The sequence below is a fragment of the Nonomuraea montanisoli genome, assembly GCF_013363975.1.
Taxonomy (GTDB): Bacteria; Actinomycetota; Actinomycetes; order Streptosporangiales; family Streptosporangiaceae; genus Nonomuraea; species Nonomuraea montanisoli.
On the sequence record NZ_JABWGN010000002.1, the window covers coordinates 573995 to 629215 of the forward strand.

General features: G+C 73.9%; 54 protein-coding genes and 1 riboswitch (2 of these 55 only partly in view). Of the genes, 25 read left to right on the forward strand and 29 right to left on the reverse strand.

What is annotated here, in order from left to right:
- On the reverse strand, positions 1-155 hold the 5' portion of the coding sequence (locus HTZ77_RS06070) for an MFS transporter (protein ID WP_175588408.1). Its footprint begins 1318 nt before the window's first position; only the first 155 of its 1473 coding nucleotides appear in the window; its start codon is at positions 153-155; its stop codon lies beyond the left edge, outside the window.
- Positions 152-646: a cupin domain-containing protein gene (locus HTZ77_RS06075; protein ID WP_175588409.1), complete on the reverse strand. Its 495-nt coding sequence runs from the start codon at positions 644-646 to the stop codon at positions 152-154. Before HTZ77_RS06075 ends, HTZ77_RS06070 begins: the two co-directional genes overlap by 4 nt.
- Positions 647-754: 108 nt before the next feature.
- Here HTZ77_RS06075 and HTZ77_RS06080 point away from each other — a divergent pair, with 108 nt between their 5' ends.
- Positions 755-1627, forward strand: a complete 873-nt coding sequence (locus tag HTZ77_RS06080) for a LysR family transcriptional regulator (RefSeq protein ID WP_175588410.1) — start codon at positions 755-757, stop codon at positions 1625-1627.
- A 120-nt stretch (positions 1628-1747) separates the two neighbouring features.
- Positions 1748-2455, forward strand: coding sequence for a peptidoglycan editing factor PgeF (gene pgeF / locus HTZ77_RS06085; RefSeq protein WP_175588411.1), 708 nt, complete (start codon positions 1748-1750; stop codon positions 2453-2455).
- 46 nt (positions 2456-2501) lie between these two features.
- Here pgeF and HTZ77_RS06090 read toward each other — a convergent pair whose 3' ends face one another.
- From HTZ77_RS06090 to HTZ77_RS06100, 3 genes are all read right to left on the reverse strand, one after another.
- On the reverse strand, positions 2502-3953 hold the full coding sequence (locus tag HTZ77_RS06090) for an amidase (protein ID WP_175588412.1): 1452 nt from the start codon (positions 3951-3953) through the stop codon (positions 2502-2504).
- Positions 3954-4193: 240 nt separating this feature from the next.
- A complete protein-coding gene (locus tag HTZ77_RS06095) occupies positions 4194-5084 on the reverse strand; it encodes a maleylpyruvate isomerase family mycothiol-dependent enzyme (protein WP_175588413.1) in 891 nt (296 codons plus the stop codon).
- Positions 5084-5644 carry a sigma-70 family RNA polymerase sigma factor gene (locus HTZ77_RS06100; RefSeq protein WP_205302106.1) on the reverse strand — a complete coding sequence of 187 codons (561 nt, stop codon included), beginning with the start codon at positions 5642-5644 and terminating at the stop codon, positions 5084-5086. The genes HTZ77_RS06095 and HTZ77_RS06100 overlap by 1 nt, the downstream gene beginning before the upstream one ends.
- A gap of 183 nt (positions 5645-5827) precedes the next feature.
- Between HTZ77_RS06100 and HTZ77_RS06105 the strand changes: the two genes are divergently transcribed.
- Together HTZ77_RS06105 and glgX are read left to right on the forward strand one after the other, a co-directional pair.
- Positions 5828-6253 (forward strand): OsmC family protein, encoded by a 426-nt coding sequence (locus HTZ77_RS06105; protein ID WP_175588415.1) that lies wholly within the window; start codon positions 5828-5830, stop codon positions 6251-6253.
- A 59-nt stretch (positions 6254-6312) separates the two neighbouring features.
- Positions 6313-8436: a glycogen debranching protein GlgX gene (glgX, locus tag HTZ77_RS06110; RefSeq protein WP_175588416.1), complete on the forward strand. Its 2124-nt coding sequence runs from the start codon at positions 6313-6315 to the stop codon at positions 8434-8436.
- A gap of 83 nt (positions 8437-8519) precedes the next feature.
- On the opposite strand, the gene HTZ77_RS06115 is transcribed toward glgX, so the two are convergent.
- Positions 8520-8921 (reverse strand): hypothetical protein, encoded by a 402-nt coding sequence (locus HTZ77_RS06115; protein WP_175588417.1) that lies wholly within the window; start codon positions 8919-8921, stop codon positions 8520-8522.
- Between the two features lie 141 nt (positions 8922-9062).
- Here HTZ77_RS06115 and HTZ77_RS06120 point away from each other — a divergent pair, with 141 nt between their 5' ends.
- The 3 genes from HTZ77_RS06120 to HTZ77_RS06130 all read left to right on the forward strand — a co-directional run bounded on the left by HTZ77_RS06120 (position 9063) and on the right by HTZ77_RS06130 (position 11383).
- Entirely contained in the window at positions 9063-9788 is a 726-nt protein-coding gene (locus tag HTZ77_RS06120) for a pyrimidine reductase family protein (RefSeq protein WP_175588418.1), read from the forward strand.
- A gap of 133 nt (positions 9789-9921) precedes the next feature.
- Complete coding sequence (locus HTZ77_RS06125) at positions 9922-10989, forward strand: ATP-dependent DNA ligase (protein ID WP_407940480.1); 1068 nt, start codon at positions 9922-9924, stop codon at positions 10987-10989.
- Positions 10990-11041: 52 nt separating this feature from the next.
- Positions 11042-11383 (forward strand): hypothetical protein, encoded by a 342-nt coding sequence (locus HTZ77_RS06130; protein WP_175588420.1) that lies wholly within the window; start codon positions 11042-11044, stop codon positions 11381-11383.
- A 116-nt stretch (positions 11384-11499) separates the two neighbouring features.
- On the opposite strand, the gene HTZ77_RS06135 is transcribed toward HTZ77_RS06130, so the two are convergent.
- The gene (locus HTZ77_RS06135; protein ID WP_235994334.1) at positions 11500-12864 is read right to left on the reverse strand and encodes an ankyrin repeat domain-containing protein; all 1365 of its coding nucleotides are present in this window, start codon (positions 12862-12864) and stop codon (positions 11500-11502) included.
- 254 nt (positions 12865-13118) lie between these two features.
- On the opposite strand from HTZ77_RS06135, the gene HTZ77_RS06140 reads away from it, so the two are divergent.
- The gene (locus tag HTZ77_RS06140; RefSeq protein ID WP_175588421.1) at positions 13119-13841 is read left to right on the forward strand and encodes a DUF1707 SHOCT-like domain-containing protein; all 723 of its coding nucleotides are present in this window, start codon (positions 13119-13121) and stop codon (positions 13839-13841) included.
- A 62-nt stretch (positions 13842-13903) separates the two neighbouring features.
- Here the strand turns inward: HTZ77_RS06140 and HTZ77_RS06145 are convergent, their stop codons facing one another.
- The 5 genes from HTZ77_RS06145 to HTZ77_RS48670 form a co-directional block, all read right to left on the reverse strand.
- A complete protein-coding gene (locus HTZ77_RS06145) occupies positions 13904-14623 on the reverse strand; it encodes a sirohydrochlorin chelatase (RefSeq protein ID WP_328808440.1) in 720 nt (239 codons plus the stop codon).
- Between the two features lie 56 nt (positions 14624-14679).
- The gene (locus tag HTZ77_RS06150; RefSeq protein WP_175588423.1) at positions 14680-15408 is read right to left on the reverse strand and encodes a phosphoadenylyl-sulfate reductase; all 729 of its coding nucleotides are present in this window, start codon (positions 15406-15408) and stop codon (positions 14680-14682) included.
- The gene (locus HTZ77_RS06155; RefSeq protein ID WP_175588424.1) at positions 15405-15548 is read right to left on the reverse strand and encodes an Insertion element protein; all 144 of its coding nucleotides are present in this window, start codon (positions 15546-15548) and stop codon (positions 15405-15407) included. Before HTZ77_RS06155 ends, HTZ77_RS06150 begins: the two co-directional genes overlap by 4 nt.
- Positions 15545-17218, reverse strand: a complete 1674-nt coding sequence (locus tag HTZ77_RS06160; protein WP_175588425.1) for a nitrite/sulfite reductase — start codon at positions 17216-17218, stop codon at positions 15545-15547. The genes HTZ77_RS06155 and HTZ77_RS06160 overlap by 4 nt, the downstream gene beginning before the upstream one ends.
- A 111-nt stretch (positions 17219-17329) precedes the next feature.
- Entirely contained in the window at positions 17330-17413 is an 84-nt protein-coding gene (locus tag HTZ77_RS48670; protein ID WP_350809452.1) for a putative leader peptide, read from the reverse strand.
- A gap of 233 nt (positions 17414-17646) precedes the next feature.
- Here HTZ77_RS48670 and HTZ77_RS06165 point away from each other — a divergent pair, with 233 nt between their 5' ends.
- The 4 genes from HTZ77_RS06165 (at position 17647) to HTZ77_RS06180 (ending at position 21295) form a co-directional block, all read left to right on the forward strand.
- Positions 17647-18435, forward strand: a complete 789-nt coding sequence (locus HTZ77_RS06165; protein ID WP_175588426.1) for a TIGR03084 family metal-binding protein — start codon at positions 17647-17649, stop codon at positions 18433-18435.
- Positions 18436-18489: 54 nt separating this feature from the next.
- A complete protein-coding gene (locus HTZ77_RS06170; protein WP_175588427.1) occupies positions 18490-18885 on the forward strand; it encodes a YccF domain-containing protein in 396 nt (131 codons plus the stop codon).
- Positions 18886-18926: 41 nt separating this feature from the next.
- Entirely contained in the window at positions 18927-19907 is a 981-nt protein-coding gene (locus HTZ77_RS06175) for a YihY/virulence factor BrkB family protein (protein WP_175588428.1), read from the forward strand.
- Between the two features lie 26 nt (positions 19908-19933).
- Positions 19934-20016, forward strand: a riboswitch (ZMP/ZTP riboswitch).
- A gap of 25 nt (positions 20017-20041) precedes the next feature.
- Entirely contained in the window at positions 20042-21295 is a 1254-nt protein-coding gene (locus tag HTZ77_RS06180; protein WP_175588429.1) for a serine hydroxymethyltransferase, read from the forward strand.
- A gap of 242 nt (positions 21296-21537) precedes the next feature.
- On the opposite strand, the gene HTZ77_RS06185 is transcribed toward HTZ77_RS06180, so the two are convergent.
- From HTZ77_RS06185 to HTZ77_RS06195, 3 genes are all read right to left on the reverse strand, one after another.
- Entirely contained in the window at positions 21538-22968 is a 1431-nt protein-coding gene (locus HTZ77_RS06185) for a CHRD domain-containing protein (protein ID WP_175588430.1), read from the reverse strand.
- A gap of 394 nt (positions 22969-23362) precedes the next feature.
- Complete coding sequence (locus HTZ77_RS06190) at positions 23363-24085, reverse strand: anti-sigma factor family protein (protein ID WP_175588431.1); 723 nt, start codon at positions 24083-24085, stop codon at positions 23363-23365.
- Positions 24082-24630, reverse strand: a complete 549-nt coding sequence (locus HTZ77_RS06195) for a sigma-70 family RNA polymerase sigma factor (RefSeq protein WP_235994335.1) — start codon at positions 24628-24630, stop codon at positions 24082-24084. The genes HTZ77_RS06190 and HTZ77_RS06195 overlap by 4 nt, the downstream gene beginning before the upstream one ends.
- A gap of 380 nt (positions 24631-25010) precedes the next feature.
- Between HTZ77_RS06195 and rsgA the strand changes: the two genes are divergently transcribed.
- The gene (gene rsgA, locus HTZ77_RS06200; RefSeq protein WP_175588433.1) at positions 25011-26108 is read left to right on the forward strand and encodes a ribosome small subunit-dependent GTPase A; all 1098 of its coding nucleotides are present in this window, start codon (positions 25011-25013) and stop codon (positions 26106-26108) included.
- Between the two features lie 97 nt (positions 26109-26205).
- A complete protein-coding gene (locus HTZ77_RS06205) occupies positions 26206-26850 on the forward strand; it encodes a phosphoribosyltransferase (RefSeq protein WP_175588434.1) in 645 nt (214 codons plus the stop codon).
- Between the two features lie 34 nt (positions 26851-26884).
- Here the strand turns inward: HTZ77_RS06205 and HTZ77_RS06210 are convergent, their stop codons facing one another.
- The 3 genes from HTZ77_RS06210 to HTZ77_RS06220 form a co-directional block, all read right to left on the reverse strand.
- Entirely contained in the window at positions 26885-27550 is a 666-nt protein-coding gene (locus HTZ77_RS06210) for a TMEM175 family protein (RefSeq protein ID WP_175588435.1), read from the reverse strand.
- Positions 27550-28215 carry an SDR family oxidoreductase gene (locus tag HTZ77_RS06215; RefSeq protein ID WP_328808441.1) on the reverse strand — a complete coding sequence of 222 codons (666 nt, stop codon included), beginning with the start codon at positions 28213-28215 and terminating at the stop codon, positions 27550-27552. The genes HTZ77_RS06210 and HTZ77_RS06215 overlap by 1 nt, the downstream gene beginning before the upstream one ends.
- 75 nt (positions 28216-28290) lie before the next feature.
- Positions 28291-28761, reverse strand: coding sequence for an ATP-binding protein (locus tag HTZ77_RS06220; RefSeq protein WP_175588437.1), 471 nt, complete (start codon positions 28759-28761; stop codon positions 28291-28293).
- 199 nt (positions 28762-28960) lie between these two features.
- Between HTZ77_RS06220 and HTZ77_RS06225 the strand changes: the two genes are divergently transcribed.
- Both HTZ77_RS06225 and HTZ77_RS06230 read left to right on the forward strand, forming a co-directional pair.
- A complete protein-coding gene (locus tag HTZ77_RS06225; RefSeq protein ID WP_235994416.1) occupies positions 28961-29785 on the forward strand; it encodes a helix-turn-helix domain-containing protein in 825 nt (274 codons plus the stop codon).
- A 113-nt stretch (positions 29786-29898) separates the two neighbouring features.
- Positions 29899-30132 (forward strand): DUF397 domain-containing protein, encoded by a 234-nt coding sequence (locus HTZ77_RS06230; protein ID WP_175588439.1) that lies wholly within the window; start codon positions 29899-29901, stop codon positions 30130-30132.
- A gap of 212 nt (positions 30133-30344) precedes the next feature.
- Here HTZ77_RS06230 and HTZ77_RS06235 read toward each other — a convergent pair whose 3' ends face one another.
- From HTZ77_RS06235 to HTZ77_RS06250, 4 genes are all read right to left on the reverse strand, one after another.
- Positions 30345-30656, reverse strand: coding sequence for a WhiB family transcriptional regulator (locus tag HTZ77_RS06235; protein ID WP_080036407.1), 312 nt, complete (start codon positions 30654-30656; stop codon positions 30345-30347).
- A gap of 101 nt (positions 30657-30757) precedes the next feature.
- On the reverse strand, positions 30758-31627 hold the full coding sequence (locus HTZ77_RS06240; RefSeq protein WP_328808442.1) for a sucrase ferredoxin: 870 nt from the start codon (positions 31625-31627) through the stop codon (positions 30758-30760).
- Positions 31628-31956: 329 nt separating this feature from the next.
- Positions 31957-33648 carry a glycerol-3-phosphate dehydrogenase/oxidase gene (locus tag HTZ77_RS06245; RefSeq protein WP_175588441.1) on the reverse strand — a complete coding sequence of 564 codons (1692 nt, stop codon included), beginning with the start codon at positions 33646-33648 and terminating at the stop codon, positions 31957-31959.
- Positions 33614-34165 (reverse strand): TetR/AcrR family transcriptional regulator, encoded by a 552-nt coding sequence (locus HTZ77_RS06250; RefSeq protein ID WP_175588442.1) that lies wholly within the window; start codon positions 34163-34165, stop codon positions 33614-33616. Before HTZ77_RS06250 ends, HTZ77_RS06245 begins: the two co-directional genes overlap by 35 nt.
- A 16-nt stretch (positions 34166-34181) precedes the next feature.
- Here HTZ77_RS06250 and HTZ77_RS06255 point away from each other — a divergent pair, with 16 nt between their 5' ends.
- Positions 34182-35765: an FAD-binding oxidoreductase gene (locus HTZ77_RS06255; RefSeq protein ID WP_235994337.1), complete on the forward strand. Its 1584-nt coding sequence runs from the start codon at positions 34182-34184 to the stop codon at positions 35763-35765.
- A 13-nt stretch (positions 35766-35778) separates the two neighbouring features.
- On the opposite strand, the gene HTZ77_RS06260 is transcribed toward HTZ77_RS06255, so the two are convergent.
- Complete coding sequence (locus HTZ77_RS06260; protein WP_175588443.1) at positions 35779-36192, reverse strand: hypothetical protein; 414 nt, start codon at positions 36190-36192, stop codon at positions 35779-35781.
- 123 nt (positions 36193-36315) lie between these two features.
- Here HTZ77_RS06260 and HTZ77_RS06265 point away from each other — a divergent pair, with 123 nt between their 5' ends.
- Positions 36316-37824, forward strand: a complete 1509-nt coding sequence (locus HTZ77_RS06265) for a metallophosphoesterase family protein (protein ID WP_175588444.1) — start codon at positions 36316-36318, stop codon at positions 37822-37824.
- Between the two features lie 27 nt (positions 37825-37851).
- A complete protein-coding gene (locus HTZ77_RS06270) occupies positions 37852-39414 on the forward strand; it encodes a bifunctional 3'-5' exonuclease/DNA polymerase (protein ID WP_328808462.1) in 1563 nt (520 codons plus the stop codon).
- Here HTZ77_RS06270 and HTZ77_RS06275 read toward each other — a convergent pair.
- The 6 genes from HTZ77_RS06275 to HTZ77_RS48040 form a co-directional block, all read right to left on the reverse strand.
- A complete protein-coding gene (locus tag HTZ77_RS06275) occupies positions 39389-40552 on the reverse strand; it encodes an MFS transporter (protein WP_328808443.1) in 1164 nt (387 codons plus the stop codon). The genes HTZ77_RS06270 and HTZ77_RS06275 overlap by 26 nt on opposite strands.
- A 248-nt stretch (positions 40553-40800) precedes the next feature.
- Positions 40801-41649, reverse strand: a complete 849-nt coding sequence (locus HTZ77_RS06280; protein ID WP_175588446.1) for an MOSC domain-containing protein — start codon at positions 41647-41649, stop codon at positions 40801-40803.
- 108 nt (positions 41650-41757) lie between these two features.
- Positions 41758-44271, reverse strand: coding sequence for a serine/threonine-protein kinase (locus HTZ77_RS45850; protein WP_235994339.1), 2514 nt, complete (start codon positions 44269-44271; stop codon positions 41758-41760).
- A 208-nt stretch (positions 44272-44479) separates the two neighbouring features.
- Positions 44480-45877 (reverse strand): YlbE family protein, encoded by a 1398-nt coding sequence (locus HTZ77_RS06290; protein ID WP_175588447.1) that lies wholly within the window; start codon positions 45875-45877, stop codon positions 44480-44482.
- Positions 45874-47337, reverse strand: coding sequence for an FdrA family protein (locus tag HTZ77_RS06295; protein ID WP_328808444.1), 1464 nt, complete (start codon positions 47335-47337; stop codon positions 45874-45876). The genes HTZ77_RS06290 and HTZ77_RS06295 overlap by 4 nt, the downstream gene beginning before the upstream one ends.
- The gene (locus tag HTZ77_RS48040) at positions 47334-48212 is read right to left on the reverse strand and encodes a DUF2877 domain-containing protein (RefSeq protein WP_175588448.1); all 879 of its coding nucleotides are present in this window, start codon (positions 48210-48212) and stop codon (positions 47334-47336) included. The genes HTZ77_RS06295 and HTZ77_RS48040 overlap by 4 nt, the downstream gene beginning before the upstream one ends.
- Positions 48213-48343: 131 nt before the next feature.
- On the opposite strand from HTZ77_RS48040, the gene HTZ77_RS06305 reads away from it, so the two are divergent.
- The 6 genes from HTZ77_RS06305 to cutA form a co-directional block, all read left to right on the forward strand.
- The gene (locus HTZ77_RS06305) at positions 48344-49966 is read left to right on the forward strand and encodes a PucR family transcriptional regulator (protein ID WP_175588449.1); all 1623 of its coding nucleotides are present in this window, start codon (positions 48344-48346) and stop codon (positions 49964-49966) included.
- 11 nt (positions 49967-49977) lie between these two features.
- A complete protein-coding gene (locus HTZ77_RS06310) occupies positions 49978-50181 on the forward strand; it encodes an RNA-binding S4 domain-containing protein (RefSeq protein WP_328808445.1) in 204 nt (67 codons plus the stop codon).
- 154 nt (positions 50182-50335) lie between these two features.
- Positions 50336-51721, forward strand: coding sequence for a uracil-xanthine permease family protein (locus tag HTZ77_RS06315; RefSeq protein WP_175588451.1), 1386 nt, complete (start codon positions 50336-50338; stop codon positions 51719-51721).
- Positions 51718-52653, forward strand: a complete 936-nt coding sequence (locus tag HTZ77_RS48045) for an FAD binding domain-containing protein (protein ID WP_175588452.1) — start codon at positions 51718-51720, stop codon at positions 52651-52653. Before HTZ77_RS06315 ends, HTZ77_RS48045 begins: the two co-directional genes overlap by 4 nt.
- Positions 52654-52732: 79 nt before the next feature.
- Positions 52733-53233: a (2Fe-2S)-binding protein gene (locus HTZ77_RS06325; protein WP_175588453.1), complete on the forward strand. Its 501-nt coding sequence runs from the start codon at positions 52733-52735 to the stop codon at positions 53231-53233.
- Positions 53230-55221, forward strand: the 5' portion of a protein-coding gene (gene cutA, locus HTZ77_RS06330; protein ID WP_175588454.1) for an aerobic carbon-monoxide dehydrogenase large subunit. It continues 372 nt past the right edge of the window; the window shows 1992 of its 2364 coding nt (coding positions 1-1992); its start codon is at positions 53230-53232; its stop codon lies off the right edge, out of view. Before HTZ77_RS06325 ends, cutA begins: the two co-directional genes overlap by 4 nt.

A 55221-nucleotide genomic window follows, 5' to 3' on the forward strand; every position in this document is an offset into this window, starting at 1 on the left:
AGCGCGGCGCCCACCTTGGGCAGCGCCACGGCGGCGGCCGTGACGCCGAAGACCGATGGGCCGAACAGCCCGCCGAGCCGCACCGCCGTCGACAGCGGGCCGATCCGCCCGCCGGAGGCCGCGCTCGCCGCGACGGGGGAGGGGGCGGCGGTCATCGGGTGGTCCCCGTGGACGGCGAGCCGGCGGCCTGCACGAAGTGGACGTCGTAGCGCTCCTGTTCCGTCAGCAGGCCGTCGAAGGGCTCCAGGCCGTGCTGGACGCGCCCGAGCCGCCGGAAGTAGCCGAACCGGTCGACGCCCGGCGTCAGCACGGCCAGCAGGTCCGCCTCGGCGTCCGGCGCCGCCCGGAACGCGTGCGGCATCCGTGGGGGCACGACGACCAGGGCGCCCCGGGTGACGGTCAGTGTCTCCTCGCCGAGGAGGAATTCCATCGCGCCGTCCAGGACGTAGAACAGTTCGGTGGACAACGCGTGGTAGTGCGGCCGGGCGCCGTCGCGGCCCCGCCCCAGGGCGAGCCGGTTGGCGCCCAGCGCGCCGGCGGTGTCGCTCGCGTCGGCCAGCAGGGTGAACGCCCCGCCCTCCGGCAGCTCGACCACCTCCGCGGTCCCCGCGGGCACGACAAGGGCCTGTGACGTGGTGAAAGTCATTCTCAGCTCCTTCCGATATCGGGATCCATTGCAGTCCGGGAAGACGGAGCGAACCAGAAGCGGTTGTCACCTACAGCCATCACCGATCGAGATGAATCGAGGACGTGGGTGGAGCTGAGGCAGCTCGCGTATTTCGTGGCGGTCGCCGAGGAGGGCGGCTTCGGCCGCGCCGCGGAGCGGCTGAGCATCGTGCAGTCGGCCGTGAGCCAGCAGATCCGCCGGCTCGAACGCGAGCTCGGCGTGCCCCTGTTCACCCGGACGACCCGGCGCGTGCACCTGTCCGGCGCGGGCGAACGCCTGCTGCCCGAGGCGCGGGCCGTGCTGGCCGCCGCGCACCACGCGCGGCAGGTCGCCGCCGACGTGCGCGCGGGCAGCGACGGCGTCCTGCGGCTCGGCATCGTGCAGGGGCCGGGCGACCGGATCTACCGCACCCTCGGCGCGCTGGCCGACGTCGCGCCGCGCCTCCAGGTCCGCCCGCGGCGCCTGCCGCTGTCCGACCGGCTGGCCGCCGTACGCTCCGGCGAGCTCGACGCGGCGCTGGTCCGCGCGCTCACCGGCGCCCCCGGCCTGGAACTGCTCCCGGTCTGGACCGACCCGCTGTACGTGGCCCTGCCCGCCGGGCACCCGGCGGCGGGTCGCGCCGAGCTCGGGCTCGACGACCTGGCCGGGCTCCCCCTCCGGCTCTCCCTCCGCGAGGACAACCCGCCCTTCCACGACCTGATCACCGACGCCTGCCGGGCGGCCGGGGTCAGCCCGCCGGCCGGGCCGCCGTTCACGACGCTCCAGGAGACCCTGACCGACATCGGCGTCGCGGCCCCCTCCTGGACGGTCTTCTACGAGGTGGCCGGCCTGCCGGACATCCCCCGCGTGGCCGTCCGGCCGCTCGCCGGTCCCTCGGTGACCACGTCGCTGGCCGTCCTCCCGGGCGTGCCCACCCCCGCCGTCCGCCACCTGCTGCACGCCCTGACCCGGGTCGCCTGACCTCGATGCCCGCTATCCGCCGTACGCCCTGACCCCGACGTCCGCCACCTGCCGCACGTCCTGACCCGGGTCACCCGACCCCGGCGCCCGGCGCGCCGGGACCGCACTAGGATCAAGGGCATGGAGCTGGCGCCGGGGGTCCACGTCGCGTTCACCGACCGCCACGGCGGCGTGAGCGCCTCGCCGTACGGGTCGCGCAACCTGGGCGGCATGGTCGGCGACGACCCCGAGGCCGTCCGCGCCAACCGCGCGGGCGTCGCCGCCGAGCTGGGCGTGCGGGCCGTGGTGTTCATGCGGCAGGTCCACAGCGCCGACGTCGCGTACGTGAGCGAACCCTTCGGGGACGACCCGCCCCCGCTGGACGGCGTCTTCACCACCGAGCCCCGTCTCGCCCTGGCCGCCCTCGGCGCCGACTGCCCGGCCGTGCTGGTCGGCGACCCCGAGGCGCGGATGGTGGGGGCCGCCCACTCCGGCCGCCCCGGCACCGAGGCGGGTGTGGCCACGGCGCTCGTCGACGCCATGACCGCCAAGGGCGCGGCGCCGGAGCGGATGACGGCGATCGTCGGGCCCGGCGCGTGCGGCCGCTGCTACGAGGTGCCGGCCGAGCTGCGCGAGCGCGTCGCCTCCCGGGTGCCCGCGACCTGGTCCACGACCTCCTGGGACACTCCCGCGCTCGACCTGCGCGCCGGCATCGAGGCGCAGCTGCGCGCCGCGGGCGTGACGGACGTGCGCCACGACGCGCGCTGCACGATCGAGTCGCAGGAGCTCTACTCCCACCGCCGCGAGCAGCCCGGCGGCCGCTTCGCCGGCCTCATCTGGCTGGCCTAGCCGTACCGGGCCGCGCGGACCGGATCACCGCGGCGGCCCGATCCCGCTACCTCGGCGCCCGGAAGCCGCCGATCTCCTGTTCGAGCAGCTCGGCCAGCCGCAGCGGGGTGCGGTCCTCGTACATCGGCCCGACGAGCTGCACTCCCACCGGCAGGCCCTCGAGGGACCGGCCCGCCGGCACGGCGGTGGCGGGCAGGCCGGGCATGGTGGCCAGGCCGGCCCAGACGAGCTGGTCGAAGTACGGGTACGCGACGCCGTCGATGTCGATCCGCCGTTCCATCGGATTCGGGTGGTGGTCGTGCGGGAAGGCGGGCGTCGGCGTGATCGGGCACACCACCGCGTCGAACTCGGCGAACAGCCGCCGCCAGCCGTGGCGGTGGACCTCGCGGCGGTTGTTCGCCACTATCCAGTCGCGGTGGCTGAACAAGATGGCGCGCAGCCGCACGGCGTCAAGACTCTGGTCGTCCGCGCTCAGTCCGGCGACGCGGATCCGTAGCTCCTCGTACGATTCGATGGGAAAACGCGCGACGGAGCCCGAGATCAGCAACTGCATGTAGAGCATCCCGGCCTCGGCCAGATCGGGCAGCAGCGGACTGTGCCGTTCGACCCGGGCGCCGCCGTCGGCGAGCGCGTCGGCCACCCGGTTCACGCCCGCCCGCACGGCGGACCCGGTCGCAATGAGCGGATGCTCGTCGAGGACCAGGACCCGGAAGTCGCGGAGCCGCTCGTGGCGGGCGGGCGGCAGTGCCAGGCGGTGCGCCACGCCGTGCGTCAGCGGGTCCGGTCCGGCCATGACGTCGAGCAGGAGCGTGAGGTCGCGGGCGGTGCGCGCCATCGGGCCGACGACGGCGAGGTCGAGGTCGACCGGCAGTGCCGGCTCGGACGGCGGGACCATGCCGCGGTTGGCCGCCAGCCCGAGCGTCGGCTTGTGCGCGTAGACGCCGCAGAAATGCGCGGGCGTGCGCAGCGAGCCGGCGATGTCGGAGCCGATGGACAGCGCGCCGAACCCGGACGCCAGGGCCGCCGCCGACCCGCCGGAGGACCCACCCGACGTGCGCGCGTGATCCCACGGGTTGTTGGTGGTGCCGTAGATCTCGTTGAAGCTCTGGATGTCCTGCAGCCCCAACGGCACGTTGGTCTTGCCGAGCACCACCGCGCCCGCGGCCTTGAGCCGCGACACCTGCACCGCGTCCTCGGCCGGCACATGGTCCCGGTACGGCGGCATGCCCCAGGTCGTGGGCAGCCCGGCCATGTCGTACGACTCCTTGACCGTCACCGGGACGCCGAGCAGCGGCCGGTCCTCGCCGCGGGCGCGCGCCCGGTCGGCATCGCGCGCGGCGGCCCGCGCGCGGTCGAAGTCCGGAACGCAGATCGCGTTGATCACCTTGTCGTCCCGCTCGATGCGGGCGATCGCCTCGTCGGTGAGTTCCACGGAGGTCACGTCACCGGCGCGCAGGGCGGTCATGAGTTCTTCGGCCGAGCAGAAATTCCATTCCATTCATCAGAATGTAGCGGCCCGCCGAGGGCGCCGAAACGGCCGAGTCGCCGGCGAATTCACCCGTTCGTTCTGTGCTCCAAGCGGCTCCGCCCCAGGTCGGCGGCTGTTCTGAGCCAATTGTCGGGGCGTGGGGCATGAAATGCCGATTCGCACAACGAGACAGATGTCTCAATGCTTGTCGCTATTGTTTCTCGGGCCATGTCGTGCGGGAATTGTCAAGTAAATGAATGCGCCGGACGCTCAGGGCCCCGCCAGGGCCGGAGCGGTGCGCAGGACGTCGCGCGCCAGCCCCAGGTCGCCCTCCAGCTCCGCCGCGAACGACTCCGGCTCGCCCCGGCCGCCCAGCAGGAAGCAGAACTCCACCACGTCCGCCGTGATCCGCGCCTCCGGCTCCCGCGCCCCGGTGTCGGCGACCCCGAGGGGAACGTGCCACTCGCCGCCGCCCGGCCCCGTCAGCGTGAGACGGAGCGCCCGGCCGCTGCCGTCGAGGCCCGACAGCAGCATCGTCCACGGCAGCAGCCGCGCGCACAGGTCGGCCGCCGGGTGGATGTGCTCCGGCACCGGGTGCGGCAGCCGCAGCCCGGCCGCCCGGGCGGCGTCGTCGGCGTGGATCCACGTCTCCAGGGTGCGGGCCAGCACGTGGTCGCGCACCGCCGTCTCCATGCCGTCGAGGGTCGCCGGGGCCTCGGGCGCCAGCGGGACGAGATGCCGGCATAGCGCGTCGGCCTGGGCGCGCCAGTCGCGCCGCGTCTGCTCCGGGCTGCGGGCCCGCTCGTGCGCCTGCACGTCGGCCGTACGGCCCAGCGCGTCGGAGGCCGTGATCGGCGGCCCGAGGACCGGGGCGCCCACCGCGGCGGCCAGCAGGCCGTCCTTGGCGGCGAGGTGGGCGACGAGCTCCTGCAGGGTCCAGCCCTCCACCACGACGCGCGACCAGTCGTCGTCGCCGGCCGAGGCGAGCAGGGCGTCCATGGCCGCCACCCGGCCCGCGTACGGCCGGGCCCAGTCGGCGGTGGGGGCGGCCGGGCGGCGCCGGGCGCGGGCGCCGGCGAGCAGTTGCGGCCGGAGGGAGCCGGCCGGCACCTCGGCGTCCTCCATCAGCGCGTCCACATAGAGACGATCGACGGGCTCCATCACACCTCCTCCTCTGCCAGCGCGTCGGCCAGGCGCCGCAGCGCCAGCCGGATCCGCGACTTGGCCGTGCCCTCGGGCACACCCAGCTCCTCGGCCACCTGCCGGTAGGTCCGGCCGCCGTAGTAGGCCAGCTCCACCGCCTGTCTCAGGCCGTCGGGTAACGCCGTGACCGCCCGCCGCACCCGTTCGGCCTCGTCGGCGGCGAGCACCGTCTCCTCCAGCCGCGGGGGCGGCGGCTCGAACAGCCGGGGACCCAGCGTGGAGACCCGGCGGCGCTCCTCGGCCCGCACGTGGTCGACCGCGCGGCGGTGGGCGATCGTGGCCAGCCACGCCCGCAGCGTGCCCCGGTCGGGATCGTAGGCGAGGGGACGCTCCCAGAAGATCAGGAACACCTCCTGCGTGATGTCCTCGGCGATCACCCGGTCCCTGGTGACGCGCAGCGACAGACCGAAGATCAGCGAGGAGAGGTGGTCGTAGACCTCCCCGAGTGCGGCCTCGTCGCCGCCGACCACCCGCTGGTGCAGCAGGCGGTCGTCGTACGGCGCCTCCACTGGCACCACGCTCCCGATGAGCTCCCGATGATCCGGACCAAGGCGGCCGGTGCGCCGCGACCCGAGCATGCCATTATTCGCGGCAAAAGTTGAGCCGGATGAACCCGGCCGGGCCTGTGTCCCGGCTCCGGCCAGGGGAGGGACGGGTTCACGGTAGGGTCGTAAGTCCACCAACGAGAGGGAGGAACCGTCATGGCAACCACCCGCACCGCCACCACGCAGTGGAAGGGCGCCCTGCTCGACGGCTCGGGCACCGTGTCGCTCGACACGTCCGGCGTGGGCACCTTCGAGGTCTCCTGGCCCTCGCGCGCCGAGGCGGCCAACGGCAAGACCTCTCCCGAGGAGCTCATCGCCGCGGCCCACTCCTCCTGCTTCTCGATGGCCCTCTCGCACGGCCTGGCCGGCGCCGGCACGCCGCCCGAGTCGCTGCGCACCAGCGCCGACGTCACCTTCCAGCCGGGCGAGGGCATCACCGGCATCGTCCTCACCGTGCAGGGCCAGGTGCCCGGCATCACCGCCGAGCAGTTCCAGGAGGCCGCCGAGACGGCCAAGGCCAACTGCCCGGTGAGCAAGGCCCTCACCGGCACGATGATCACTCTGAACGCGCAGCTCCTCTAGCGAGATCGTGATCGCGATCGCTCTGGCGTGATCGCGGTCGCGTGGGACAATCGAGTCACATGCGAGATGTCTGGCCGGGCGAGCCGTACCCACTCGGCGCTACCTGGGATGGCGTGGGCACCGGATTCTCGGTGTTCTCCGAGGTGGCCGAGCGGGTAGAGCTGTGCCTCTTCCACGATGACGGGTCCGAGGAACGCGTCGACCTGCCGGAGGTCGACGGGTTCGTCTGGCATGGCCACCTTCCGGGCGTCATGCCGGGACAGCGCTACGGCTACCGCGTCCACGGGCCCTACGAGCCGTCCCGCGGTCACCGGTGCAATCCGGCCAAGCTGCTGCTGGACCCCTACGCCAAGGCCATCGACGGCGAGCTGACCTGGAACGAGGCGCTGTTCTCGTACGAGTTCACCGATCCGGCGCGGCTCAACCTGACCGACAGCGCCCCCTTCATGCCGAAGAACGTGGTGGTCAACCCGTTCTTCGAGTGGGGCAACGACCGGCCGCCGCGCATCCCGTACCACCAGACGGTGATCTACGAGGCGCACGTGCGCGGCCTGACCATGCGGCACCCGGCGGTGCCGGAGGCGCAGCGCGGCACCTACGCGGGCGTCGCGCACCCGGCGATCATCGACCACCTGCTGTCGCTCGGCGTGACGGCGGTCGAACTGATGCCGGTCCACCACTTCATGCCCGAGCACTTCCTCGTGGCCCGCGGGCTGACCAACTACTGGGGCTACAACACGGCGGCCTACCTCGCCCCCCACGGCCGCTACTCCAGCGCCGGCACGCGCGGCGAGCAGGTGCAGGAGTTCAAGGCCATGGTGCGGGCGCTGCACGAGGCCGGCATCGAGGTGATCCTCGACGTGGTCTACAACCACACCGCCGAGGGCGACCACATGGGCCCGACGCTCGGCTTCCGGGGCATCGACAACTCGGCCTACTACCGGCTGCACGACGGCGACCGCCGCTACTACCTCGACTACACCGGCTGCGGCAACTCCCTCAACGTCCGCTCGCCGCACGCGCTGCAGCTCATCATGGACTCCCTGCGCTACTGGGTGCTGGAGATGCACGTCGACGGCTTCCGCTTCGACCTGGCCTCGGCGCTGGCCCGTGAGCTGCACGACGTCGACCGGCTGAGCGCGTTCTTCGACCTCATCCAGCAGGACCCGGTGATCTCGCAGGTCAAGCTCATCGCCGAGCCGTGGGACGTCGGGCCCGGCGGCTACCAGGTGGGCAACTTCCCGCCGCTGTGGACGGAGTGGAACGGCAAGTACCGCGACATCGTGCGCGACTTCTGGCGGGGCACGCACTCGGCGCTGCCCGAGTTCGCCTCGCGCCTGACCGGCTCGGCCGACCTGTACGCCACCTCCGGGCGCCGGCCGGTGGCCTCCATCAACTTCGTCACCTGCCACGACGGGTTCACCCTCACCGACCTGGTCTCCTACGACCGCAAGCACAACGTCGACAACGGCGAGGACAACCGCGACGGCACCGACGACAACCGCTCCTGGAACTGCGGCGCCGAGGGGCCGGTCGAGGACCCCGAGATCGTCCGGCTCCGCCACCGCCAGCGGCGCAACTTCCTGACCACGCTGTTCCTGTCGCAGGGCGTGCCGATGCTGTCGCACGGCGACGAGATCGGCCGCACGCAGCGCGGCAACAACAACGCCTACTGCCAGGACAACGAGATCGCCTGGATCGACTGGTCGCTGGTGCACACCGAGACCGACCTGCTGGAGTTCGTCCGGATGCTGTCGCGGCTGCGGCGCGACCACCCGGTCTTCCAGCGCCGCCGCTTCTTCCACGGCCGCGACTCCGCGGACGGCGGGCGCGACCTGGTGTGGCTCACGCCCGCCGGTCAGGAGATGACGGCCGGCGACTGGCACACCGGCTACGCCAAGTCGCTGATGGTCTACCTCAACGGCGAGGGCATCACCGAGCCGGGCCCGCGCGGCGAGCGGATCATGGACGACTCGTTCCTGCTGCTCGTCAACGCCCACCATGAGGACATGACGTTCACGCTGCCGGGCGACGAGTTCGGCGCGACCTGGCTGCCGGTGCTCGACACCAGCTACGAGTCCCGGCAGGACGAGCCCTTCCCGGACGAGGCCCGGCCGCCGGGCTCGCTGGTGGCTGTGACCTCGCGCTCCATCCAGGTGCTGCGCCAGCCCCAGGGCTCCTGAGCCGGTTCCCGGGCGGCCGGTCAGGTCGGTCAGGTCGGCCCGGCCGGTCAGGTCGGTCAGGTCGGCCCGGCCGGTCAGGTCGGTCAGTCGCGGATCAGGGCGGCGGTGACGAGGGCCAGCGCGAACGTGACGACCCCGCCGAGGCCGTGCAGGGCCACGGCCAGCACGGGGAAGCGGCGCTCGGCGCCCCTGGCGTGCCGCCCGCCGCCGAGCCAGCGGGTGAACATGACGAAGCCCAGGAGCGCGGCCGCCGCCAGCACCCCGAAGGCGGTCCACGCGAGCGTCGCGGACCCGGTCAGCAGGTACCCGAACCAGCACACCAGCGCCCCGGCGGCCAGCGTGGGATGGGAGAAGACCAGCGCGGCCGGGAACCGGGTGACCTTGGTGGCCTGCTGCCGCAGCCCGCCGCCCGACAGCCACAGGTAGAGCAGGTACGCCCCGGCGATCGCGGTGCAGATCCATGTCACGGCAGTGGCGAGCCCCACCCGGCCTCCTTCGGTCATCGACCCCAGACGACACGTTAAGCGCATCACTCCACGTATGCCATTCGTTACGCCAAAGTGCGATGTCTCGGGCAAAGGCCGCCGTCGCGGCTGGTTGTCGGAGGCGTGTGCCAAGGTAGAGGAGTGCGTCGCATCTATCCGGACATACAGGACGATCCACCCATCGAGCAGGCCTACGCCTATCCGCCCGACCGGCCCTGGCTGCGCGTCAACATGGTCGCCAGCGCCGACGGCGCCTCCTGGATGAACGGCCTGTCGGGCGGGCTGTCGAGCAAGGGCGACCGGCGGATCTTCGGCGTGCTGCGGGGGCTCGCCGACGTGGTCGTCGCCGGGGCCGCCACCGTGCGCGCCGAGGGCTACGGCCCCGCCCGGCCGCGCGAGTCGTGGCGGCCGCTGCGCGAGGGGCGGCCCGAGACGCCGCCCGTCGCCGTCGTCAGCCGCAGCCTCGACCTCGACCTCGACGGCCCGCTGTTCAGCGAGGCGATCTCCCGCACGATCGTCGTCACCTGCGCCTCCGCGCCGGCCGACCGCCTCGCCGCGGCCAAGTCCGTCGCCGACGTCGTCGTCGCGGGCGAGGAGGCGGTGGACATGGAGGCGGCCGTGCGCGGGCTGCACGAGCGGGGGCTGACCCGGGTGCTGTGCGAGGGCGGGCCGCGGCTCAACGCCCAGCTCGCCGCGGCCGGGCTGCTCGACGAGCTGTGCCTGTCGATCAGCCCGCTGCTGCTCGGCGGGGGCGCGGCGCGCATCCTGAACGGCGAGGCGGCGCTCGTCGGCCTCGCCCTCAGCCAGGTCCTGGAGGAGGACGGCGTCCTGTTCTGCCGGTACACGAGGGAGCCGAACCATGACTGACCCCACCGACCTCCCGGCCGCCGCCGAAGCCGAGCCCCGGCCGCAGGAGGCCGCGCCCGCCGAGCCGCCCGCCGCCCCCGAGGCCGAGCCGGAGCCGGTGCCCAACCTGCCGGTCCGGCCGCCCGTGGCGCCCATGCTGGCCAAGCCGGTCAAGGCCATGCCCAAGCAGGACGGCACCCTGTTCTACGAGCCCAAGTGGGACGGCTTCCGCTGCATCGTCTTCCGCGACGGCGACGAGGTCTACCTCGGCAGCCGCAACGAGCGGCCGTTCACCCGCTACTTCCCGGAGCTGGTCGAGGCGGTCAAGGCCGAGCTGCCCGAGCGGGTCGTGATCGACGGCGAGATCGTGCTGCCGCGCGGCTCCCAGCTCGACTTCGACGCGCTCCAGCAGCGCATCCACCCGGCCGCCTCGCGGGTCAGGATGCTGGCCGAGCAGACGCCGGCCTCGTTCGTCGCCTTCGACCTGCTGGCGCTCGGCGACGAGTCGTACCTCGACCTGCCCTTCGCCGAGCGCCGCGCCCGCCTGGAGGGCGTCTTCGGGCGGGCCGGCCATTCGGTGCGGCTCACGCCCGTCACGCGCGACGACGGGCAGGCGGGGGAGTGGTTCGAGATGTTCGAGGGGGCGGGGCTCGACGGCATCATCGTCAAGCCCGGCGACCAGCCGTACGTCCCCGACAAGCGCACCATGTTCAAGGTCAAGCACGAGCGCACGGCCGACGTCGTGGTCGCCGGCTACCGCGAGCACAAGACCGGGCCGATCGTCGGCTCGCTGCTGCTCGGCCTGTACGGGCCCGACGGGCGGCTGCACCACGTGGGCGTGGCGGCCTCGTTCCCGATGGCGCGCCGGGCCGAGCTGGTGGAGGAGCTCAAGCCGTACGTCGCCGACCTCGGCGAGCACCCGTGGGGGCACTGGGCCGAGCAGGCGGCGGCCACCGTCGGCCAGCCGGCCGCCGGGCCGGCCACGGGCGGTCAGCGGGTGCCCGGCGCGATCTCGCGGTGGAGCGCGAAGAAGGACCTGTCGTTCATCCCGCTGCGGCCCGAGCTGGTCATCGAGGTGGCCTACGACCAGATGGAGGGCGACCGGTTCCGGCACACCGCCCACTGGCGCCGCGCCCGGCCCGACCGCACGCCCGAGTCGTGCACGTACGAGCAACTGGAGCGGCCGGTCTCCTACAACCTGGACGACATCCTGGCCCGCTGAGTCACGCTCCAGGCCTTGTCTGGGGCTCACAGATCACGCTATATCTCGATGTATGAGCACCGGTGATGAGCTTCGTGCCGCCGTGGCCGCCCGCCGCGACCTCGGCCCCGACTTCGAGGACGCCCTCATCGAGTCGTTCCTCGACAAGATGGGCAAGGAGGTCGACCGGCGGGTGGACGAGCGGCTGGCCGCCGTCCCGAAGGCCAAGGACCTGGCCAGACGGTCCAAGGCCGCCGACGGCCAGCGGCTCGCGCTCGCGATCGTCTCGCTGAGCCTGGGCACCGTCGCGACGATCGCGCTGACCCTCCAGGCCGCCTCCGTGGGAGCCATCCTGGGGATCTGGTTCGCGATCATCGTGGTCAACGGCATCTTCGGCACCGAGCGCCGCCCCTGACCCGAAGCCGGGCGGCGCTCGATGGCGGGCCTCAGACGCGCGGAGCCGTGCGCCCGGCGTCCGGCGTCAGGAGACCGGCGCCCGGCGTCCGGCATCAGACGTCCCGTGTCGGGAGGTCAGGCGTCCGGGGTGAGCTTGGCGCGGGCCTCGGTGACGAGGTCGCGGGCGTAGTCGTCGTCGCTCTCGGCCAGCACGCGCTCGACGCCGCGCGCGGCCCGGGTGTCCCCGCGCTCCGCCAGGCCACGCGTGGCCTCGGCGACCGTCCGCAGGTCCGTGTCGTCCAGGCGGGCCGCCAGCGCCTCGCGGATGTCCGGCGAGTCGGCCTCCAGCGAGGCCAGGCCCGAGGTGGCCCAGTCGCGCACCTCGTCGTCCTCGTCGCGGGTCATCGCGACGAGCAGGGCCAGCCCCTCGGCGTGGTCGGGCGGCAGCACGTCGGCCAGCGCGATCGCGTCGGTCATCGTGCGCCGGTGCCCCGGCCGGTCGATGATGTCGAGCACCTGCGGCAGCGCGCGCGGGTCGCCCTGGTGGCCGAGCGCCGAGAGCACCGACCTGAGCACCTGCGGGTTGCTCTCCGTGGTGGCCATCCGCTGCAGCAGCGGCAGCGTCCGCTCCAGGTACGGCTTGCCGCCGTCCTCGGTCACGCCGTACTGGGCGATCGCGTCCACGCCGAACTCCCGCTCCCGGGCGTCCTCGCTCGCGCACAGCCGGGCCAGCGCCTCGTACGTCTCGTCGTCGCCCCGCCGGCCCAGCGAGTCGGCCACGACCCACCAGGTCTCGGCGTCCTCGTCGGTGTCGCGGTGCGCCACGGCCCGCGCGACCAGCCGGTCCACCGGCGACTGGACGCCGGTGGCGTCCTCCAGCAGCGTGACGATCGCCGCGTGCCCGCGCTGCGCCTGCACCTGCTCGCTCTGCTCGCCGTCGGCCGAGCGGCCCGCCACGGTCACCAGCTCGGTGCCGTCCTTGGCGAACTGCCGGCCCACCACGTACTCCCAGTCGTCCTGCGCGATCTGGTCGAGCAGCGCGCTCTCCAGGTGCACGCCCACCCAGTCGGCCGCCACGTCGAGCGGGGTGTCGCCGTCGCCGTCGTACTTCGCCGCGTCGGCGCCGCCGTTCAGCAGCACCCGCACCACGCCCAGTGCGCCGCGCCGGGCGGCCAGCGTCAGCGGCGTGTCACCGTCGTCGTTGGCGGCGTCCACGTCGGCCCCGGCCTCCAGCAGGAGCCGGGCGGCGTCGGCGTGGCCGTTGGCGGCGGCCCACAGCAGCGCGGTCCAGCCGCCCTCCTCGCGGCCGTCGACGTCGGCCCCGGCGGCCAGCAGCGCCTGGGCGGCCTCGACCCGGTCCCACGCGGCCGCCGCGCACAGCGGCAGCCCCTCGTCCTCTCCCTCGCTCGGCCGGTTGGGGTCGGCGCCCCCGGCGAGCAGCTCGCTCACGGTCTCCGACTCGCCGTTCAACGCGGCCCGGTAGAGCTTCTCCTCATGCATGCAACGGACACTAGTCCAGCTCAACCCCCACCCCGGACCACCGCCGCCGGACGCGTCGTTCGAAAGGGCCACGGCGAACGGCGGTGTTCCTCCTGGGGGAGGAGGAGACGGCCGGCGAAACGGACACCAGCCCAGCTCAACCCCCACCCCGGACCGCCGCCGCCGGACGCGTCGTTCGAAAGGGGCACGGCGAACGGCGGTGTTCCTCCTGGGGGAGGAGGAGACGGCCGGCGAAACGCGATATGTTGCGTCTTATGACTGACCCTGGAGACGTGCGCGCGTCCGACGCCGAGCGCGAGGCCGTCGTGGAGCGACTCCGCGTGGCCTCCGTGGAGGGCCGCCTCTCGCTGGCCGAGCTGACCGACCGCACCGAGGCCGCCTACAGCGCCGCCACCCACGCCGAGCTCGCCCTGCTCACCCAGGATCTGCCGGGCGCCGGGCAGCCCGCGGCGTTCCCCGCCGCCCCGCAGCCGGCCGAGCGCAGGCGGCGGTGGTTCGTGGGCGTGATGGGCGACACCAAGCGGCGCGGCGCCTGGCGGATCGACCGGGAGCTCGGCGCGGTGGCCGTGATGGGCGACGTGCTGCTCGACCTGCGCGAGGCCGAGGCCCGCACCGACGTGGTGGACATCACGGCCGTCTCCGTGATGGGCGACGTCAAGATCATCGTCCCGGACGGCGTCCACGTGGACCTCGACGGCATGGCGGTCATGGGCGACAAGCGGGTGGACGTGCTGCAGGCCGCCCCGGGCATGAACGTGCCGGTGGTGCGGGTCCGCGCGTACGCGGTGATGGGCGATGTGAAGGTGGTCGGCGACTCCCGCGCGGAGCCGGTGCGGCGGGGGCTCGCCGCCTGGCGCGAGCAGTGGAGGCGGCTGCACGGCGACGACTGGCGCGACGGCAACCGCCGCCGCCTCGGCGACGACGGCGACCACCGCCTCCTCGGCGACGACGGCCGCCGGGGCATCCACGGCCACTGAGCCGCGGGGCATCCACGGCCACTGAGCCGCCGGGGTATCCACGGCCCCTGAGCCGCCCGCGCTCAGGAGGCAGCGACCTCGGCGGGCGCGCGCAGGGCGGCGTCGTAGCGTTCCAGCAGCACCCGCGCCACCTCGGGCGCGGGACCGAGCACGTCCGCCACCACGTCGGCGCCCGCGGCGAGCGTCGCCCGGCGCACCTTGTCGGCGAACAGCCCGGGAGCCAGCAGGTACGGCGCGACGGCCACGCGCGGCGCGCCCGCCTCCCGCAGCAGCCGCACCGCCTCCTCCGGCGTCGGCGACGCGGCCGACGCGTACGCCGGGACGGCACCCCACCAGCCGCCGGACAGCGCCCATTCCCCGGCCACGCGCGCCACGACCGCGTTGGCGCGGGCGTCGCTGGAACCGGCCGACACCAGCACCACGGCCGTCCCGGGATCGCGCGGCGACACCCCGGCCTCGGCCAGGCGCCGCTCCAGCGCCGCCACCAGCAGCGGGTGCGGCCCGAGCGTGGCGCCGTAGCGGACGCGCAGCCGCGGCTCGCGCGCCCGCACCTCGTTCAGCGCCGACGGCAGGTCGACGCGCGAGTGGTACGCCTCGGTGAGCAGCAGCGGCAGCACCACGGCCTCGCCCAGACCGGCCAGCGCCTGACCCAGGCTCGGGGCGGCGTGGTCCAGGTAGGCCGAGCGGACCGGCAGGCCCGGGCGGGCCCGCCGTACCTCGTCCAGCAGCGCCTCCACGACGGCCGCGGCGCGCGGGTCACGCGAGCCGTGCGCGACCGCCACCAGAGGCGGGTCCTGGCCCGCCCCGTCTGCCAACGGGGCGGGCCACACGCCGGGGACTACAGGTGAATGCCGCATTCGACCTTCCCCAGCCCCGCCCAGCGGCCGCTGCGCGGGTCCTCGCCCTCCGCGACCTGCCGGGTGCAGGGGGCGCAGCCGATCGAGGGGTAGTTGTCGTAGTGGAGCGGGTTGATGAGCACCCCGTTGTCGGCGATGTAGTTGTCGACCTCCTCCTGGGTCCACCGCGCGATCGGGTTGACCTTGACCATCTGCCGCTTGGCGTCCCACTCGACGACCTTCGTGCCGGTCCGGGTGGGCGACTCGTCGCGGCGGATGCCGGAGATCCAGGCGAGGTACGGCTCCAGCGCGCGGTTGAGCGGCTCGACCTTGCGCAGGTAGCAGCACAGGTCGGGGTTGCGGCCGAACAGGCGCGGACCGAGGTCGCGCTCCTGCTCCTCGACCGTGCGCGACGGCTTGATGTCGATCACGTTGACGTCGTAGACCTGCCGGACGGCGTCCCGGGTGCCGACCGTCTCGGCGAAGTGGTAACCCGTGTCGATGAACAGCACGTCCACGCCCGGCTTGACCCGGCTCACCAGGTCGATGAGCAGCGCGTCGCTCATCGACGAGGTCAGGCACAGCCGGTCGCCGAACGTCGCCGCCGCCCAGCGGATGATCTCGCGGGCGGACGCCTCCTCCAGGAACACGGCGGCCGACTCGACGATGTCCTGCAGGTCGAGGGTGCCGCGCTGACGCCGGAGTCCGACCTCGATGTCCACCAGCGTCATATGTTCACTCCGATCCCCAGGAACTTCAGCTTGAAAGCGCGGGCGCACGAGCGGCAGTACCAGCCGCCGTCACCCTCGTACGGTTCGAGGTCCTCGTCGCCGCAGTACGGGCAGTGGAACGGGACGGCGCGCTCGCTCATCGCAGGTCCGCCTCGTCCGCGCGCTGCACCCAGTCGGCGAAGGACTCGCCCTCCTTCTTCTGGGTGTCGTAGTGGGTGACGACCCGCTCCACGTAGTCGGGCAGAGCCGCCGCCGTGGTCTTCAGGCCGCGCACCTTCCGGCCGAAGCCGGGGTTGACGCCGAGCGAGCCCCCGAGGTGGATCTGGAAGCCCTCGACCTGGTCGCCGTTCTCGTCCACGACGAGCTGCCCCTTGAGGCCGATGTCGGCCACCTGGATGCGGGCGCAGGAGTTGGGGCAGCCGTTGACGTTGATCGTCAGCGGCTCCTCGAAGCCGGGCAGCCGCCGCTCCAGCTCGTCGATGAGGTCGGACGCCGTGGCCTTGGTCTCGACGATGGCGAGCTTGCAGTACTCGATGCCGGTGCAGGCCATGGTCTGGCGCCGGAACGTGGACGGGTTGACCTGGAGGTCGTTGGCCTCCAGCTCGGCCACCAGCGACTCGACCCGCTCGGGCGCGACGTCGAGGATGACCATCTTCTGCTCGACCGTGGTGCGGACGCGGCCGGAGCCGTGCCGCTCGGCGATGTCGGCGACGAGGTGCAGCTTGTCGCCGTCGAGGCGGCCCACCCGGGGGGCGAAGCCGACGTAGAAGGTGCCGTCCTGCTGCGGGTGGACGCCGACGTGGTCGCGGCGCGAGCCGCGCGGCTGGGCCGGCGCGGGCCCGTCGGGCAGGGGCTCCTTGAGGTACTCGGTCTCCAGCACCTCGCGGAACTTCTCGGGCCCCCAGTCGTTGACGAGGAACTTGATCCGCGCGCGGTGGCGCAGCCGCCGGTAGCCGTAGTCGCGGAAGATGCCGGCCACGCCGGCCCAGACCTCGCCGACCTGGTCGGGCCAGACGAACACGCCGATCCGCTTGCCGAACATCGGGTTGGTGGACAGGCCGCCGCCCACCCACAGGTCGTAGCCCTTCTCGCCGCCCGGCAGCTCGACGCCCACGAACGCCACGTCGTTGATCTCGTGGACGGTGCAGTGGGACGGGCAGCCGCTGATCGCGGTCTTGAACTTGCGCGGCAGGTTGGAGAAGGCCGGGTCGCCGACGAAGCGGTCGTACACCTCGCGGATCTGCTCGGTGGCGTCGAGCACCTCGTCGGTGTCGATGCCGGCCAGCGGGCAGCCCAGGATGACGCGCGGGGTGTCGCCGCACGCCTCGGTGGTGGACAGGCCGACGGCCTCCAGGCGCTCCCAGATGTCGGGCACCGACTCGATCTCGATCCAGTGCAGCTGCACGTTCTGCCGGTCGGTCAGGTCGGCGGTGCCGCGGCCGTACAGGTTGGAGATGTCGGCGATCGCGCGGAGCTGGCGCAGGTCGAGCTGGCCGCCGTCGATCCTGACGCGGAGCATGAAGTAGCGGTCGTCCAGCTCCTCCGGCTCCAGGATCGCGGTCTTGCCGCCGTCGATGCCGGGCTTGCGCTGGGTGTACAGGCCGTACCAGCGCATGCGTCCGCGCAGGTCGGCCGGGTCGATCGAGTCGAAGCCGGCCTTGGAGTAGATGTCGATGATCCGCTGGCGGACGTTGAGCCCGTCGTCGTTCTTCTTGTTCTCCTCGTTCTTGTTGAGCGGCTCACGGTAACCGAGAGCCCACTGACCCTCGCCGCGCGGGCGCTTGTGGTGCCGGCTGGCAGGAGTGCTCATGGCGCGTCCTTCGCATCATGGGCGCGCTCGTACTTCCTCCCGCCTCGTCATCGAGTGCGGGGGTAGCGAAGAGGAGTGCGACGCCCTCAGGTGAGAGAAATCAGGGGATGATCAGCGGGCGTCACGACAGATGGCGCTGCGGACACGCTGAAGGTCGACGTGGCGTCGGCCGACGAGCATGGGGTCCGCTGGCATGTATACGAAGATACTCGGGCTGTCCGAGATGTCCAACAACGGTCCAGAGTCTGGACGCGATCATCCTTGGCGGGGCCAGTCCAGCGGGGACTCGTCCTCTCGGGGTTCCGTCTGGTGCTGGCAGTCGCACCACGAGCCTCCGCGACACTCCTCGTGCCGCCGCTCCTTGCAGCTCTCGCAGATCACGCTCCGCATTATTCCCCGTAGAACGTCGTTCGGTTAGGGTGGCGGGCATGGACCTCATGGGCGAGCTGCTCGCCGACCTGCGCGCGGAGACCGACTCGCTGGAGGCCCTGCTCACCCCGCTGAGTCCCGGCCAGTGGGAGCTGCCCACCCCCGCCGAGGGCTGGGCGGTGCGCGACCAGATCGCCCACCTCGCCTGGTTCGACGACGCGGCCCGCACGGCGGCCACCGACCCCGCCGCGTTCCGCGCCTCGCTGGAGGGGTTCACCATCGAGGCGGGCACGGTGGACGAGCTGGCCTTCCGCTCGCGCGGCATGCCCGCCGCCGAGCTGCACGCCTGGTTCCGCCACGCCCGCGCCCGCAGCCTGGAGGCGTTCGCCGCGCTCGGCGCGCGCGACCGGATCCCCTGGTACGGACCCGACATGTCGGCCGCCTCGTTCGTCACCGCCCGCCTCATGGAGACCTGGGCGCACGGCGAGGACGTGGCCGCCGCGCTCGGCGTCACCCGCGAGCCGTCCGCCCGGCTGCGGCACGTGGCCATGCTCGGCGTCAGGGCCCGCCCCTACGGGTTCGCCGTGCGCGGGCTGCCCCTCCCGGCCGAGCCCGTACGGGTGGAGCTGACGCCTCCCGGCGGCGGCGAGCCGTGGACCGCCGGCCCGCAGGACGCCCCCGACGTGGTGCGCGGGCCCATGCTCGACTTCTGCCTGCTCGTCACCCGGCGCGCGCATCTCGCCGACACCGCCCTGGAGATCACCGGTCCGGCCGCCCGCGCCTGGGCGGAGGTGGCCCAGGCGTTCGCCGGTCCTCCTGGCGAGGGGCGCGCGCCCAGGTCGGGGTAGGTTCAGGGGCATACCGGATGCCGCGTGGCGCACGCCCGGTGACAAGCTGTAGCCATGCGCACGGTTCTCAACGTCATCTGGCTGGTCTTCGCCGGCATCTGGCTTGCCCTCGGGTACGCCCTGGCGGGGATCGTCTGCTGCATCCTCATCATCACGATCCCGTTCGGCATCGCCTCGTTCCGGATCGCCGCGTACGCGCTGTGGCCCTTCGGCCGCACGGTCGTGCGCGACCCGCAGGCCGGGGTGTTCTCGTTGATCGGCAACATCATCTGGTGCGTGGTCGCCGGGATCTGGCTGGCCATCGGCCACGTCCTGACCTCGATCCCGCTGTTCCTGTCGGTGATCGGCATCCCGCTGGCCATCGCGAACCTCAAGCTGGTGCCCGTCTCGCTGCTGCCGCTCGGAGCGCGCATCGTCGACAACGACCAGGGCAGGGTCATGGGGACATAAGCTGTCGGGAAGAGTCACTGCGAAAGCTTGGTCCTGGTGTCATGACCTCCACCGACCTGCCCACGCGGGCGAGGAAGCGCATCGCCTCCAACGTCCGCGCCGGGCTGAGCCGGGCACGCGACACGAAGGCATGGGCGATCGTCCGCGACGCCGTCGACGCCGGCGTCACCTATCGGGTCACCGGCCTGGCGGGCGAGGCGGCCTTCTTCGCCCTGCTGTCGCTGCCCCCGTTCGTGCTGGGCGTCATCGGCGTCATCGGCAAGCTCGGCACGTGGCTCGGCCAGGAGACGGTCCAGCAGGTGCGCGCGTGGGTGGTCGAGCAGGCCGGCGTGCTGTTCACCAAGGACGCCATCGACCGGGTGGTCAACCCGCTCATGAACGACGTGCTGCGCGACGACGCCAGCAAGGTCTCCATCATCTCCCTGGGCTTCCTGCTGTCGCTGTGGTCCGGCTCGCGGGCCCTGTACGTGTACGTCGACCTCATCTCCGTCGCGTACGGGCTGGGCGAGGCGCGCGGCATCGTGCGGACCCGCCTGATGTCGTTCGGCCTCTACATCGTCGGCCTGGCCGTCGCCATCGTCGTCATGCCGATCCTGGTCATCGGCCCCACCCTGCTCAAGGACGCCCTGCCGGCCCAGTTCGGCATCCTCATCGACGTCCTCTACTGGCCCGTGGTGATCATCGGGTCGGTGGCGTTCCTCACCGTGCTCTACCACGTGAGCGTGCCGGTGCGCACCAAGGTCTACCGGGAGCTGCCCGGGGCCGTGCTGGCGCTGTTCCTGTGGATCGTGTGCGCCGCCGTGCTGCGCGCCGTGCTCGCCGCGTGGTTCTCGCCCGTCTCCGTGTACGGCTCGCTGGCCGCGCCCATCGCCGTGCTGCTCTGGCTGTACATCACGGCGCTGGCCGTGCTCATCGGCGCCATCCTGAACGCGGAGGTGGACAAGTGGTGGCCGGGCACGGGCCGGGCCGCCCGACCGGGCGACGCAGACGTCACGCGGGACACGGCCGTCACGCGCGAGTGAGCCCCGAGCACCACTTCCGCTATCGTCTGTAGGGTCGCGACTGGCGCATGAGGTGGGCTCACCACCGGGGAGCGGAAGGGAGCGGAGGCCGTGCGCCTGGGTCTTCGCCGGATGTCAATGATGACAGGGGAGTCATGAGTTCTCTCGCTAGCGTCGACCCGCGGATCGCCGAGCTGATCCACGCCGAGGAGCGCCGCCAGGCCGACACCGTCAAGCTGATCGCCTCCGAGAACTACGTCTCCAAGGCCGTCCTGGAGGCGACGGGCACCGTCCTGACCAACAAGTACTCCGAGGGCTACTCCGGCAAGCGCTACTACGAGGGCCAGCAGGTCATCGACCAGATCGAGACCCTGGCGATCGAGCGGGCCAAGGCGGTGTTCGGCGTCAACCACGCCAACGTCCAGCCCTACTCCGGCTCCCCGGCCAACCTCGCCATCTACATGGCGTTCCTGCAGCCGGGCGACACCGTCATGGGCATGGGCCTGCCGTTCGGCGGCCACCTCACCCACGGCTGGTCGGTCTCGGCCACCGGCAAGTGGTTCACCCCGGTCCGCTACGGCGTGCGCAAGGACACCGGCCGCGTCGACCTCGACGAGGTCCGCGAGCTGGCCCTGGAGCACCGGCCGAAGCTCATCTTCTGCGGCGGCACCGCCATCCCGCGCACGATCGACTTCGAGGGCTTCGCCGCGATCGCCCGCGAGGTGGGCGCCGTGCTCGCCGCCGACATCGCGCACATCGCGGGTCTCGTCGCGGGCGGCGCGCACCCGTCGCCGGTCGGCCACGCCGACGTGATCTCCACGACCACCCACAAGACGCTGCGCGGCCCGCGCGGCGCCATGCTCATGGCGACCTCCGACGAGCACGCCGCCGCGCTCAACAAGGCCGTCTTCCCCGGCCTGCAGGGCGGCCCGCACAACCACACGACCGCCGCCATCGCCGTCGCCCTGCACGAGGCGTCCACCGACGCGTTCAAGGCGTACGCCCACCAGGTGGTCGCCAACGCCAAGGCGCTGGCCGACGAGCTGGGCAGCCGCGGCTTCGACCTCGTCTCCGGCGGCACCGACAACCACCTGATCCTGCTCGACCTCACGCCCAAGGGCATCGGCGGCAAGCCCGCCGCCCAGGCGCTCGACCGGGCCGGCCTGGAGACCAACTACAACACGGTGCCGTTCGACACCCGCAAGCCGTTCGACCCGTCCGGCATCCGCATCGGCACCCCGTCGGTCACCTCGCGCGGCATGGGCGAGGCCGAGATGCGGCAGATCGGCGCCTGGATCGACGAGGTCGTCACGGCGCTGGCCAAGGGCGACGCCGAGGATGTCATCACGCGCGTCCACCACGAGGTCAGCGAGCTGACCGCCCAGTTCCCGGCGCCGGGCCTGTCCTAGCGTCCGACGGGCGCCGGGCCTGTCCCGGCGCCTTCCCGGCCGAGCCTGCCCCCGCGGCGGGCTCGGTCTGTTGGTTGTGACGTCCGGCGGTCTGTGGGGACGCCCGGCGGTCTGTTGTGATGCCCGGCCCGGGGATGGCGGTGATGCCCGGGCGGGCATGAGAGGGCCCCGTCGCGGGAGGGGGCTTCCGCGACGGGGCCGTGGGACCGGCGGGGAGAGACGCCGGTCGCTTCGGGAAGTCGTCAGTTCAGGAACAGGTAGTCGGCCCGGTAGGGCACGCTCGCCTTCCGCCCCGGCTCGCACGAGCCGGCCGGGGCGAGCCCTCCCTCGGTGTTGAGCCGCAGCACCTGGGTGACCCTCGACAGCAGGCCGCCCTTCGCGCCCGACCGGGTAGCGGCCAGCACCAGCTCGGGGATGGCCCGCTCGCCGTTGGGCGTCTTGGTGACGACCTTGCCGCGCACCGCGCTGCCGTCCGGGGCGATCCACTGCGGCGGCCCGGCGGCCGGGGTGACGAAGGAGTGCGCGATGCCGCGCCGCAGCGTGGCCCGCACGCCGTCCTGGGTGAAGGCGTAGCCGCCGCCCGGCTGCTTCGTGCAGGCGTAGATCTGGGCGCCGCGCAGCACGTCGGCCGTGACCGCGCGCGGGTGGGCGAACGGCCGGCCGGACAGCTGGCCGCGCACCGCGCCGCCGCCGAACTCGGTGGTGTGCAGGTTGCTGTAGTACCTGCCCGGGTGGGCGGCGATGCGCCGGACCACGGCGGCGGGCACCCGGGCCTCGCCCGCCACGCCGGTGATCCCGGCCGGCAGGCCCTTCGGCGCGGCGAACAGGTCGGCCACCACCGCGCCGTCGCGGCCCCGCGCGCCCTTGTGGATGTGGCCGTTCGTCACGGGCGCCAGCCCCGACCAGAGGGCGGTGTAGCCGACGGTCCCGCCGTGCGGGCGCAGCCACCACACGGCCCGGCCGTCCTTGTCGCCCCGCCTGCCCCCGTCCTTGGCCCGGACCTCCTGCGCCCCGTCGGCACGCGAGCTCAGGGTCGCCCGGTTGCTTCCCTGCAGCACGCCGTCGAGGTCGGCCGGGGCGGCGAGCCGGTGGAACTGGCCGCGCACGGCCCCCTTGGGGTGGCGGGCGTCGTGCACGTTGGCGTAGAAGCCGCCCGGGTCCTCGACCAGCGCCCGGACCAGCTCGGGATCGGCGTCCACGGCGCCGCTCACGCCGAGCACGCCGGCGGGCAGCGGCTTGGTGAGGAACTCCAGCCGCACGTCGCCGTTCGCGCCGCGCGCGCCGAGGTGGATGTGGGCCGCGGTCGGCGAGCCGATCTTGTTCCAGCGGATCGCGAAGGCGACCCGGTCGCCGCTGACGCGGAGCACGACGGTGGCGCGGCCGTCGGCGTCGCCCTTGACGCCCACCTCGTTCGCGCCGCGCAGCCCGGCGGCGAGGTAGACGTCGCCCGCGTCGGCACGGGACACGGCGGCGTCGGCACGGGACACGGCCGCGTCGAGCCCGGCTGTCCGGGCGACGGCCGCCCGGGGCACGGGCAGCGACGCGGCGGCGGAGGCGGGCAGAGCGGTGGGGGCGAGGGCCGCGGCGAGCAGTCCGGCGGCGACGACCGTCCCGGTGCGGGCGAGCCGGAGACCGCGGGCGGGCCGGGAGCTGGGCATGACGGAGCTGGGCATCACAAACCTCTGCATTCGGGCGTTCGGGCGTTCGATTCGGTACGGCAGGCAGTACGAGGCCCGGACGCGCGGAGGTTCAACCCGCGAATGTGTAAAAGTACCGACAGCCGGCGGGGCACGAAAAATGCCCTCCCACCACAGGTGAGAGGGCATCAGACGCGCGACCGCACACGGCCCTCGGCCGGCGCGACCACCCGGCGGCGGCGCGGCCGTCCGGAGGGCGAGGCGACCGTCCGGACGGCGAGGCGGCCGTCCGGCGGCGGCGTGGCCATCCGGAAGCGAGGCGACCACCGGAGGGCGAGGCGACCACCCGCGGCGGCGTGGCCACCGGACTGCGGCGGCGTGGCCACCGGACTGTGGTCACGTCACACGGGGAGGCGCGCGGGCGCGGATGTCACACGTTGACGGTGAGCAGCTTCTTCCCCGTCGTGGTGACCACCTCGAAATGGTCGATCTTCTCCAGCGGATCGGGGCTCCCGCCGTGCGTGTACAGCGGGTCGGGCTGGCCCGGCACCCCGTAGCCGGCCGGCGGCACGGCCCACCCCGTCATGACCCGCCGCTGCCCCGACTTCGACACCGACACCAGCTCGCACTCCAGCGGGCCCTTCACGCCCGACAGCTTGAGCGCGGCATGGGTGCCCCACGCCTTCGACTCGATGACCAGGCCGCCCGTCACGCCGGCGGCCCCGGTTCCGGCCACGGGTGTGCCGTCGGCGTAGAACTGCTCCGCCGGGCCCAGGTGGTTGTGCTGCCCGGACGCCGCGACCGCCGGCGCCCCCGAGTCGCCGAGCTGGGTGCCGATCGTCAGGCCGCCCGCGACCAGCGTCACCGCGGCGGCCATGCCGATCACGATCGTGCCCCGGCGCGCGCGGCGGTCGGCCGCCCGCTTGCGCCGCATCAGGTCGACGACCTCGGCCTCGCCCCGCGACGGCGGCGGGCCGAGATCCTCCAGGGGGCCGATGCCGACGAGCGCGCCCGCCACCCCCGACAGGTCGGCGAGCTCGGCGGCGCACGGCGGGCAGGTGGCCAGGTGCTCCTCGAAGGCGGCCTTGTCGTCGTCGTCCAGCAGGCCGAGGGCGTAGGCGCCCACATCGGTGTGCTCCACTCGCGACGTCACGCCGTCACCCCCCTCTCCTCCAGCGCGACGCGCAGGGCGCGTACCGCGTAGTACACCCGGGACTTCACAGTGCCCACGGGAATCCCGAGGGCCTCGGCGGCGTCGTTCACCGACCGGTCCCGCAGGATCGTCTCGTTGAGGATCTCGCGGTGCGCCGGTGACAGCGCCCTCAGCGCGTCTGACACGAGCACCTGGTGCAGCAGTCCCTCCATCTCGTCGGGCACGGGCACGCTCTCCAGCGGCCCGTCGCCCGACTCCTGAGGGCGGGCGTCCCTGCGCCGCCGGTCATCGATGACGATACGTCGCGCCACGGTCGCGAGCCAGGGCATCAGCGAGACCGACGCCGGGTCCAGCCGCTCCGCGCTGCGCCAGGCCCTGATCATGGTCTCCTGCACGACGTCCTCTGCCCACTGCCTGTCTCCCCCCGTCAGCCGTACCACGAAGGCGAGCAGCGGTCCGTGGTACTCCCGATAGAGAGCCGAGACGACGAGATCGTCGTCGGGCCGCACACGCCTGATCCAGTGGCTCAACCGTGGCTTGCCCATGAGGCCGGCTCCCTCGGCCGAGGGTGGGGGATACGTGCTGATCCGCATCATTCCCCTTTCTCGAGCTGTCGGCAGGAAGTACGGCCGGAGCTCCGGGCGGGGTTCAACGACACGCCGAGAAAAATGCGATTGCGCCCGGACGGCGAGCTGCGTAGAGTCTCCGCGACGCCCCAACAGGGTGCGTCGGCGCGGTCCCCTGCGGTGGCCGCGCGATGTGGAGAGGTCGCGGAGCGCCCCGGGCGCGGCCGCGATGCGAGAAGAGGAGGTGGAGACCATGCGGATTGTTCTGTTCCGCCTGCGTGCCGTCCACTTCCGGGTGTCTGCCTGAGCCACCCGGCCATCCCTTCTCAGCATCTCTTCACAGCAGAGGAATCACTGCGTTGTCTTACGATCTTTCGCTGCTCGGCTGGACCGCGTCCCGCGCCGCCGAGCTCCCCGCCGGCACCGTTCCCGGGCGCGTCGCCCGCGTGGACCGCGGCGCCGCCGAGGTGATCACCGAGGACGGGCAGCACCACGCCCGCCACTCCGCGCGCGTGCGCCGGGCCTCCGCCGAGGACCCGGTCGCGCTGCCGTGCGTGGGCGACTGGGCCGCGCTGCGCCCGCTGCCCGAGGGCCGCTACGAGCTGGAGGCCGTGCTGCCGCGCACCACGGCGTTCGTGCGCGGCGGCGTCAGCCGCGACTCGCGCGGCGGCCTGTCCGGCGACGGCCAGGGCCAGGTGCTCGCCGCCAACGTGGACGTCGTGTTCGTCGCCGAGCCGTCCATGCACTCCACCGACTTCGCCGACCTCGGCCGCATCGAGCGGCTCGTGGCGCTGGCCTGGGAGTCGGGCGGCACGCCGGTCGTGCTCGTCACCAAGGCCGACCTGTTCGAGCAGGGCCTCGACGACCTGCTCGCCGACGTCCACGCCGCCGCGCCGGGCGTGGACGTGCACGCGGTGTCCTCGCTGCGCGGCGAGGGCGTCGAGCTGGTGCGGGAGTACCTGGAGGGCTCGCGCACCGCCGTCGTGCTCGGTCCGTCCGGCGCCGGAAAGTCCACGCTGGTCAACGCGCTCGCCGGCGACGTCGTGATGGAGACCCAGCAGGTGCGCGCCGCCGACGGGCGCGGCCGGCACACGACGGTCCACCGGGAGCTGATCCCGCTGCCCGGCGGCGGGCTGGTCATCGACACGCCCGGCATCCGCCGGATCGGCCTGTACGAGATGCACGAGGGCGTCGACATGGTGTTCTCGGACATCGACGAGCTGTCCGCCCGGTGTCGCTTCCACGACTGCGGCCACGACTCGGAGCCGGGCTGCGCGGTGCTGGCGGCCGTGGAGAGCGGCGACCTGCCGGAGCGGCGGCTGCAGAGCTGGCGCAAGCTCCAGCGGGAGGCCGTCTGGATGGCCGGCCGCACGGACGCCCGCATCCGCAAGGAGCAGCAGAACCGGTGGAAGATCATCCACAAGGAGATGCGCCGCTCCGGCCGCGCCCGCCCCTGACCCGTCCGTCCCGCTCCCCGCGCCCGCGTACGCGGCGGGGCGCGGGCGTCCGGATCCGTGGGCGGGGGAGCGGTGCCGGGCGGGGTAGGACCAGGGCATGGACGTGTTCGCGGACCGGGCCGAGGCCGGTGAGCTGCTGGCCGAGCGGCTGCGCGACCTCCAGGCCCCCGTGGTCCTCGCCCTGCCGCGGGGCGGCGTCGCCGTGGCGCTGCCCGTCGCGCGGCGGCTGGGCGGCGTGCTGGACGTGCTCGTCACCCGCAAGATCGGCTATCCGCCGATGCCCGAGCTGGGCGTCGGCGCGATAGCCGAGGGCGGCGAGCCGGTGCTGGACCTGCCGCTGCTGGCCCGCCTCGGGCTGCAGCCGTCGTCCGTGGCCGGCGTCGTCGAGGCCGAGCGCCGCGAGCTGGCCCGGCGGGTGCGGGTCTACCGGGGGGACCGGCCGCTGCCCGAGCTGAGCGGGCGCGAGGTGGTCGTCGTGGACGACGGGCTCGCGACCGGCGGCACCGCGCGGGCGGCGCTGCGGGCCGTGCGCCGCGCGGAGCCGGCCTGGCTCACCCTGGCGGTGCCCGTCGGGGCCCGCGAGACGGTGTACGCGCTGCGGGAGGAGGCCGACGACGTGGTGGTGCTGGCGATGCCGCCCGACTTCCGCGCGGTCGGCCAGTGGTACGCCCACTTCGACCAGCTCAGCGACGCCGACGTACTCGACCTGCTGGCCCGGGGCAGGGGAGAGGTGAGCCCCTAGACGGCACGGTCGGAGTCCGTCGAGGGTCCGCGCGTCAGAAGCTGCTGAGCCGCCAGACCCTGGGCGCGACCGCGGAGTTGAGCTGGAGCAGGACGATCAGCAGGATGCTGACGTACGTGTTGATCACCGACAGCGCCACGGCCACCGCGTACAGCGCCTGGTAGCCGATGATCCGGCGCCGGTGCGCCAGGCGCGTGTCGTCGTCCACGTCCGCCTTCAGCAGCCCGGCCCGGTGCCCGTACGTGATGCTCGCCAGCAGCATCCCGCCCATCAGCAGCAGGTCCAGCCAGTAGACGGCCAGCGCGAGCCGGTACTCGATGTACTCGCCGAGCAGCGCCGTGGAGAACGGCATGAGCGAGACCGCGGCCAGGAACGCGAGATGGATCCAGGTCAGGTGCCGGTCGGCCCGCTCGAACTGGTTGAGCTGCGTCTGCTGCCCCACCCAGAAGATGCCGAGCGTCAGGAAGCTCATGACGTAGGCGAGCAGCTTCGGGGCGAGCAGCACGAGCGCGTGCCACAGCCCCTGCTCCGCGCCGAGCGTGCCGCCCTCCCAGACGGGTCTCTGGTGGTGCACGGCCTCCATCACCGGCACGTGCAGCTCCAGCACCAGCAGGGTCATGGCGATGGCGAACACGCCGTCGCTCAGCCCGGCCAGCCGGCCGACGCTCCCGCCGGAGAAACGGGTGTAGAGGGCGGGCATCAGGCGGGCTGGCCGGTGGGACGCACGACGACCGTGTTCACGTCCACGCCCTCCGGCTGGGCCATCGCCCAGGCGACGGCGTCGGCGATGTTCTCGGCGGTGAGCAGCGGCCCGTCGGGGCGGCCGTCCGGCCAGAACGCGGTGTCCACGCGGCCGGGCGCGATCAGCGTGACGCCGACGCCGTCGCCGGTCACCAGCAGGCGGGTGTTCTCGGCGAGCGCGGTCACCGCCCACTTCGTCACCGAGTACATGTTGCCCGGAGCGTGGCGGAACCCGGCGACGCTGCCGATCAGCACGATCCGGCCGCGGGTCTCGCGCAGGGCGGGCAGCGCGGCCTTCACCAGCAGAGCCGGGCCGAGGACGTTGGTGAGCACCATGTCGCGCAACCGGTCCGGGTCCGTCTCGGTGAACGGGCCGTGGGTGGAGAAACCGGCGTTGGCGACGACGTGGTCGAGCCTGCCGTACTCCTTGACGGTCGCCTCCACGGCGTCCCGTACGGAGTCGTGGTCGGTGGCGTCGCCGGGCAGCCGCAACACGCCGGGCACCTGGGCGAGCCGGGTCTCGTCGCGGCCGGTGACGGCGACCGCCTGCCCGTCGGCGACCAGCCGCCGGGCGAGTGCGAGCCCGATGCCGCTGGAGCCGCCCGTGATCAATGTCGTCTTCACCGGGCACACAGTAAGGGCACAGCCCACCAGAGGCCAATAAATGCTTTTATGGCAGGTCAGAAGTAATGCGATCGCTTACGCGGCGAGGACGGCCCAGACGAGTTTGCGCCGGGTGCTGGAGACGACCCAGCCCCATGTCGTGCAGATCGCCTCGACCAGCCGTAACCCGCGCCCGAACTCGGCGAACACGTCCGGGCGGACCGCGACCGGCGCGGCCGGGCTGCGGTCGGTGACCACGCAGGCCAGCTCGGCGCCGTAGGCCAGCAGCCGCAGCTCGTCGATGCCGCCGCCGTGCCGCATCGCGTTGGTGACCAGCTCGGAGACCACGAGCTGCGCCTCGAACGCCACGCCGTCCGATCCCCAGCCGGTCAGCGTGTGGTCGACGAAGCGCCGCGCCGAGGAGACGCACGCGGGCTCGACCAGCCCGTGGAACGGGAAGACCGCGTCGCACGGCGTCGGCAGCCCGCCCAGCAGGACGGACGCCAGCCACTCCGGTTGCCTGGCCCCCGCGGCGGCGGCATGTGGCCGGGCGTCGAAAGTCGTCATCGTGGCCCCCGATGCGCGGTCTGTTAAGTGATCCACAGCCATCTTTACGGCATGCGCTTTCCGATGCAAGACTTTTCATCGTTTACAGATGCAAATCGCATCTGCACGTGCAGATGATCTTGGAGCGGTCGGCGTGAGCGCACAGAGTGCGAAGGGAAGGGTCTTCGGTTTCACGCCGGGGAGCCCGACGGTCCTGCGGATGCTGCTGGGCACCCAGCTGCGCAGGCTCCGCACGGAGAAGGGTATCTCGCGCGACGACGCCGGATACGCGATTCGCGCTTCTCATGCCAAGATCAGTCGGCTGGAGCTCGGGCAGGTCGGCTTCAAGGAGCGCGACGTGGCCGACCTGCTCACCCTGTACGGGGTCACCGACGAGGCCGAGCGGGCCCCGCTGCTGGGACTCGCGCGGCAGGCCAACGCCCCCGGCTGGTGGCACAAGTACGGTGACCTGCTGCCGTCCTGGTTCGAGGTGTACATCGGCCTGGAGGGCGCGGCCTCGGTCATCAGGACGTACGAGAACCAGTTCGTCCCCGGCTTGCTCCAGGCGCCCGGCTACGCCCGCGCGGTGATCCGGCTGGCGCACGACGCGGCGCCGGAGCAGGAGATCGAGCGGCGGGTGCGGCTGCGCACCACGCGGCAGCGCCGGCTGGAGGGCGAGGGCGCGCTCACCCTGTGGGCGGTGATCGACGAGGCGGTCGTGCGCCGCGCGCTCGGCGGCCCCGAGGTGATGCGCGAGCAGATCGACCACCTGCTGGAGATGACCGGTCTGCGCAACGTGACCGTGCAGGTGATGCCGTTCGACCGGGGCGGGCACGCGGCGGCCGGCGGGCCGTTCAGCATCCTGCGCTTCCCCGAGCGCGACCTGCCCGACGTCGTCTACATGGAGCAGCTCACCAGCGCCCTGTACCTGGACAAGCCCGCCGAGTCCGAGAACTACATGCGGGTGATGGACCGGCTGAGCATCCAGGCCGAGTCGCCGGCGCGGAGCAGGCGTTTCCTGGAGGAGCTCCGCTCGTCGCTGTGACCCACTCCATACGGGGGAATTTGGCCATCAGGGGAGTGGCCGGCCGCGCGCTGCCGTAATCTCAGCTCGCAAAGCACGGATGCACGTGCATTTGCAAGCGAGGAGCTTCTTCCATGCATGGGTTCCGCAACGGAACGCCCGCCGGCCGCCTTCCCGTCGTGTGGCGGAAGAGCAGGCGGAGCAACCCCAACGGCAACTGCGTCGAGGTGGCCACCCTTCCGACCGGGGAGATCGCGATGCGCAACTCGCGCTTCCCCGACGATCCCGCGCTCGTCTACACGCGCGCCGAGATCACCGCGTTCGTCCTGGGGGCCAAGGACGGGGAGTTCGATGACCTGATCGTCTGATCCGCTCGAAACGGGGGTTTCCGGAAACGACGAGAGCCCGGCGCCGAGGGAAGGCGCCGGGCTCTTTCGCGTGCTCGGGTTGAGAATCTCACCTGATCATGCAGTTGTCCCGACCGGGTTCACCGGGGTCCGGCGGGGGGCCGGGCCCCGGTTCATCGGGACAACTGCGGGATCACGCGGTGCTCGTGGCGCGCTCGCGGCGGCCGGGCGGGTCAGGCGGCGGAGATGCCGGCGCTGGCGGCGCGGCGCATGCGACGGCGACGCTCGGAGGCGCGCTCGTCCTCGTTGAGGCCGCCCCACGTTCCGTACTTCTCGGGGCGGGAGAGCGCGTAGTCCAGGCACTCGTTGCGGACCGGGCACTGGGCGCAGATCGCCTTGGCCTTCCGCTCGCGCACGTCACGCTCGGGCTGGCGCTCCCCGTCGGGGCCGAAGAAGAGTACGAGGTCCTCACCCCGGCACGCGGCATCATCCTGCCAACCCCAGCTGGGGCGCGGGCGGGCGAGCTGCCGACGTACCTGAGACATGAGAAAACCACCTTCGTGAGAGGTATTTCGGTAATTGAGCCGCATTGGACGCTTTCGGCGTCACTGTTCCAACGCAAGGAGGGGCCGTGATGTTCCCACAATCAGGTGAGCGCCGGCGTGGCGTACCGCACAGGCGAGAGCCTGTCCAGCGAAACCAGCCGGTAGGTGGTGATCGTCTCGGCGCAAACCGTGCCGCACGGCGCTCGGAACGCCGAGGGCGTGACCACAACCCGGAGCCGGACGTCGCCGCAACGCACGATGGCGTGGGTGACGTCGCCGTCCAACCTGGAGGATTCCACGGCCACTGCGCCGACAGAGCACTCTCCCGTATGGGCTCGGGCGAAGTGCTCGACGGCTTGCAATGGCTCAGGGATGCCTGCGCGTCCCCGGTAGCGGTCGAGAATGATCTCGCCCGACCGGTACGCGTTCGCCGCTGCGATCGCAGCAGCCTGAGACATGCTGCCGTAGAAAATTCCGTGTGGCAAGCACACAAGGTTGGCGGCGTAGCGATCGCCGCCAACGTGTGACGTTTCCCATACTCTGTCCGGCCAAACCTCGGCCAGGTCACGAGCGAGGGGTAGTCCAATGCGGGCGCAACACGCATTGCGCTTGGCGTGCGTGCAGACCAGAAATACCGGCTCGTCTTCAAGTATGCAGGACTCCGGGACCACTCCGGCCACCAGCGCGTCCAGGTCAAGATCGTCCGGACCTGCGACGACGCCCGAGGCCAGCCACGGTTCCGGGCCCGCGCCGTAGGCGACTAGCACACGCAGGCCCTGCCCCGCCTGGCGGGTCCGGCGACCGGGCCGGCGGATGAGCTGGGGCCGTACGCCGCGTTCCAGGGCCCGCTCGACGAGCCGAGCGACGTCATCCGGGAGCTCCAGGTTTTCCAGGTGGGAGGGCCAGGCGCCGGAGTACTCGACGAGCAGCCACAGCCGGGCTCCCACGGTGGCGCTGGCCAAGGTGGGCACGGTGCCGGTGTGGCATCCGTCCGGATGTTCGCAGCCCCTGGCCAACGCTCCCCCTCCGCGCCTGTACGAGATTAGGTAAGACTAACCTAACGGTAAGGCGCGGCCGATGTGGGGATTCCGCCCACCGTGTCCAGGCCGCGTCGCGTCAGGCGCCCGGCAGGCGGGCGGCGGGGCGGGTGCCCGGCGTGTCGGCGGCGTGTCGGTGGCGGGTGCGGGACGTGAGGCGTTCGCGGCCGGTCAGGCGCCGGGCGCGTTCCCGGCTGGTCGGGTGCCCGGCGGGTTTCCGGCCGGTCAAGTGCCCGGTGGGTTCCCGGGAGGTCTCCGGCTGGTCAGGTGCCCGGGAGGTCTCCGGCGGCGGCGCGGGCCAGCATGGCGCGGGCGGCGGGCAGCGCGGCGGCGCGGTCGGCGGCGACCAGGCCGACGCGGGTGCGCCGGTCCAGCAGGTCGCCCTCGTCCAGGGCGCCCTCGTGCAGCGCCGACCAGAGCAGCTCGCCCGCCGTGACGCCCGCCCCCACCTCCTCCGGGTACGCCCGGACGAGCGGCAGCACGGCGGCCGCCTCGGCGCCGTAGCGCTCCACCAGCCGCGCCGGCAGCCCGCCCCCGGCACCGGACACGCCCCGCGCCCGCGACGCCCCGGCGAGCGGCACCGGCCCCGTGAGCGGCACCGGCCCCGTGAGCGGCACCGCCCCGGCGAGCGGCGGAGCTCCCGCGAGCGGCGGCGCCCCGGCGAGCGGCAGCGCCCCGACGAGCGGCAGGCGGGCCGTGCGGCACGGCCCCGCGTCGAGCCCGGCGGCGGACACGGCGCGGTCCACCGCGTCCTGCGCCATCCGCCGGTAGGTGGTGAGCTTGCCGCCCACGACCGTGACCACCGCGTCGCCACGTTCGCCCCACCGGCCCCTCTGGCCCCCGAGGACCGCATGGCGGCGTGAGAGGTCGGCCGTGCCGCCTTCGCCCGCCAGCAGCGGCCTCAGGCCCGCGTAGGCCCCTGCCACGGCCTCGCGGGGCAGCGGGACGTCCAGCACCGCGTTGAGAACGCCGAGCAGCGCCCTGATGTCCTCCTCGGGCGCCTCCGGGACGTCCGGCACGGGCCCGTCCACGGGCTCGTCCGTCAGCCCCGCGTACGCGCGCCCGTCGGCCTGGGGGAGCAGGAGCGCGAACCGGTTGCCCGCGCCCGGGATCGGCAGGTGCAGCCCCGCCGTGAGCCCCGGCAGCGTCCCCGGCGCGAACACCAGGTGCGTCCCCCGCGACGGCCGCAGCCGCACCCGGGGGTCCAGCCCGCCCGCCCACACGCCGGTCGCGTTGATCACGACCCTGGCGCGGATCTCGAACTCCTCCCCGGTCAGCTCGTCGCGCGCCCGCGCTCCCCACCCGGTCAGCTCCAGGACGCGGCACCGGGTCAGGATCCGCGCGCCGTGCGCGGCGGCCGTGCGCGCGAGGGCCACCACCAGCCGGGCGTCGTCGAGCAGCCGCCCGTCCCACGACAGCAGCCCGCCGCGCAGGCCGCGCGGGTCGAGGAACGGCGCGAGCCGGCGGGTCCGGGAGGCGTCGAGGCGCGACGGGCCGGGCAGCAGGGGCCGCGGCGTGCCCGCGGCGACGCGCAGCGCGTCGCCCAGCCGGTAGCCCGCCATGACCACGGCCTCCCGGGCCCGCGAGACGTCGCCGGTCAGCGGCAGCACGTACGGGTGCGCCCGCACCAGGTGCGGCGCCGTGTGCCGCAGCAGGACGCCGCGCTCCACGGCGCTCTCGTGGGCGATGCCCACCTCGCCCTTGGCCAGGTAGCGCAGGCCGCCGTGGATCAGCTTGGAGCTCCACCGGGACGTGCCGAAGGCGAGGTCGTGCGCGTCGGCCGCGACCACGGACAGGCCGCGCGAGGCGGCGTCCAGAGCGGCGCCCGCGCCCGTCGCGCCGAGGCCCACGACGAGCACGTCGGCCGTCTCCTCGGCGCTCCGCCTCAGCTCAGCGCGCCTCCTGACGGCGTTGAGCGAGCTACGGGCGTGGACGGGGCTGTTCGAGTTGTCCAAGGTATCCCTCCAGCAGGGCCGCGAGCTCGGCGTCGAGGTCGTCCAGGGTGACGCCGCCGTCGCCGCCGGGGCCGGTCATCGCGGGCGCCGAGATCAGGAACGACTGCGCCACCAGCAGGACGGCCCGCGCCGTGCGCGGGTCGCCGGTGACGCGTTCGAGCAGGGTCAGGACGGCGTCGTGGGTGGCGCCCCTGCGGTGCAGCAGGTACGGCAGGAGCAGCTCGGGGTCCGCCTCGACGATCTTGACCCAGAGCGGGTGGGAGCGCAGCCGCCGCACCCCCTCCACCACGGCGGCCACCGGGTCGGACAGGTCCAGGTCCTCCACCGCGCGCAGCCACTCGCGCGTCATCAGGTCGGCGACCAGCGACCGCACGTCCGGCCAGCGCCGGTAGAGCGTCATGCGCGAGACCCCGGCCCGGCGGGCGACGTCGGTGAGCGTGGTCCGCCGCACCCCGAAGGCCAGCACGCAGTCACGCGCCGCGTCCAGAACACCGTCATTGTGACGAATCACCGTCATATGTCACAGTGTAGACATGTCCGCTGAACCCATGCTCTGGTCCGGCTGGGGCGACCCCGCCCTCGCCCGCGAGCTGCCCGAACCGGTCCGCGAGCTGCTGCGCGACCTGCTCGGCGTGCGCGGGCCCGCCGTGCCGGCCGTGCCGCTGGAGTCCGTACGCCTGCCCGAGACCGCGCTCGACGGCCGCGTGCTGGAGTCCCTGGCCGGGATCGCCGGAGCCGGGCACGTGCTCACCTCGCACGAGGCGCGCGTCCGGCACGCGCGCGGCAAGTCGACGCCCGACCTGTTGCGCATGCGCGCCGGCGACGCCCTCGACGCCCCCGACGCGGTCGTGCTGCCCGGCTCCCACGCCGAGGTGGCGGCGCTGCTGGAGCTGTGCTCGCGCGAGCGCGTGGCCGTCGTCCCGTTCGGCGGCGGCACCTCGGTCGTGGGCGGCCTGACGCCCGACCGCTCCGGCGCCGGTGCGGCGTTCGCGGGGGTCGTCGCGCTGGACCTGTCCCGGATGAACCGGCTCGTCGGGTTCGACGCCGAGTCGCGCGTCGCCGAGCTGGAGCCCGGCCTTCGCGCCCCCGAGGCGGAGCGGCTGCTCGCCGCCCACGGGATGACGCTCGGCCACTTCCCCCAGTCGTTCGAGTACGCCACGCTCGGCGGGTTCGCGGCGGCCCGGTCGAGCGGGCAGGCGTCCGCCGGTTACGGCCGCTTCGACGACATGGTGGTCGGCCTCACCGCGGCCACCCCGACCGGCACCCTGGAGCTCGGCCGCGCCCCCCGCTCCGCCGCCGGGCCCGACCTGCGCCACCTCCTGCTCGGCTCCGAGGGCGCCCTCGGCGTCATCACCTCGTTGCGCCTGCGGGTCCGTCCTGTGCCCGCCGAGAAGGTCTACGAGGGCTGGCGCTTCCCGACGTTCCGGGAGGGCGCCGCCGCGCTGCGGGCGCTGGCCCAGGACGGGCCGCTGCCCACGGTGCTGCGGCTGTCGGACGAGACCGAGACCATGGTCGGCCTGGCCCGCCCGGACGCCCTGGGCGGCGGCGGGGCGGGATGCCTGGTGATCGCCGGCTACGAGGGCGCGTCCGTCGCCGCCGCGCGGGCCGGGGCCGGCGAGGTGCTCGCCCGCCACGGCGGCGAACCCCTCGGCGAGGACCCGGGACGGGCCTGGGAGCGGGGCCGCTTCTCCGCGCCGTACCTGCGGGACTCGCTGCTGGCGGCCGGCGCGACCGTGGAGACGCTGGAGACGGCCTGCTTCTGGTCGGGGCTGCCCCGCCTGTACGACGCGGTGCGGCTGGCGCTGCTCGGCGCCCTCGGCTCGCCGCTGGTGATGTGCCACGTCTCCCACGTGTACGAGACGGGCGCGTCGCTGTACTTCACCGTGGTGACGGCCCAGGACGGCGACCCGGTGGAGCAGTGGGCGAAGGCCAAGCGGGCCACCCTGGAGGCGATCGCCGGCGCGGGCGGGACGGTGTCGCACCACCACGGCGTCGGCCGCGACCACCGGGAGGCGTACGCGCAGGAGCTGGGGCCGGTGGGCGTCGAGGCGCTGCGCGCGGTCAAGGCCCGGCTGGACCCGCGGGGCGTGCTCAACCCCGGCGCGCTGATCCCCTGAGGTGCCCGGGCGGTCAGGGGGGCGGGTCGGCGGCGGCCCCGGCCTCACGCGCCGCGGCCGCCGCCTCGCTGTAGCGGTTCAGCGCCTCGTACGCCTCGGTCAGCGTCGCCAGGCACATCACCAGCGCCGGGCCGCCGAGCGGCCGGGCCAGCGCGACGGCCTCCAGCGCGTACGGTAACGCCTCGCCCGGCCGCCCGCACCCGAGCATCACCCGGGCCGCCGAACGCAGCGAGCGGACCAGCAGCGGCGTATGCGTGAGCGGATCCCGGCCGGCCAGCGCGCGGCTGCGCCCGACCGCCTCCCCGACGTCGCGGACCCGCGCCCGGCTCCCGCGCCACCGCGTGTGCGCGTACGCCAGTAACCCCTCGACGGCGGCCACCTCCGAGGTGTCCCGCCGGGTCGTATCGTCCGGACCGTTCCGGGCCATGGCAGCCCCTCCCGTGCGGCCGACAACCGCTTGCTTGGGGCGTGAGGCTACACAGGGGAACCTTCCGTGTCGAGAGCGGCACGGAGCGTTCGGGATGCGCGCCGGAAAGATCACGGTAAAGATATGGTCATGGTGGAAGCGGCGGCCGAACGCGGAAAGCAGCTCTCGTCCCGGGTGTCCGAAGAAGGGGCAGGCTGGACGTGTGCCCGGATCGGCACGTTCGACGCGCTGCGCCCGAGGACCAAGGGTTTCACCTGGCTCGATCCGCGCACCCTGTGGCGTTCGCGCAACGAGATCCTGGCCGGGCTGTTCGGCGACCCGTCGCCCGAGGTCCGCGAGCGCTGGGTGAGCGAGCAGGTCGCGGGCGGCGCCGACCCCGGCTTCCGGATCCGGCCCGGCCTCGGCGGCACCTTCGACTTCCTGCTCCTCGGCGACACCGGCGAGGGCGACGCCTCCCAGTACGCGGTCGTGCCCGGCCTGCTGCGCGTCGGTCAGGGGACGGCGTTCGCGGTGGTGGCCAGCGACGTCATCTACCCGGCCGGATCGGGCAACGAGTACGGGGACAAGTTCTTCCGCCCGTACCAGGACTACGACGCCCCCATCTACGCGATCCCCGGCAACCACGACTGGTACGACGGGCTCGGCGGCTTCATGCGGGTCTTCTGCGACGCGCCCCCGCTCAAGCCCCGCCCGGTCACCGGATGGCTGCGCGGGCGGCTGTGGCGCCGGCCCGAGACCATCGACGAGCCCCGCCTGGCCGAGGCCCGCGAGCTGCGCGCCCGCGCCTCCCAGCAGGCCGCCGGCCCGGCCGCCCAGCCGGGGCCGTACTGGGCGATCGAGAGCGACAGCCTGCTCATCGTGGGCGTCGACACGGGCATTCGGGGCCTCATCGACCGGCGGCAGACCGCCTGGTTACGCGAGGTGTCGCTGGACCCCCGGCCCAAGATCCTGGTCACGGGCAAGCCCATCTACACGCGCAACGAGTACAAGCCCTCGCCGCTGGAGGAGGGCGGGACCATCGACGACATCGTCCGCGACCCCCGCCACCGCTACGTGGCCGCCATCGGCGGCGACGTCCACAACTACCAGCGCTACCCCGTCCGGGTCGGCGACCGGGTCATCCAGTACGTCGTCTCCGGCGGCGGCGGCGCCTTCATGCACGCCACCCACACCATCGCCCGGGTGGACGTCGCCGGCGTCCACGAGGACGACTTCAAGTGCTACCCGCTGCGCGGCGACTCCCTGTCGTTCTACAGCCAGCTCTACGCCCGGCGGCTGGGCATGAAGTGGGTCTACCTCACGCCCTCCGAGGCGGCCTGCGTCATGTCCGAGCGCATCGGCGGCACGCCCGTACGGCCGGTCGCGCAGCCGGTGCGGATGACGGCGCGGATCAGGTGGGCGGCGCGGCTGCTCGGGGGCTGGCCGTGGCCGCTGCGGCTGCCGGTCGACCGGGTCTTCCACCGCTACCTGTCGGAACTGTCCGACTGGGACACGCCTCCGTTCTTCAAGCAGTTCCTCCGCCTCTCCGTCACCCCCGACACGCTCACCCTGCGCTGCTTCGCCGCCACCGGCTGCCTGGACCAGGAGCTGGAGCCGCCGCTGGAGGACGAGGTGCGGATCGCTTTGTCGTAGGCGCCTGGCACGCTGGGGGGCGTGTACGTGGTGGTTGCGGGGGACGAGGTGCTCCCCCTGGGGTCTTCCGGTGTCACGGGCTCTCCTGATCTCGCGGCGGTGGTGCGGGAGATGGAGGGCGAGCGGCCCCGCTGGGTGTGGGCCGACACCCGCGAGGACTACCCGCCCCTGCTGCGCGCCGGCGTGCGCGTCGCCCGCTGCCACGACCTCGCCCTCACCGAGGGCCTGCTGCTCGGCTTCGAGGGCCGCCACGGCGAGCCCCGCTCCGTGCGGGCCGCCCACGCCCGCCTGAGCGGCCTGCCGGTGCCCGACGAGCGGCCCAGCGAGCCGGACACCCTGTTCGCGCCCGAACCGCCGTCCGCGGGCATGGTGGCCGAGGTGCTGGCCGACCAGCTGCGCCGCATCGAGGCGCTGCCCGACCCCGGCCGCTTCCGGCTGCTCGTCGCGGCCGAGTCGGCGGGGGCGCTCATCGCGGCCGAGATGGGCCACGACGGCATGCCGTGGCGGCGCGACGTGCACGACGCGCTCCTCTCCGACCTGCTCGGCCCGCGGCCCGTGCACGGCATGCGGCCGGCCCGGCTCCAGGCGCTGGCCGACGAGGTGTCGGCCGCGTTCGGCCACCCGGTCAACCCCGACTCGGTGCAGCAGCTCGTCAAGGCGTTCAAGGGCGCGGGCGTCGCGCTGAAGAGCACCCGCTCCTGGGAGCTCAAGCAGGTCGACCACCCCGCCGTCGCGCCCCTGCTCGCCTACAAGGAGCTGGCCCGCCTGCACAGCTTCCACGGCTGGACGTGGGCCGACCAGTGGGTGCGCGACGGGCGCTTCCGGCCGGAGTACGTGGTGGGCGGCGTGGTGTCCGGGCGCTGGGCCACCTCGGGCGGCGGGGCGCTGCAGATCCCCAAGGTGATGCGGCGGGTGGTCGTGGCCGACGACGGCTGGACCCTCGTCGTGGCCGACGCCGCCCAGCTCGAGCCGCGCGTGCTCGCGGCGATGGCCGGCGACGTCGGCCTGGCCAGGGCGGCGGGCGAGATCGACCTCTACTCCGCGCTGGCCCAGGCGTTCGGCGGCGACCGCGACCACGCCAAGATCGCGATGCTGTCCGCCATGTACGGCGGCACCAGCGGCGACGCCCCCAAGCTGCTGGCCATGATGCGCCAGCGCTTCCCCCGCGCCTACCAGTTCGTCGAGGACGCCGCCAAGGCGGGGGAGGAGGGGCGGCTGGTGCGCTCCTGGCTGGGCCGCACCTGCCCGCCCCCGTCGGAGCGGTGGCGCGGGCTCGTCTCGGGCCCCGAGGGCGGCCGGGCCGCGCGCGACCGCGGCCGGTTCACCCGCAACTTCGTCGTGCAGGCCACGGCCGCCGAGTGGGCGCTCGCCCTCATGGCGGTGCTGCGGGGGCTGCTGCCCGACCCGGCCGGGCTGGTGTTCTTCCAGCACGACGAGGTCATGGTCCACTGCCCGCTGGAGCAGGCGCCGGAGGTGATCGGGGCGGTGTCCGCGGCGGCGGAGGAGGCGACGCGGCTCATGTTCGGCCGCACGCCGGTGCGCTTCCCCATGGAGGCGGTGGCGGTCAGCTCCTACTCCGACGCCAAGTGAGGACCAGCCAGACGGCGGCCAGCGTCACCATCAGCCCCACCACCAGCCCGAGCACCCCGTACGACAGCCCGCCCACGATCGCGCCCGCCACGACCGTGCCGGTGGCGCCGCAGACGTTCATCAGCAGGTCCGAAAGGCCCTGGACGGCGGGCCGGCGCTCCACCGGCACCGACTCGCTGAGCAGCGCCGACCCGGCGACCAGCCCGCACGACCAGCCGAGCCCGAGCAGCACCAGCGCCGTGGTGACCTGCCACACGCGGTGGCCGGCCGTGCCCGCCAGGCACGCGGCGCTCAGCAGCAGCGACATGCCGAGCAGCAGCACCGGCACCTTGCCCGCCTTGTCGGACAGCCAGCCGACCACGGGCGACAGGACGTACATGCCGGCGATGTGCAGGCTGATCACCAGGCCGATGACGTCGAGGGTCGAGCCGTCGTGGTGGAGCTTCACCGGGGTCATCGACATGACCGAGACCATCGCGGTGTGGCTGACCGCGACCATGACGAGCGCCCGCCGGGCCATCGGCGTGGAGCGCAGCGTCTCCCACGCCGGGCCGAGCGTCCGCACGCGGCCGGCGGGCACGGGGCGGGCGCCGTCGCGCTCGCGCGCCAGCTCGAGCGGGTCGGGGCGCAGCCCGGCCGCCACGATGACCAGTGCTCCCGCGAACGCCAGGGCCGCGAACGCGAACGGCCCGGCCTTCTCCACCAGCCCCAGGTCGATGCCGATCTGATCGGCCGGCTTGGCCAGGTTCGGCCCGGCGACGGAGCCGACGGTGGCCGCCCACACCACGAGCGACAGGTGGCGGGCGGCGTGCCCCGCGGGCGACAGGTCGGTCGCGGAGTAGCGGGCCGCGAGGTTGCCGGCGCTGCCGCCGCCGACCAGGACGAGCCCGACCAGCAGGAGCGGCCAGCTGCGGATCGAGATGGCGGCGACGGACAGCACGCAGCCGGCCAGCGCCGCCACGTACGCCAGCGACAGGCCCGCCCGCCGTCCGCCGCGCGCGGCCGCCTTGGCCGCCGGGAGCGCCAGCAGCGCCGCCCCGAGCACGGTCGCGGTGCCCGCGAAGCCGCTGATGACCGTCGAGCCGGACAGCTCGTCCACCACCACGGAGCTCAGCGCCAGGCCGACCGCGACTCCCACGCCGCCGACGATCTGCGCCGCCGACAGGACGGCCAGGGTACGACGCTGAATTCGGCGAATATCGTCATCGGAGGAAATCGATGGTGATCGTGTGGGGGCGCTGGTCATCCGTGAAGTCTCCCATAGCCCACAAGATCCGCCCAAAGAGGACAAGGCGTCTTTCCCCTCCCGGACGGCCCCATTCCTGCGGGGAAGGCCCACGGGGGCCTGTGGAGGAGGGCCCGCGAGGGAAGGTCAGAGCAGGAAGGTCAGAGCGGGACGACCGGGTCGCCCTGGGTCAGGACACCGGGGCCGTCCGGGATGAGGTTGACGCCGAACCAGACCTTCCCGTCCCACCTGCGGTGCCGGGCGAGCGTGCGCGTGGGCTCCTTGCCCCTGTCGAGCGTCACCGGGTCGATCGTCGGCAGCACGCAGCGGTCGCAGCCCTTGCTGACCCGGAAGTCCACCTCGCCGATGCGCACCCGCTTCCAGGTGTCCTCGTCGAACGGCTTCGCCACGCCGTCGATCACCACGTTGGGCCGGAAGCGGCGCATCGACAGCGGCGGCCGGGGCTCCTCGCCCCGCTCGGCGGCCGTCTCGGCGACCCAGGCGTTGAGCCGGTCGAGGGAGGCGGTGGTGGTGAGCAGCAGCGGGTAGGCGTCGGCGAGGCTCACGCGGTCCTCGGGGCGGCCGTGGACGGGATCGACGGGACGGCCGTGCGGATCGTCCTGCCAGGCCAGCCGGGCGGGCTCCCCGAGCAGCGCCGACAGCCACGCCGCCGCCTCGTCGCCGCAGCCGGCCAGGTCCAGGACCTCCTTGGAGTAGGCCACCGCGATCCTGCGGGCCGTACGTGCGGGCTCCTGGCCCGGGATGACGCGCAGGGGCTCCGCGTGCGGCCCGGTGAGCGTCAGCGTGCCGCCCGCCCGCGTGTCGCCGTCGAGGTGGGCCACACAGGCGAGCAGTCGCGCGTGCGTGCGCGCCGTCAGCACCTTGCCGTCCCCGCCGGCCACGACGAAACGCCGGTCGCCGGCGAGCCCCCACGGCTCCACCTCGGCCCGCCGCACCTCGTGGCCGCTCGTGGACTTCACCGGGTAGAAGTGGATGCTCGCCAGCCTCATGCGTGGACCGTACCGTACGGCTCCCTCCTGCCCGCGCGGCACCCGGAGCCCCCGGGCGGAACGCCCCCCGGAGCCGCCGGGACGCCGGGCGGAACGCCGCCGAGGGGGTCAGGACGTCGGGCGGAACGTCTCCAGGAACACCTTGCGCGTCTGGGCCTGGTCGTCCCAGTTCAGCTCCGGCATGTCGAACGTGATCTTGAACGCGGTCTTGTCGTCGATCGTGACGTACCGGGTCAGCGCGTGCATCGGGACGCCGTTGGAGCGCGTGTAGGTGTACTCCCAGTCCGCGGCCTTCCACGTGCGGAACTGCGTCGCCTGGAGCTGCACCTGGATGTAGCCCTCGACGCCGCCGTCCGCCTCGGCCCGGCCCAGCTCGCCCAGGCCGCCGTCCTGCTGCGGCTGCACCGGCTCGACCACGATCCGCATGCCCGAGTCCTTCGGCCCCGCGAACGTCGTCCCGTCGCCGGACGTGGCCGGCTTCCAGGCGGCGGGCACGGCGGCCTTGAAGCCGGGCGGCGTGTGCTCCTTGTAGCCCTCCGGCACGGCCGCCACCTGGAGCGGCGCCGCCGTGGCGGCGGGCTCCGAGGGCGACCCCGGGGTCGCGGACGTCGTGGTCGCCGGGGGAGCGGAGCCGGGACCGGACGCGAGCAGCACGGTGGCCGTCACGACGGCGCCCACGGCGGCCACCGAGGCGAGGACGAGGCGGGCCGTCGGCCGGCCGTCGCGCAGCCACGGGCTCTCGTCGTCGTCCGGGCGCCGCCTGCCCTTCCCCGGGCGCGCGCCGTCGCGGGGCGGCGCGGACGGGCGGCGCCGCCGCACGTCCGCCGACAGGTCGCGGGAGTGTTCGCGCAGGTGGTCCTCGGAGGCCAGCGGCCAGGGGGCGGCGCGGCTGTCGGTGGTCAGCGGCAGGATCGGCTGCGGTCCGCGGCGCGGGCCGGACAGGGCGTTCGGGCCCGGGGGGTCGCCGAAGAGGGCGGCGGCGTCCAGGCGCTCGTCCGTGCCCGCGGCGGCCTGCAACCGCCCCGCGAGGCTCGACGGCCCGCGGTTCCCCGCGCCTCCGCCGTTCCCCGCGCCTCCGCCGTTCCCCGCGCCCCCGCCGTTCCCCGCGCCCCCGCCGGTTCCTGCGGCTCCGCCGGGTCCCATAGCTCCGCCGGTTCCTACGGCTCCGCCCGTCCCGGCGGTTCCGCCCGGCGCTCCGGCTCCGCCGATCCCCGTGATCCCGCGGGCACCCGCGGGCCCGGGGCCGCTCGCGATGCCGGGGCCGCTCGCGATGCCGGATCCGCCGGCGGGGCCGGGAGGTCCGGAGGCGCCGGGCCTCCCGGCGAGCAGGTCAGAGCCGGAAGCGCCCGGAGCCCCGAAACCGCCGGAGGCGTCCGGCGCACCTGCGAAGCCGCCCGGAGCCGCCGACGCTGTGCCCGGAGCTGCGAAGCCGCCCGGGGCCGACGATGTGCCCGCGGTCCCGGAGCCGCCCGGAGCGTCCGTCGGGCGCGAGGCGAGGGGCCCGGACACGCTGCCGAAGGCGTCGAACCCCTGAGGCGGCGCCGGGATCCGGTCGGTGCGGTGGGCCCCCGACGCGCCCCCCAGAGAGTCCCCCAGCGAGTTGTAGCCCCCCAGCGAGTCGTAACCCCCCGCGTACGGTCCCGCCGCGTCGCCCTGGCCCGGTTCGTACGGCACGCGCACCGGCCCCGACGGCGTCTCGACGATGCGCGAGGGCATCGGCCCGGACGGCGGGTCGAGCGGCGGCAGCAGCCCGGCCGGCGTGGGATCGGGCTGCGCGGGCAGGGGCGACGACGGCGCCTCCGGGTTGCGCGGCCGGACGGAGCCGTTGGCCAGCAGGATGTGTTCGAGGGCGTCGGTCACCTGCGCGGCGGTGAGCCGCTCGGCCGGGTTCTTGCGCAGCAGCCCCTCGATGACGGGCAGCAGCTCCCCGGCGCGCTGCGGGCGGATCGGGTCCTGCGTCAGCACCGCGCCGAGCACGGCGATCGCGTCCGGCCCCTCGTACGGCGGGTGTCCCTCGACGGCCGCGTACAGCGTCGCGCCGAACGACCACAGGTCGGCCGCGGCCGTGATGGCCTGGCCCGACAGCCGCTCCGGCGGCACGTACGCGGGCGAGCCCATGAGCAGGCCCGTCTGCGTGATCGTGACGTCGCCCTCGATGGCCGCGATGCCGAAGTCGGTGAGCACCACCCGGTCGGCGGTGAGCAGCACGTTGCCCGGCTTGACGTCGCGGTGCAGGATGCCGGCCGCGTGGGCGTGCCGCAGCGCGTCGAGCACCCGGATGCCGATCTCGGCGGCCTGCGCCGCCGGCAGCGGGCCGCTCTGCCGTACGGCCTGCTCCAGCGACCACGCGCGGAACAGCTCCATGACGATCCAGGGCCGGCCGTCCTCCTCGACCACGTCGTGGACGGTCACGATGCCCGGATGCGTCAGCCGCGCGGCCGAGCGGGCCTCGCGCAGCATGCGCCGGTACGCCACCTGCTTGCCCGCGTGGTCCAGCCCGTACGGCAGGATCAGCTCCTTGACCGCGACGTCACGGTCGAGCAGCACGTCGTGCGCCTGCCACACCATGCCCATGCCGCCCCGGCCCACCGGCGCCATCAACCTGTAGCGCCGGCCGATCAAGCGTCCCTGGCTCCGCGACACGTCCCCCTGTGTGCCGGGCCCGCCGAGCAACCGGTCGGCTGCCATTTCCGCCCCCAATGTCTCCCGCCTCATGGGTCACATGCGTCGCGCCACGCTTCCAGATTATGAGGTTCGACACGATATAGGCACGCCATTCCAGAACGGAAGCAGCATCAAGTCCTGACAAATCCCATTACATCCGGAAATATCACTGATCAAATGGATCAAGTGCTGATTCCGCGAGGGCCCGCAAAGCGCTCGTGAACGCCTCCACCGGCGGGCTCACCAGCCCCGCCCCGACCTGCCCGGTGCCCGCCACGCGCCCGGCGATGCCGGTGTTGACGACCGGCAGCAGCCCCGTCCGCGCCACCAGCGTGAGATCGATCCCGACCGGCGTCCCCCGGAAGCCGAGCGCCGGAATCTGGTACGCCGGGTGCTCGGCGAGCGTGATCTCGTACATGGACCGGGTCGCCGCCACGGCGTCGGCCACGTCGCCGCCCACGAACCGCACGATGGCCGGGGCCGCCGCCATCGCGAACCCGCCCAGCCCCGCCGTCTCGGTGATCGTGGAGTCGCCGATGTCGGGATTCGCGTCGGCCGGCCCGTACGCGCCGAGGTAGAGCCCGTCGGGCACCCCCGCCGGCCCGGTGAACCACCGGTCGCCCAGCCCCGACACCTGCACGCCGAAGTCGGTGCCGTTGCGCGCCATGGCCACGACCAGCGACGACCCCGGGACGTCGCGGGCCGCGTCGGCCGAGACCTTGGCGGCGGCCATGACGGGGTTGAGGAAGAAGTGGTCGTTGCCGCCGACGAAGCGCAGCACCTCGGCGGCGTGCCCCGGCGCCGCGTTCACCACGTACGGCGCCAGCTCCCGCAGCAGCAGGGAGGTGGCCGCGCGGTTGCGGTTGTGCAGCTCGTCGCCCATCTGCAGCGCCTGCGCGGCCAGCGCCCGCAGGTCGATCGGCCCGGCCAGCTCCACCGCCGCCGACAGGACCGGCCCCAGCACGTGGTCCATCCAGCCGAGCCGGTCGAGCACCTCCGGGCCGAACGCGCCGTAGCGCAGCACCCGGCCGAGCCCCTCGTTCAGCGAGCAGTACGCGACGCCGCCGTGGACGTCGTCGCGCACCTCGAACATCCACATCGACGGGCTCACCACGCCCGCCATCGGTCCCACGGTCCGGTGGTGATGGCACGGCTCCAGCCGCACCGCGCCGGACTCCAGCCGGGCGCGGGCGTCCTCCTCGTCGAGCGCGTACCCCTCCAGCAGCATGGCGCCGATCAGCGCGCCGCGCATCGGCCCCGACGCCCGTTCCCAGTCGAGGGGCGGGCCCGCGTGCAGGAACATGGGCTGCGGCAGGTCCAGCAGCTCCGAGGCGCGCCGCACGCTCACCAGCAGCGGGCGGGACGACGTCAGCCGGTCCACGGCCCGCGCGTTGGCGGCGCGCCGTCGCGGGTCGGCCAGGACCCGCGCGAGGGCGCCGGCGGTGCCGGGCAGCGGCGGCCGCCAGTCCACCGGTGTGGTGGGGACGGCCTGCGCGTCCAGGGCCTCGCGCAGCAGGTCCACGCCGGCGGTGACGACGCGGGGCGGGCCGGAGAGCAGGGTCATCGCAGGTCCCTCGCGTACCGGGCGGCCTGGGCGTTGGACACGAAGACGGACGCGCCGGCCTCGCGGAAGGCGGCGGCCTGCCGGTGCAGGCCCTGCGGGTCGCCCTCGGTGCCGACGAGCGCGACGACCACGGCGGCGGCGGGGCAGCGGGCCACGGCGGGCGCCAGCGAGGCGGCCGGGTCGGGATCGGCGCCGTGGCCGAGGACGACGTCGAGCAGCGCCACCTCGTCCGGGCCGACGCGGGCGAGCGCGTCCAGGCGCAGCGCCGGGTCGATCATGGGATGGGGACGGCCCCGGGTATAGGCGTCATCACCGAAGTCGACGAACTCCCCGGAACCGGAACCGTGGCGGGCGCCGGGCTCCGCGCCGGGCCCTGCCGCGACGAAGGCGCCAGGCTCCGCGCCGGGCCGCGCCGCGACGATGGCGGCGGCCTCGGCGCACAGGGTCCCGCCCGCGTACAGACCCTTGACCGCGCCCGGCTTCGGGGAGCGGCGCGCGGGAGCGGGCCAGGAGGGCCAGACGGGCACGGGCGCGCCGAGCGTGCGCAGGGCCCGCTCCGCCGCCTCCGTCAGGTCGTCGCGCCCGGTCAGCGCGGGCACGACCGGCGTGCGCAGCGACTCCACCACCTCCTGGACGGCCCGCGCCGCCTCCGGGTCCGGCGGTTTGGACACGAGCACGATCAGCTCGGTCGCCGGGTCCTCGTCGAGCAGCCGCAGCGCCCGCACCGCCGACAGCCCGCCCACCTCGCGCGACAGGTCCCTGCCCCCGACGCCGAGCACGTGACTCACGCCGGCGCCGGCCAGGTCCAGCAGCGAGGTGACCTGCTGCGCCCCGGTGCCGGACGCGGCGACCACGCCCACCGGCCCCGGCCGCAGGACGTTGGCGAAGCCCAGGCCCACCCCGGCGATCACGGCCGTGCCGCAGTCGGGGCCCATGACGAGCACGCCGCGCTCGGCGGCCAGCCGCTTGAGCAGCACCTCCTGCCGCACGGGGACGCCGTCACTGAAGATCATCACGTCGAGGCCCGCCTCGATGGCGTCCACCGCCTCCGGCAGGACGTGCTCGCCGGGCACCGACACCAGCGCCACCCCGGCGTCCTCGCCCGCCCGCGCGGCCGCCGAGCGGGTGGTGCGCGGGGCCGGCCCCTCCGCCCCGGCCATGCCGTACGAGGACGAGCCGGGTGCGGACGACAGGGCCGCCAGGAGACGGTCCAGCTCCCGCTCGGCCGCCGCCACGTCCCGGCCGCGCAGCGCGACGAGCAGGTCGGCGGGCCCGGCCGGGGGAGGGGTGAAGCCGAGGTCGCGGGCCATGGCGAGGTTCAGCTCGGTGGCCATGGCGACCAGGGCCACGTCCATGCCGGGCAGGTCGGACAGGGCCCGGCTGACCCGCATGAGCGCCACGGAGTCGTGGTACACCCCGGCCCGCACCAGGACCGCCGCCTCACCGGCCGCCGAGCTCACGTGTAGTCCCCTGACGAGGAGGGGGAGCCCTGGGAACAGAAGGCGAGGACGGAGCGGACGCCGATCCCGATCCCCTGGGCGAGGTCCGACCCCGACGTGTGGCCGAGGCCGTGCAGGCGGCGCAGGGCCGGCTCCACCGGCCCCCGGCCCGCCAGGGCCCGCAGCACCGCGGCCACCTCGGGGCTCGCCTGTCCCAGCGCCGCGCAGTGCAGCAGCGTCGCCGACAGGGGCGTGGTGCGCGTGCGCGCGTCGTAGGTGACCGTGGCCGCGAGCCAGTCCGCCAGCCACACCGCCCGGCCGGCGCCCGTGGCCGCGCCGAGCAGCCGCAACGTCACCATCAGCCCGGCCAGCACGTCGTCCCCGCTGGGCGTCAGCCCCGGGCCGAGCCCGACCAGCCGCTCGGCCGCCGTCAGCACGTCCAGCAGCCTCCCGCTCGCGCACCCGGAGGCCAGCAGCTCCACGGCGGGCTCGCCGGCCAGCGCGGGCTCCCCGGGCGTCAGGCCGGCCGCGGCCTCCCGCAGCCCGGCCGGGTCCGCCTCGCCCAGCGGCGGCGCCGGATCCCACCAGCGCGACGCGCGCAGGCTCAGCCGTCCCAGCCGCACCGCGCCGTCGCCCACGGACGCCTCGTGACCCACCGTGAGCCGCGGCGGCTCGCCGGCGAGCAGCACCGCGTTCGGCAGCCGGGTCGCGCCCGGCGCGAGCAGCGCGATGACCGACGGCTCCCGGTCCGTCCTGACCTGGAGGTAGGCCCCGGCGGGGAAGGCGGCGAGCACGCGGGCCGCGCGGCGCGGCGCGTCGAGCAGCGGCCGGACCGCAGTGCTCGCGGCACCGGTCGCGTGGACGTGCGGCCGCCTCGCGCGTGTACCGACGGTCACCGGACCTCCTCACCGCCTCTGGGCCTTGACGGTAGAACGACCGTTCAATCACCCCGTACGGAGAAATTTGCCAACAGTGCGCGAGAAGGTTGGCTCTTCCTGACAGACGCGTCCCGGGTAACAATCACCCCATGGAACCCCCCGTCCGCCCGGCCAGCACGGGAACGATCATCCATGGTCTGTCGGTCGGGGAGGTGCTCGGCGTCTCGACGCTCGCCCAAGCCCGGCTGATCGCGGGCAGGAGCGGCCTCGGCCGGATCGTGCAACGCCTGAACGTCATGGAGGTGCCCGACGTCCTGGCCTGGGTCAAGCCGCACGAACTGCTCCTCACCACCGGCTACCCGCTGCGCAACACCCCCCAGTCGCTCGGCCGGCTGGTCGCCGACCTCGACGAGCGCGGGCTGTCGGCGCTGGCCATCAAGCTCGGCCGGTACGTGGACGAGCTGCCGGACGAGATGGTGGAGCAGGCGGACCGGCTGGGGTTCCCGCTGATCCAGCTCCCCGACGACGTCGGCTTCGACGACATCCTCAACCAGGTGCTGACCGACATCCTCAACCGGCAGGCGGCCGTGCTCGCGCGCGGCGAGGAGGCGCACCGGGCGCTGGTCCAGGTGGTGCTGGCCGGCGGCGGGCTCGACGAGGTGACCGAGGGGGTGGCGGGGCTGCTCGACGTGGCCGTGGCGGCGGTCGACGGCGCCGGTCGCGTGCTCGCGACGGCCGGGCCGCCGGGCGACGTGACGGTCCTGCGCGACTCGATCGCCTCCGACGGTCCCGCCGTCCCGCCCCAGGCCGTCCCGCCGGCGAACGCGCAGGCCGGGGGGCGGGACTTCGTGTCGGTGCCCGTCGTCGCCGGCGGCCACCACCACGGCCGCATCGTCGCCTACAGCCCGTCGAGCGCCATCCGCGACACCGACGTCGGCATCCTGGAGCGCGCCGCGACCGTCGCCGCGCTCGTCGTCACCCGCCAGGAGGCGGTCAACGCCGTCGAGAGCAAGTACCGCGCCGACTTCCTGCGCGACGTCCTCACCGGCCGCGCCGGCACGGCCGAGCGGGTCGCCGCGCGCGCCCGGGCGTTCGGCTGGGACCTCGAACGGCCGGTCACCGTGCTGGTGGCCGAGCTCGACCCCGACAGCGACGAGCGCACCGCCCAGGACCGCCTGGTCACGAGCTGGACCGCGGCGACGCGCCGCCACGACGCGCACGGCGCGGTCGCCGGGTTCTCCCACGAGGTGGTCGCCGTGCTCGACGCCAGGGTGGACGCGGCCCGGGTCGCCAAGGACGCCGCCTCGGCCTTCTCCGACACGCCGCCGGCCACGTTCTCCACCGGCACCTCCCGGCCGTCGCCGGGCGTCGCGGCGCTGCCCGAGGCGTACGCGCAGGCCCTGAAGGCGGCGCGCGTCGGCCGCCAGCTCCACGGGCCGGGCGCGGTCGCCCACTTCGACCAGCTCGGCGTCTACCGGCTGCTGTCGCTGGTGAACGACACGGCGGAGCTGCACGCGTTCGTCCGCGAGACGCTGGGGCCGCTGGCCACCGACGACGACGCCGAGAACGCCGACCTGCGGCGCACGCTCCAGGTGCTCCTGGAGACCAACCTCAACGTGGCCGAGACGGCGCGGCGGCTGCACTTCCACTACAACACGCTGCGCTACCGCATCGGCAAGCTGGAGCGCCTGCTGGGCAACTTCACCGACGACCCGCACCTGCGGCTCAACCTCACGCTGGCGCTGCACGTCCTGCGGATGCGCGGCATCTAGGCTTGGGTGTCGTGGAATTCGAACTGCGCTCCGACTACATCCCGCTGTGCGACCTGCTGAAGTACTGCGGGATCACCGAGACGGGCGGCATGGCCAAGCACCTGGTGGCCGAGGGCATGGTGCTGGTGGACGGCGAGGTGGAGCTGCGCAAGACCGCCAAGATCCGCTCGGGCCAGGTGGTCAGCGGCGAGGGCTTCAGCATCCAGGTGCGCTGAACGGCGCCGCCCGCCGCCCTGCTCCTCACGGGAACCGGCCTCGCCGTTCAGGTGCGACGGCGTGAGTGCGGGGAATGCTGGTGCTGGACGTGAAATTGGCAGATCATGCCCGTGTGCGGCCGCTGCCCGACGGCCCGGCTGAAGAGGGGCTTTCATGGTTTTTGGCTGGACCAGACACGGTGACGGCAAGCATCTGGCTCCCGGCGAGGTGGTCAGGCCGGACGAACGGCTGACCTGGCCGCGCATGATCGGCTTCGGCGCCCAGCACGTCGTGGCCATGTTCGGCGCCACCTTCGTCTTCCCCCTGGTCATGGGGCTCGACCCGAACATCGCGATCATGATGTCCGGCGTCGCGACGATCCTGTTCCTGCTGATCGTCAAGGGGCGCATCCCCAGCTATCTCGGCACCAGCGCCTCGTTCGTGGGCGGCGTGCTCGCGATCCGCGCGGTCGCCGGCGGCGACACGGCCGGGGCCGACGCCGTCGTCACCGGCGCCATCCTCGTCGCGGGCCTCGTGCTGGCCCTGGCCGGGCTCGCGGTGTCCTTCCTCGGCGTCCAGATCATCCACAAGATCTTCCCGCCCGTCGTCACCGGCGGCGTCGTCATGCTCATCGGGTTCGGGCTGGCGTACGTGGTGGCCGACGTGTACTGGCCGCAGGACCAGTGGATGGCGCTGGTCACGATGCTGGTGACGTTCGTGCTCGTGGTGGCGTTCAAGGGGTTCGTCGGCCGGATCGGCATCCTCATCGGCCTGGTGGCCGGGTTCGTGCTGTCGTGGGCGGCCGACAAGGTGTTCGGCCGGGTGCCCGCCTACACCGACGGCGCGCTCACCATCGCCCCCCACTACCGGGTGGACCTCGGCAAGGTCGCCTCGGCCCCGTGGGTCGGGCTGCCGGACTTCCACCTGCCCGACGTCCGCTTCTCCGCCGTGCTCCTCGTGCTGCCCGCGGTCATCGCGCTGATCGCCGAGAACATCGGCCACGTCAAGGCCGTCGGCGAGATGACCGGCGCCGACGTCGACCCGTACGTGGGCCGGGCCATCGCCGCCGACGGCGTGGCCACCGCGGTCGCCAGCGCGGTCGGCGGCTCGCCCACCACCACCTACGCCGAGAACATCGGCGTCATGGCCGCCACCAAGGTCTACTCCACGGCCGCCTACTACATCGCCGGCCTCATCGCGATCCTGTTCGGGCTGAGCCCGAAGTTCGGGGCGCTGGTGTCGGCCACGCCGTCCGGCGTGCTGGGCGGCGTCACCGTCATCCTGTACGGCATGATCGGGCTCCTCGGCGCCAAGATCTGGGTCGAGAACCGGGTCGACTTCGCCGATCCGCTCAACATGGTGCCCATCGGCGCCGGCATCATCCTGGCGGTGGGGCCGGTGAAGTTCCTGATCAGCTCGGACTTCCGGCTGGAGGGCATCGCGCTCGGCACCATCGTGCTGGTGGCCGGGTACCACCTGCTGCGGGTGATCTCCGGCCGCCCGGTGCCCGTGCCGGAGCGGGCCGGCACGGCCGGCGACGAGGGGAGGGACGCCGGGTGAAGCCGCCGCCGTTCACCTACCACGCCCCCCGCGACCTGCGCGAGGCGCTCGACCTGCTGGCCGAGGTGGACGGCAAGGTGCTCGCCGGAGGCCAGAGCCTGATCCCGCTGCTCAACATGCGGCTGGCCGCCCCCGCCCACGTCGTCGACGTCAACCGCCTGCCGGGCCTGTCCGGGATCGAGGCGGGCCCCGGGGGCGTGACCGTCGGCGCGCTGGCGCGGCAGGCGGAGGTGGCGCGCGCCGGCGTCCACCCGCTGCTCGGGCAGGCGCTGCGGCTCGTCGCCCACCCGGTCATCCGCAACCGCGGCACGGTCGTGGGCAGCCTCGTCCACGCCGACCCGGCCGCCGAGCTGCCGGCCGTGCTGGCGGTGCTGGGCGGCTCGGTCCGGCTGGCCCGCCGCGCCCCCGGCGGCTCCTCGGGCCCGGCCGCCGGGCGAGGCGGCTCCCCGAGCCCGGGGGCCGTGCCAGGCGGCTCCCCGGGCCCGGTCGTGCGGGAGGTGGCGGCGGACGCGTTCTTCGCCGGGCCGCTGGAGTCGGCCGCCGAGCCGGGGGAGCTGGCCGTGTCGGCGTTCTTCCCGGCGCTGCCCCCGAGGTCCGGATCGGCGTTCGAGGAGCTGGCCCGGCGGCACGGCGACTACGCGCTGGCCGGCGTCTGCGCCGTCGTGACGCTGGACGAGGACCTGCACGTCGCCGCGGCCCGCGTCGCCTGCGTGGGCGTCGGCCCGGTGCCGGTCGTGGCCGACGTGAGCGAGGCGTGCGGGCGCCGGCCCGCCGCCACGGTCCCGTGGGAGGCGGTCGTCGCCGCCGTCCGGCGGGCCGTGGAGCCGGAGGACGACATCCACGCGAGCGCCGCGTACCGGCTGCACCTGGTGGGGGTCCTCGCCGAGCGGGCGCTGAGGGAGGCGGCGGCCCGCGCGGCCGCCCCGCCGTGACGGACCGGCGGACCAGGCAGCACCGACAGCACGGACGGCTCGACGGTGAGCGCGTCGCGAGGCGCGGGTGAGGAGAGCGGTGGAGCACGAGATCACGCTGGTCGTGAACGGCACCGCCCGCCGGGCGCGGGTGCCGGGGCGGCGGCTGCTGTCCGACTGCCTGCGCCACGACCTGGGCCTGACCGGCACCCACGTCGGCTGCGAGCACGGCGTCTGCGGCTGCTGCACGGTCCTGCTCGACGGCGAGCCGGTGCGCTCCTGCCTGACGCTCGCGGTGACGGTGGACGGCCGGGAGATCACCACGGTCGAGGGGCTGGCCGGGCCGGAGGGGCTGTCGCCGGTGCAGCGGGCGTTCGAGGAGTGCCACGCCCTGCAGTGCGGCTTCTGCACGCCGGGCTTCCTCTGCACGGTCACCGCGCTGCTGCGCGACAACCCCGCCCCGGCCGAGGACGAGGTGCTGGAGGGCATCTCCGGCAACCTGTGCCGCTGCACCGGCTACCAGAACATCGTCAAGGCCGTCCACCGCGCCGCCGAGCTGCTCGCCGAGGAGCGGCAGCCGTCCACCGGGGAGGCGCCGTGAGCACCAGGTTGTTCGGCGAGCCGGTGCGCAGGCGCGAGGACCGGCGGCTGCTCACCGGCCAGGGCCGCTACGTCGACGACCTGGGGCCGGACGCGCTGGCCGCCGCGTTCGTCCGCTCCCCGCACGCCCACGCCCGCATCCGCGACATCGACGTCTCCGCCGCCCTCGACGTCGAGGGCCTGGTCGCCGTCTACACCTGGGAGGACCTGCCCGACCGCGTCGGACGCCCCCTGCCGCTGCTCATCCCGCACCCGGCGCTCACCCACGGCCGCACCGCGTACCCGCTGGCCCGCGACGTGGTCCGCCACGTCGGCGAGCCGGTCGTCATGGTGGTCGCCGCCGACCGCTACCTCGCCGAGGACGCCTGCGCCCTCATCCACGTCGACTACGAGCCGCTCAAGCCGGTCGTCGGCCTGGAGGAGGCGGCGCACGGCGCCCGGCTCGTCCACGACGACGTGCCCGGCAACGTGGGCGCCCGCCTCCTCCAGGAGGTGCCGGGCCATGACGGCAGGAGCGCCCGGAAGGCCATCGAGGAGGCGCCGCACACGCTGGCCTTCCGGCTGGACATCGAGCGCAGCGCCAGCATGCCGCTGGAGGGCCGCGGCGTCCACGCCCGCTGGGACGGCACCGACCTGCGCGTCCACTCCAGCACCCAGACCTCGACCAGCGTCCGGATGGCCGTGGCCGCCGCGCTCGGCCTGCCGCTGCCGCACGTCGAGGTCATCGCGCCGGACGTGGGCGGCGGGTTCGGCGTGAAGATCGTCCACCCGTGGCCCGAGGAGATCCTGGTGCCGTGGGCCGCGATGACGCTCGGCCGCGAGGTCAAGTGGACCGAGGACCGGCGCGAGCACTTCATCTCCTCGGCGCACGAGCGGGCGCAGGTGCAGTACGTACGCGTCGGCTTCGACGACGACGGGCGCGTGCTCGGGCTGGACGTGACGATCCTGCACGACCACGGCGCCTACACGCCGTACGGGATCATCGTGCCGATCATCACCTCCACCCAGCTCCTCGGCCCGTACAAGATCGGCGCCTACCGGGTCGAGTTCTCCTCGATCTACACCAACACCGTGCAGGTCACGCCGTACCGGGGGGCGGGCCGGCCGCAGGGCGTGTTCTGCATGGAACGCACCATGGACAAGATCGCCCGCCATCTCGGCAAGGACCGCACCGAGGTGCGCCGGGCCAACTTCATCGAGCCCGACGAGTTCCCGTACGACCAGGGCATGATCTTCCAGGACGGCCGGCCGCTCATCTACGACAGCGGCGACTACCCGCGGATGCTGGCCATGCTCAAGGAGCTGATCGGCTGGGACGCGTTCGAGCGGCGGCCCGGGCGCGGCATCGGCGTCGGCTGCTACGTCGAGGGCACCGGCGTCGGCCCGTACGAGGGGGGCCACGTGCAGGTCACCTCCGACGGCCGCGTCCACGTCTCCACCGGCCTCACCTCGCAGGGGCAGGGGCACGAGACGGCGTTCGCGCAGATCGCCGCGACCGAGCTGGGCGTGCCCATCGAGCGGATCTCGGTGGTGACCGGCGACACGCGCCGGTTCGGGTACGCGGTGGGCACGTTCGCCTCGCGGGCGGCCGTCGTCAGCGGCAACGCCATCGCGCTGGCCTGCCGCAAGGTACGCGCCAAGGCGCTGCGCATCGCGGCCGACGCGCTGGAGGCCGACCCGGCCGACCTGGAGATCACCGACGGGACGGTGCACGTCGTGGGCACGCCGTCGGCGTCGATCCCGCTGGCCACGGTGGCCGTGCTCGCCAACCCGCTGCGCTACGCCTTCGACGAGGAGGCCGCGCGGGCCACCCAGTTCGCGGGCGCGTCCTCGCCCGACCGGCCGCCGGTCGCCGAGGGCGACGAGCCGGGGCTGGAGGGGCGCGACTACTATTCGCCGATCCGCTCCACGTTCGCCGCCGGCATGCACGCGGCGATCGTCGAGACCGACCCGCTCACGGCCGAGGTGCGGGTGGTCAGGTACGCGGTG

Coding starts and splice junctions, on each gene's coding strand:
- HTZ77_RS06175 (WP_175588428.1), top strand. CDS start 18,927: ATGACCTCCACCGACCTGCCCACGCGGGCGAGGAAGCGCATCGCCTCC.
- HTZ77_RS06205 (WP_175588434.1), top strand. CDS start 26,206: ATGGACGTGTTCGCGGACCGGGCCGAGGCCGGTGAGCTGCTGGCCGAG.
- HTZ77_RS06235 (WP_080036407.1), bottom strand. CDS start 30,656: ATGTCTCAGGTACGTCGGCAGCTCGCCCGCCCGCGCCCCAGCTGGGGT.
- HTZ77_RS06095 (WP_175588413.1), bottom strand. CDS start 5,084: ATGGAGCCCGTCGATCGTCTCTATGTGGACGCGCTGATGGAGGACGCC.
- HTZ77_RS48670 (WP_350809452.1), bottom strand. CDS start 17,413: ATGCCAGCGGACCCCATGCTCGTCGGCCGACGCCACGTCGACCTTCAG.
- HTZ77_RS06305 (WP_175588449.1), top strand. CDS start 48,344: ATGGAACCCCCCGTCCGCCCGGCCAGCACGGGAACGATCATCCATGGT.
- HTZ77_RS06280 (WP_175588446.1), bottom strand. CDS start 41,649: ATGAGGCTGGCGAGCATCCACTTCTACCCGGTGAAGTCCACGAGCGGC.
- HTZ77_RS06225 (WP_235994416.1), top strand. CDS start 28,961: ATGCTGCTGGGCACCCAGCTGCGCAGGCTCCGCACGGAGAAGGGTATC.
- HTZ77_RS06315 (WP_175588451.1), top strand. CDS start 50,336: ATGGTTTTTGGCTGGACCAGACACGGTGACGGCAAGCATCTGGCTCCC.
- HTZ77_RS06255 (WP_235994337.1), top strand. CDS start 34,182: ATGTCCGCTGAACCCATGCTCTGGTCCGGCTGGGGCGACCCCGCCCTC.
- HTZ77_RS06260 (WP_175588443.1), bottom strand. CDS start 36,192: ATGGCCCGGAACGGTCCGGACGATACGACCCGGCGGGACACCTCGGAG.
- HTZ77_RS06165 (WP_175588426.1), top strand. CDS start 17,647: ATGGACCTCATGGGCGAGCTGCTCGCCGACCTGCGCGCGGAGACCGAC.
- HTZ77_RS06195 (WP_235994335.1), bottom strand. CDS start 24,630: ATGGGCAAGCCACGGTTGAGCCACTGGATCAGGCGTGTGCGGCCCGAC.
- HTZ77_RS06090 (WP_175588412.1), bottom strand. CDS start 3,953: ATGGAATGGAATTTCTGCTCGGCCGAAGAACTCATGACCGCCCTGCGC.
- glgX (WP_175588416.1), top strand. CDS start 6,313: ATGCGAGATGTCTGGCCGGGCGAGCCGTACCCACTCGGCGCTACCTGG.
- HTZ77_RS06250 (WP_175588442.1), bottom strand. CDS start 34,165: ATGACGGTGATTCGTCACAATGACGGTGTTCTGGACGCGGCGCGTGAC.
- HTZ77_RS06075 (WP_175588409.1), bottom strand. CDS start 646: ATGACTTTCACCACGTCACAGGCCCTTGTCGTGCCCGCGGGGACCGCG.
- HTZ77_RS06130 (WP_175588420.1), top strand. CDS start 11,042: ATGAGCACCGGTGATGAGCTTCGTGCCGCCGTGGCCGCCCGCCGCGAC.
- HTZ77_RS06140 (WP_175588421.1), top strand. CDS start 13,119: ATGACTGACCCTGGAGACGTGCGCGCGTCCGACGCCGAGCGCGAGGCC.
- pgeF (WP_175588411.1), top strand. CDS start 1,748: ATGGAGCTGGCGCCGGGGGTCCACGTCGCGTTCACCGACCGCCACGGC.
- HTZ77_RS06150 (WP_175588423.1), bottom strand. CDS start 15,408: ATGACGCTGGTGGACATCGAGGTCGGACTCCGGCGTCAGCGCGGCACC.
- HTZ77_RS06160 (WP_175588425.1), bottom strand. CDS start 17,218: ATGAGCACTCCTGCCAGCCGGCACCACAAGCGCCCGCGCGGCGAGGGT.
- HTZ77_RS06180 (WP_175588429.1), top strand. CDS start 20,042: ATGAGTTCTCTCGCTAGCGTCGACCCGCGGATCGCCGAGCTGATCCAC.
- HTZ77_RS06210 (WP_175588435.1), bottom strand. CDS start 27,550: ATGCCCGCCCTCTACACCCGTTTCTCCGGCGGGAGCGTCGGCCGGCTG.
- HTZ77_RS06105 (WP_175588415.1), top strand. CDS start 5,828: ATGGCAACCACCCGCACCGCCACCACGCAGTGGAAGGGCGCCCTGCTC.
- HTZ77_RS06155 (WP_175588424.1), bottom strand. CDS start 15,548: ATGAGCGAGCGCGCCGTCCCGTTCCACTGCCCGTACTGCGGCGACGAG.
- HTZ77_RS06170 (WP_175588427.1), top strand. CDS start 18,490: ATGCGCACGGTTCTCAACGTCATCTGGCTGGTCTTCGCCGGCATCTGG.
- HTZ77_RS06230 (WP_175588439.1), top strand. CDS start 29,899: ATGCATGGGTTCCGCAACGGAACGCCCGCCGGCCGCCTTCCCGTCGTG.
- HTZ77_RS06265 (WP_175588444.1), top strand. CDS start 36,316: ATGGTCATGGTGGAAGCGGCGGCCGAACGCGGAAAGCAGCTCTCGTCC.
- HTZ77_RS06220 (WP_175588437.1), bottom strand. CDS start 28,761: ATGACGACTTTCGACGCCCGGCCACATGCCGCCGCCGCGGGGGCCAGG.
- HTZ77_RS06125 (WP_407940480.1), top strand. CDS start 9,922: ATGCTGGCCAAGCCGGTCAAGGCCATGCCCAAGCAGGACGGCACCCTG.
- HTZ77_RS06185 (WP_175588430.1), bottom strand. CDS start 22,968: ATGCCCAGCTCCGTCATGCCCAGCTCCCGGCCCGCCCGCGGTCTCCGG.
- HTZ77_RS06135 (WP_235994334.1), bottom strand. CDS start 12,864: ATGCATGAGGAGAAGCTCTACCGGGCCGCGTTGAACGGCGAGTCGGAG.
- HTZ77_RS06290 (WP_175588447.1), bottom strand. CDS start 45,877: ATGACCCTGCTCTCCGGCCCGCCCCGCGTCGTCACCGCCGGCGTGGAC.